The sequence below is a fragment of the Pseudomonas sp. NPDC090233 genome, from assembly GCF_044772285.1.
GTDB lineage: Bacteria > Pseudomonadota > Gammaproteobacteria > Pseudomonadales > Pseudomonadaceae > Aquipseudomonas.
This window is the reverse complement of the sequence record NZ_JBIVYQ010000005.1, coordinates 226,304-283,974: the sequence shown is the minus strand read 5'-3', so window position 1 is coordinate 283,974 and position 57,671 is coordinate 226,304. Positions and strand designations below refer to the sequence as shown.

Here is a 57,671-nt window from a genome sequence, read left to right as displayed (position 1 = left end):
GAGGATCAGGCCGCTTTCTTCCAATACTTGAATGAACTGCGCCGGCGGTTGCTGCCCCAGTTGTGGGTGATGCCAACGCAACAGTACCTCGGCGCCGACGATGCGGTTGTCGCGGGCATCCACCTGGGGTTGGAAGTGCAGCGCCAGCTCGCCGCGTGCGAGGGCCATGCGCAAGTCGTTTTCCATGCGCAGGCGCTCGCTGGCGGCTTTTTGCATGGTGGTATGGAACAACTGGGTGGTATTGCGGCCCGAATCCTTGGCCCGATAAAGGGCGATGTCGGCGCGCTTGAGCAGGTCGGCAGGGGTGGCGCCATGATCGGGGATCAGTGCCACGCCAATGCTCGGGGTCACCTGCAGGCGCTGGCCGTCCAGCGACATCGGCTCGGCCAGTAGCTCGCGCAGGGTGTCGGCCAGGTCGCGAACCTTGCTCTCGACCGCCTCGCGGCTGCCTTCCAGGCCGCTGAGCAGCACCACGAACTCATCGCCACCCAGGCGCGCCACGGTGTCTTCCAGGCGTACGCTGGCTTCGAGCCGTGCGGTGATGATCTTCAGCACCGTGTCGCCCACCGGGTGGCCGAGCGAGTCGTTGATGTGCTTGAAGTGGTCGAGGTCGAGGAACAGCAGGGCGCCGCGCAGATTGTGCCGGCGCAGCAGGGCGATCTGCTGGCTCAGGCGGTCCATCAGCAGGGCACGGTTGGGCAGGTTGGTCAGCGGGTCGTGGTAGGCCAGATGGCGGATCTGCGCCTGAGCGTTCTTCAGCTGGCTGACATCGCGGGCGGTGAGCAGCAGGCAATCGACTTCATTGAGACTGATTGGCTCGACCGACACTTCCACGGTCAGGATGTCACCACGCTTGTTGCGCCCGAGCATCTCCCGGTGGTGCACCCGGCCGCGCTCTTTAAGCTCGGTGAGCAGGGCGTTGCGCTGTTTGTCGTCAGCCCAGATGCCCAGCTCATAGACGCTGCGGCCAATCACATCGTCGTTGCTGTAGCCGGTCAGTCGGCAGAAGCCATCGTTGACCTCGACGTAACGGCCGCTGCGGCGTTCGGTGATGGTGATGGCGTCGGGGCTGGAGTGAAAGGCCTTGGCGAACTTCTCTTCGCTGGACTTCAGTGCCGCCTCGGAGCGTTGCTGCTGGGTGATGTCGCGCAGGGTGGTGACGCTGCAAGGCTGGTTGTCGACGCTGATCAGCCGGCTGGCGATCACGCAGGTCAGCGGCGAGCCGTCGCGGTGGTTGACCAATACGGCAACGTTGCTCAGGGCCTGCTCGCGGATTACCCGCTCGATGCGCTGGGCGCGTTCGATCGACTCGGCCCACAGGCCGATCTCTTCGGCGGTGCGGCCGATCACCTGCTCTGCGCTCCAGCCGAAGGTCTGGGTGAAGGCCGGGTTGATCTCGATGAACTGGCCGTTGTCCTGGCGGGTCACGCAGATCGGGTCGGGGCTGACCTGGAACAGGCTGGCGAATTTCTCTTCCGAGGCGCTCAGGCGTAGCTCGCGCTCCACCTGATCGGTGATGTCGAGCAGGGTACCCGCCATGCGCAGCGGCTTGCCCTGGTCATCGCGATACAGGCGTGCGCGGCTCTCGATGTAGCGCGAGGCGCCGTTATCCAGCTGCACGCGGTAGGTGATCTGGTAGTTGCCTGCCGGGCCTTCGCGCAGGCTGCGGTAGGCCTGGCGCATGACGTCGCGCTCATCCTCGGGCACACCTTCAAAAAAGGAATCGAACGATTCGTGGAAGGGGATTGGCTCCAGCCCGTGCAATTGCGCCGCGCGGGCCGAGCCGTAAAGCATGCCGCTGGGGATGTGCCAATCCCAGGTGCCCAGCTGCGCCGAGTCCAGGGCCAGGTCGAGGCGTTCCTGACTGTCCTTGAGTGCCTGCTCGGCGCGTTTGCGCTCGGAGGTGTCGACGAAGGTGCTGAGCAGGAAGGTCACGCCTTCCAGTTCGATGGCCTGGGTGCACAGGATGCCGTCGTGGAGCTTTCCACTGCTGGCGCGGAACTGCACCTCCAGAATCGCCGGGCCGCCGCTGGCGCGCAGTGCTTCGAGCACCTGGTGGCGTTGCTCGGGGTTTACCCACAGGCCCAGTTCCAGGCTGGTCTTGCCGATCACCTGGTCGCCTGGCCAGCCGAACATGTCTTCGAAGTGCTGGTTGACCTCGAAGATCATGCCGTCATTGCGGCGGGTGAGCAGGATCGCGTTGGGGCTCAGGTGAAACAGCGTGGCGAAGCGCTTCTCCGAGTTGATCAGCGCGGTTTCCCGTTCGCGCTGGCGGGTGATTTCGCGGATCACCCCGATCATCTGCGGCCGACCCTGGCGATCGTGGGTCAGGCTGCCGTTGATTTCCAGCCAGTGCAGGCTGCCATCCGGCCAGCGGATGCGATGGCGCATGGCTTTTTCGGCGGGCTCGCCGTTGACCACCGCCTGGAACAGCTGGCGAGTGCGGGCGCGGTCCTCTTCCGGCAGCAGGTCGAGGTAGTCAATGTCCTTGGGCATGGGGCGCTCGGGGTCGAAGCCGAACAGCGCCTGGGTGCCGCGCGACCAGCTCACCCGGCCACTGTCGATGTCCCACAGCCAGGCGCCCAAGCGTGCGCCGTTGAGCGCGGCCAGCAACTGCGGGGCGTTCTGCCAGGCCTGTTCCGACTCTTGAGGGTCGGCCGCAGGGATACGCGGCAGGCGCGGAAAGCGGTTTGCGGATTTGGGCATTGGTACCAGACCTTTGGCGTTTACGCGTCCATGAGTTGGAAGTGCCGGGCTGACGACCGGTCAGGCGGACCCTGCGTGGCTGTCGAGCAGGGCCATGAAGGCCCGGGCGGCGTTCGACAGCGTTCGCTCGGTATGCAGTATGTAGCCTAGCTGGCGTGACAGCTGTATGCCGGGCAAAGCGATGGGTGCGACCTGATCATCCAGCATAGTTCGCGGCAGCACGCTCCAGGCCAGGCCGATCGAGACCATCATCTTGATGGTTTCCAGGTAGTTGGTGCTCATGGCGATGTTCGGGGTCAGGCCCTGGCTTTCAAACAGGCGTTGCACGATGTGATGGGTAAAGGTGTTGCCGCCGGGGAATACCGCCGGGTGGCGGGCGACGTCGGCAAGGCTGACCTGGGTATTGCTGGCCAGTGGGTGTTCTGGGGCGGCGACAAAGTCCAGGGCGTCATCCCATACCGGGACCGCCTTGACCAGGTGATGAGGGTCGGGTGCCAGGGTGATTACTGCGATTTCTGCGCGACCATGCAGAATCTCGTCGTAGGCCGCTTCTGAATCGAGGAACTGAATATCCAGCGCCACCGCCGGGTATTGACGGGTGAACGCCCGCAACAGCGGGGGCAGGCGGTGCAGGCCGATGTGGTGACTGGTGGCGAGGGTCAGGCGACCACTCACCTCCCCAGTCAAATTGGTCAAGGCGCGTCGGGTATCATCAAGGACATTGAGAATCTGGTAAGCGCGTGGCAGCAGGGCGCGGCCGGCTTCGGTCAGGGTCACTTCACGGCCCAGACGGTCGAACAGGCGTACATCCAGCTGTTGTTCGAGCCCGGCGATGCGTTTGCTGATGGCTGGCTGGGTCAGGTGCAGGCGTTCGCCGGCTCCGGAAAAGCTGCCGGTCTCGGCAATGGCGATGAAGGCACTCAGGTTGGCCATGTCCATCTTTGAATTCCTGATGGTTATGCAAAGCATGAAAATTATGAATTTGAGTTATTCAATCTATCGCCATAGCATCGTCCGTACAAGCCAAGGGGTCTTTGGCATAGAAAGACGCTGATGAGGAACAGTCTGATGGCTGGCAAAACGCTCTACGACAAACTCTGGGAAGCCCATGAGGTCAAGCGCCGTGATGACGGCTCGTCCTTGATCTACATCGACCGCCATATCATTCATGAAGTGACGTCGCCCCAGGCCTTCGAAGGCCTGCGCCTGGCCAACCGCAAGCCATGGCGCATCGATGCCAACATCGCCACCCCCGACCACAACGTGCCGACCACGCCGGAACGCAAGGGCGGTATCGACGCCATCGTCGACCAGGTGTCGCGCCTCCAGGTGCAGACCCTCGATGAGAACTGTGACGAATACGGCATCGTCGAATTCAAGATGAATGACGTTCGCCAGGGCATCGTTCACGTCATCAGCCCGGAGCAGGGCGCCACCTTGCCCGGCATGACCGTGGTCTGCGGCGACTCGCACACCTCCACCCACGGCGCCTTCGGTGCCCTGGCCCACGGCATCGGCACCTCCGAGGTCGAGCACGTGCTCGCCACCCAGTGCCTGGTCGCCAAGAAGATGAAGAACATGCTGGTGCGCGTCGAAGGCAAATTGCCTGCCGGCGTCACCGCCAAGGACATCGTGCTGGCCGTGATCGGCAAGATCGGCACCGCCGGTGGCAACGGCCACGCCATGGAGTTCGCGGGCAGTGCCATCCGCGAGCTGTCCATGGAAGGCCGCATGACCATCTGCAACATGTCCATCGAAGCCGGTGCCCGGGTGGGCCTGGTTGCGACCGATGCCACCACCGTTGCCTACGTCGAAGGCCGTCCTTACGCGCCCAAAGGCGAGCAGTGGGAGCGTGCGGTCGAGTCGTGGAAAGACCTGGTTTCCGATGCCGATGCGGTGTTCGACACCGTGGTCGAGCTCGACGCGGCCGACATCAAGCCGCAGGTCAGCTGGGGCACTTCGCCGGAGATGGTCCTGGCCGTCGACCAGCGTGTGCCGGATCCGGCCGCCGAGGCCGACCTGGTCAAGCGTGGTTCCATTGAGCGCGCCTTGAAGTACATGGGCCTGAGCGCCAATCAGGCAATCACCGACATCCACCTGGACCGCGTGTTTATCGGCTCCTGCACCAACTCGCGGATCGAAGACCTGCGCGCTGCGGCAGAAATCGCCAAGGGTCGCAAGGTTGCCGCTACCGTCAAACAAGCCATCGTCGTGCCGGGCTCTGGCCTGGTCAAGGCGCAGGCTGAGCGTGAAGGTTTGGACAAGATCTTCCTTGAAGCTGGTTTTGAATGGCGTGAGCCGGGCTGCTCGATGTGCCTGGCGATGAACCCGGACCGCCTGGAAAGCGGCGAGCACTGCGCGTCCACTTCCAACCGCAACTTCGAAGGCCGTCAGGGCGCCGGTGGCCGTACCCACCTGGTCAGCCCGGCCATGGCCGCCGCTGCCGCAGTGACCGGCCACTTCATCGATGTCCGCGAGTTGATCCAAGGGAGCGCAGCATGAAAGCCTTTACCCAGCACACCGGCCTCGTCGCGCCATTGGACCGTGCCAACGTCGACACCGACCAGATCATTCCCAAGCAGTTTCTCAAGTCGATCAAACGCACCGGCTTTGGCCCCAACCTGTTCGACGAGTGGCGTTACCTGGATGTGGGCCAGCCCTACCAGGACAACAGCAAGCGCCCCCTGAACGAGGAGTTCGTGCTCAACCACGCGCGTTACCAGGGTGCCAGCGTGCTGTTGGCGCGGGAAAACTTTGGCTGTGGTTCGAGCCGTGAGCATGCCCCATGGGCGCTGGACGAATATGGCTTCCGCAGCGTGATCGCGCCGAGCTTTGCCGACATCTTCTTCAACAACAGCTTCAAGAACGGCCTGTTGCCGATCATCCTGAGCGATGAGGAAGTCGATGAGTTGTTCAAGCAGGTAGAAGCCAACCCCGGCTATCAGCTGACCATCGACCTGCAGGCGCAGGCGGTGACCCGCCCGGACGGCAAGGTGTTGCATTTCGAAATCGATGCGTTCCGCAAGCACTGCCTGCTCAACGGCCTCGACGATATTGGCCTGACGTTGCAGGACGATGAGGCCATCAAGGCGTTCGAGGGCAAGCACCGTGCGGCGCAGCCTTGGCTGTTTCGAGACGCCTGAATGATGTAACCCTTGCGTCCCTTTCGCGGATCGGCACCCCATGAAACAAGGATCGACTACATGACCAGCACCACCCACACCGACGTGGTCCAACGCCAGTTTGGCGAGCAGGCCAGTGCCTACCTCAGCAGCGCCGTGCACGCCCAGGGCAGCGAATTCGCCCTGCTGCAGGCCGAGCTGGCGGGGCAGGGTGCGGCGCGTGTGCTGGACCTGGGTTGCGGCGCCGGTCATGTCAGCTTCCACGTCGCGCCCCTGGTGGCGCAGGTGGTCGCCTACGACCTGTCGCAATCGATGCTCGACGTCGTCGCCAGCGCCGCTGCCGAGCGCGGTCTGGGCAATATCACCACCGAGCGCGGCGCCGCCGAGCGCCTGCCGTTCGCCGATGCTTCGTTCGATTTCGTCTTCAGCCGTTATTCGGCGCACCACTGGAGCGACCTGGGCGTGGCCCTGCGCGAAGTGCGCCGGGTGCTGAAACCGGGCGGCGTGGCGGCGTTCATCGACGTGATGTCGCCTGGCAGCCCGTTGCTCGATACCTATTTGCAAACGGTCGAAGTGCTGCGCGACACCAGTCATGTGCGCGATTATTCTGCCGCCGAATGGCAGCGTCAGGTCAGCGAGGCCGGCCTGCATGCCCGCAGCCATACCCGTCAGCGCCTGCGCCTGGAGTGGAATTCGTGGGTCGAGCGCATGCGCACACCCGAGCCACTGCGGGTGGCGATCCGCCAATTGCAGCAAGCGATGGGCGAAGAAGTGCGGCAGTATTACCAGATCGAAACCGATGGCTCGTTCAGCACTGATGTCATCGTGCTGTGGGCCGAGCGCTGAGTTTTTTTCGGTGCGGCCGAACGGGCCACACCGCTTGAATGGATAGAGGAAAGCATGAGCAAGCAGATTCTGATTCTCCCAGGTGATGGCATTGGTCCGGAAATCATGGCCGAGGCGGTCAAGGTGCTGGCGCTGGCCAATGACAAGTTCCAGCTCGATTTGAATCTCGAACACGACGTGATCGGCGGCGCGGCCATCGACAAGCACGGCGTGCCGCTGGCCGACGAGACCCTGGAGCGTGCACGCAAGGCCGATGCCGTGCTGCTGGGTGCCGTGGGCGGCCCGAAGTGGGACAAGATCGAGCGTGATATCCGCCCGGAGCGCGGCCTGCTGAAAATCCGTTCGCAGTTGGGCCTGTTCGCCAACCTGCGCCCGGCCATCCTCTACCCGCAACTGGCCGATGCCTCGTCGCTGAAGCCGGAAATCGTCTCGGGTCTGGATATCCTCATCGTCCGTGAGCTGACTGGCGGCATCTACTTCGGTGCGCCGCGTGGCCAGCGCGAACTGCAAGGCGGCGAGCGCCAGGCTTACGACACCCTGCCGTACAGCGAAAGCGAAGTGCGCCGCATCGCCCGTGTCGGCTTCGACATGGCCCGTGTGCGTGGCAAGAAGTTGTGCTCGGTGGATAAAGCCAACGTCCTGGCCTCCAGCCAGCTGTGGCGCGAAGTGGTCGAGGAGGTCGCCAAGGACTACCCGGACGTCGAGCTGAGCCACATGTACGTCGACAACGCCGCCATGCAGCTGGTGCGCGCACCCAAGCAATTCGACGTGGTGGTCACCGACAACATGTTCGGTGACATCCTGTCGGATGAAGCTTCCATGCTCACCGGTTCCATCGGCATGCTGCCTTCGGCGTCGCTGGATGCCGACAACAAGGGCATGTACGAGCCTTGCCATGGCTCGGCGCCGGACATTGCCGGGCAGGGCATCGCCAACCCGCTGGCGACCATCCTGTCGGTGTCGATGATGCTGCGCTACAGCTTCAATCAGACAGCCGCCGCCGAGGCGATCGAGCAGGCTGTGAGCGAGGTGCTGGACCAGGGCCTGCGCACTGGCGACATCTTCTCGCAAGGTTGCACCAAAGTAGGCACGCAGGAAATGGGCGACGCAGTAGTCGCAGCGCTGCGGAATCTGTAATCTCTCTGGCCCGCCACCGTTTTTGGTCGGTGGCGGCCCACTTTTAGCAAAGGTGTAGTTGCGATGAAACGTGTAGGTCTGATCGGTTGGCGCGGTATGGTCGGTTCCGTGCTCATGCAGCGGATGCTGGAGGAGCAGGACTTCGACCTTATCGAGCCGGTGTTCTTCACCACCTCCAATGTCGGTGGCCAGGGCCCGAACGTGGGCAAGGATATTGCGCCGCTCAAGGACGCGTATTCGATTGAAGAACTCAAGACCCTCGACGTGATCCTGACCTGCCAGGGCGGCGACTACACCAACGAGGTCTTCCCCAAGCTGCGTGAAGCAGGCTGGCAGGGTTACTGGATCGACGCCGCCTCGTCGCTGCGCATGCAGGACGATGCCGTGATCGTGCTCGACCCGGTCAACCGCAAGGTGATCGACCAGCAGCTCGATGCCGGTACCAAGAACTACATCGGCGGCAACTGCACCGTCAGCCTGATGCTGATGGGCCTGGGCGGCCTGTTCGAAGCCGGCCTGGTCGAGTGGATGAGCGCCATGACCTACCAGGCGGCCTCCGGTGCCGGCGCGCAGAACATGCGCGAGTTGATCAAGCAGATGGGCGCAACCCACGCTGCCGTGGCTGACGATCTGGCCAACCCGGCCGCCGCCATCCTCGACATCGACCGCAAGGTCGCCGAGGCCATGCGCAGCGAAGCCTACCCGACCGAGAACTTCGGCGTTCCGCTGGCCGGTAGCCTGATCCCGTGGATCGACAAGGAACTGCCGAACGGCCAGAGCCGCGAAGAGTGGAAGGCCCAGGCCGAAACCAACAAGATCCTCGGTCGCTTCAAGAGCCCGATCCCGGTCGATGGCATCTGCGTGCGCATTGGCGCCATGCGCTGCCACAGCCAGGCACTGACCATCAAGCTGAACAAAGACGTACCGCTGGCCGATATCGAAGGCATGATCAGCCAGCACAACCCTTGGGTGAAGCTGGTGCCGAATCAGCGTGAGATCAGCATGCAGGAGCTGAGCCCGACCAACGTCACCGGTACCCTGAACATTCCGGTGGGTCGTCTGCGCAAGCTGAACATGGGCTCTCAGTATCTGGGCGCATTCACCGTCGGCGACCAGCTGCTGTGGGGTGCTGCCGAACCGCTGCGGCGCATGCTGCGGATCCTGCTGGAGCGTTGATCGCTACTCGGTCTGACCGAAAACCCGTACTGGTGACAGTGCGGGTTTTTTTTATGCCTGTGCCGGCCTCTTCGCGGCTAAAGCCGCTCCCACTGGAAAGTGCATCCCAGTGGGAGCGGCTTTAGCCGCGAAGAGGCCAGCACAGACAAACACCTACAATCCAAGTAAAGTGCCGCCCCCCGCCGTTTCAGCAAAAGGACCCCCTCCATGACCCAACCCCTGGACATCGCCGTCGTAGGCGCCACCGGTAGTGTCGGTGAAACCCTCGTACAGATTCTCGAAGAACTGAGTTTCCCGGTCGGCACCCTGCACCTGTTGGCCAGCATGGAGTCGGCAGGCAGCAGCGTGATGTTCGTGGGCAAGAAGATCAAAGTCCGTGAAGTCGACAGTTTCGACTTCGCCCAGGTAAAACTGGCTTTCTTCGCTGCCAGCCCTGCCGTCAGCCGCAGTTTCGCGAGCAAGGCGCAGCAGGCCGGTTGCAATGTCATCGACCTGTCCGGCGGCCTGGATGACGCGGTTGCCGTAGTGCCGGAAGCCAATGCCAATAGCATCGCGAACCTCAAGCTGCCAGCGCGTCTGTCCAGCCCCAGCTCTGCAGCGGTGGCCCTTGCCGTCGCGCTGGCGCCGCTCAAAGGCCTGCTGGACATCGACCGGGTGCAGGTGATGGCCGCCCTGGCGGTCTCTGCCCAAGGCCGCGAAGCGGTCAGCGAACTGGCCCGGCAAACGGCCGAATTGCTCAACGCTCGTCCGTTGGAGCCGCGTTTCTTCGATCGCCAGGTGGCCTTCAATGTGCTTGCTCAGGTCGGCAGTGTCGACGAGCAGGGCCACACGGGTTTGGAGCAGCGTCTTGTCCGTGAGCTGCGTGGGCTGCTGGGGCAGCCTGAGCTGAAGATTTCCGTGAGCTGCATTCAAGTCCCGGTGTTTTTCGGCGATAGCTTCAGTGTGGCGGTGCAGAGCCGCAATTCGGTCGATCTGGAGGCGGTTAATAAGGCGCTGGAGATCGCTGACAGCGTCGAACTGGTTGAATGCGATGATTATCCAACCCCGGTAGGTGACGCAGTCGGCCAAGACGTGGTCTATGTTGGTCGTGTACGTCATGGTGTCGATGAAGACCAGCAGCTCAACCTGTGGCTGACCACCGACAACCTGCGCAAGGGCGCCGCGCTCAACGCCGTGCAGGTGGCGCAATTGTTGATTAAACACATGGCGTAAAAGATACTGACGAGCACTTTTGTCCTACACCGCACGCGGTTTTGGGACGATTCATACAAGGGAAGAGGTCATGCTTCGAATTCGCAAACTGGTTTTGGCCGTGGCGGCAGCGTCGGCGCTGTCGTCTGGCATGGCGAATGCCCTGGGGTTGGGTGAGCTGACGCTCAAGTCGGCGCAGAACCAGCCGCTGGACGCCGAGATCGAATTGCTCGATGTGCGCGACCTCTCCGCAGCAGAAGTGGCGCCGAGCCTGGCGCCGCCAGAAGAGTTCAGCAAGGCTGGCGTGGCGTACCCCACCTACCTTGAGGACCTCACCTTCACCCCGGTGATCAACCCCAACGGCAAGAGCGTGCTGCGGGTTACCTCCAGCCAGCCGCTGCCCGGCACGGTGGTCAAGTTCCTGGTCCAGGTGATGTGGCCCCAGGGCCGTCTGCTGCGTGACTACAGTGTTTTGCTCGATCAGGCCAAGGCCCAGGGCGAGCAGCCAGCCGCAGCCAACGTCACCCCGGCTACCAGCAGCGCTGGCAGCTACACCACCAAGCGCCGCGACACTTTGTGGCAGATCGCCGCGCGCAATACTCAGGGTGGCGGCTCTGTGCAACAGACCATGATTGCCATCCAGGCGCTGAACCCGGACGCCTTCATCGGCAATAACATCAACCAGTTGAAAATCGGCCAGGTGTTGCGCCTGCCCGATCAGCAGCAGGTACAAAGCATCCCCCAGGGCGAGGCGAATCGTGAAGTGGCCGAGCAATACGCGGCCTGGCGTGAAGGCCGACGCCTGGGGCCGCGAGCCCGGCAGTTGGACGCCACTCGCCGTGGCTCCGCCGATGCGGCGCCGGAGCGTATCGCCCAGGGTGACAACCTGCGCCTGGTCAGCCCCGGCAACCAGGCTGGCGCTGGCGCCAAGGCGATCAACGACAAGCTGGCCGTGGCCCAGGAAAGCCTCGACACCAGCCGTCGTGACAACGACGAACTGAAAAGCCGGATGACCGACCTGCAGAGCCAGCTGGACAAGCTGCAGAAGTTGATCCAGCTGAAGAACGACCAGCTGGCCCGTCTGGAAGCACAGGGCGCCGCTACCGATACTGCGCCTGTCGCGAGCTTGCCTGGCGAAGCGGCCCCGGCGCAGCCTGCGGACAATGCCCAGGTACCGCCCGCCGAGCCAGTCGTGACCCCGGCGCCTGCAGCTGTCGACACCGCACCTGAAACACCGCCGGCTGCCGAAACTGCACCGGCCGCCGAACAGCCGAGCGCGCTGGATGAGCTGCTGGCCAATCCCGTCATGCTGGGCCTGATCGCGGGGTCGGCATTCCTTGTGCTCGTGCTGCTGCTGTGGCTGCTGGCGCGCAAGCGCAAGGCTCAGCAAGAGGCCGAAAAACATCTGCGCATGGCGCGTGCGCTGTCCGAAGAAGGCGAGCGCAATCCCGATCTCGACCTGCCACCGAGCAGCTTCGATGAACTGGAGGTTTCTGCGCCGAGCGTAACCCTGTCGCCGGCCGTGGTTGCGGCATCGGCAGCGGCGGCCGTAGCGGCGGAGAAACCTGTTGCGCCAACCCCGGTCGAGGAATCGACGCTTGTCGTGGATCCGAACTCCGAACTGTTGGCCGAAGTCGATCAGAGCCTGGCCCGTGGGCGCCTGAACCATGCTGCCGACCTGCTGGAAACGGCCGTCGCGGCGCAGCCGGAGCATGACGGTCTGCGCCTGAAATTGATGGAAGTCTATGCCCGTCAGGGCGATCACAGCGCCTTTGTGGAGCAGGAGCGCAAGCTGCCTGGCAGCGACGACAACATCGCGCAGGTGAGTGGGCTCAAAGAGCGCTATCCGGCCATGCTGGGCGCCGCTGCGGTGGGCCTGGGGGCTGCGGCATTGGCTGCGGAGCTGGATGAGCAATATGTGCAGGACCTGCTGCAGGATCAGCCGCAAACGCCGGAAGCGGTCGAGCCTGAGCCTGAGGCGGAGCCAGCGCCCGAAGCGGTAGCCGAGGTTGACCCGGAGCCGCTCGTGGCACCTGAGCCGGAGCCTGCTGTCGATGACAGCGACCTCGACAGCGCCTTTGACCTGAGCCTCGATGACGATTTGCCGCTGAACGACCTCGAACCGCCGGTGCTGGATGACGCAGCCCTGGCGGAGCTGCAGGAAGAGGTGGAGCCGGCCGTACCTGACGCCGAGCCTCAAACCGATGCCGATGACGATTTCGAAGCGTTGCTGGCGCAGGCTCAGGCCGAGCCGCAAAGCGTCGACGACCTCGCCGACTTCGACCTGGATATCGGTGAGCCGAGCCTCCCCGAGGCGGCCGATGAAGCGCCGGTGGACGTCGCTGCGGAGCTCGCTGCGTTCGATTCGATCCCCGAGTTCGACCCGATTTCCGAGCTTGAGCTGCCGGAAGACTTCGACCTGTCACTGTCGCTGGACGACCAGTCGCCAGCCGCCAAGAACTTTGCCTCGGAGCTGAGCGACGTCAACGCCGAACTCGACAAGTTGTCGCAGAACCTCGAATCGCCCTCGTTGGAGCCGCACTTCACCGCAGCAGATGCCGCGCTGGAGCCGGAGCCGCTGGACGATCTGGACTTCGACTTCTTCTCCGGCAGCGACGAAGTGGCCACCAAGCTCGACCTGGCGCGTGCCTACATCGACATGGGCGACCACCAGGGCGCCCGCGACATCCTCGACGAAGTGGTCAAGGATGGCGACGACACCCAGCGCTCCGAAGCCGAGGAGATGCTCTCGCGCCTGGTCTGATCCAGGTCGCGGTAGAACCAACGGCAGCCCAACAAGGCTGCCGTTGTCGTTATACTCCCCGCCATTCCGAATTACCCCACAGGTTTCACGCGCTTGGACATCATCGACACCGAATCGGCCGCCGCAGGCTTCACCCGCATCGCCCTGGGCGTGGAATACAAAGGCTCGCGCTACCGCGGTTGGCAGCGCCAGGCCAGCGGCGTGCCCAGCGTCCAGCAGGCGCTGGAACAAGCCCTGTCGAAAGTCGCCAACGAACCGATCAGCGTGGTTTGCGCCGGGCGCACCGATGCCGGCGTGCACGGCTGCGGGCAGATCGTGCATTTCGATACCCAGGCCGTCCGCGATGAGCGCGCCTGGACCTTGGGCACCAACTTCAACCTGCCCCACGACATCAGCGTGGTCTGGTCGCGGCCAATGCCGGCGGACTTTCATGCCCGCTTCAAGGCCACCGCCCGGCGCTATCGCTACGTGATCTACAACGACCCGATCCGCCCGGCTCACTTGGCTGAGGAAGTGACCTGGAACCACCGCCCACTGGATGTCGAGCGCATGGCCGAGGCCGCGCAGTACCTGCTCGGCACCCACGACTTCAGCGCGTTCCGCGCCAGCCAGTGTCAGGCCAAATCGCCGATCAAGCACATCCATCATCTGCGCGTGACCCGGCATGGCCAGATGATCGTGCTGGACGTGCGCGCCACCGCGTTCCTGCACCACATGGTGCGCAACATCGCCGGGGTGCTGATGACCATCGGTGCCGGCGAGCGGCCGGCGAGCTGGGCCCGTGAGGTGCTGGAAGGGCGCAACCGCCGCGAAGGCGGCGTCACGGCGCATCCGTATGGCCTGTACCTGGTGCAGGTGGAGTACCCGGAAGCCTTTGAGCTGCCACAACGTTACATTGGCCCACACTTTCTCACCGGCTACGAAGCGTTGGCCGACTGACGGGTGAAAAGGCTTTTGCTACCATCGGGCCTTTCAGGGATTTCTCAGGGTTTGCAGTCCATGAGCAACGTTCGCAGCAAGATCTGCGGGATTACCCGTATCGAAGACGCACTGGCCGCCGTGGAAGCGGGGGCTGATGCCATCGGCTTCGTGTTCTACGCCAAGAGCCCGCGTGCCGTTGACGTGCGCCAGGCGCGAGCGATCATCGCCGAGCTGCCGCCATTCGTGACCACGGTGGGCCTGTTCGTCAACGCCTCGCGCTGCGAACTCAACGAGATCCTCGAGGTGGTGCCGCTGGACCTGCTACAGTTCCACGGCGACGAAACCCCGGCCGATTGCGAGGGCTATCACAAGCCCTGGATCAAGGCGCTGCGGGTGCGTCCGGGGGACGATATCGAGGCAGCTTGCCGGCTTTATTCCGGCGCCCGTGGCATCCTGCTCGATACCTACGTTGCCGGCGTCCCGGGGGGGACCGGCGAGGCGTTCGACTGGTCGCTGGTGCCGGCACGGCTGAGCAAGCCGATCATTCTCGCTGGCGGGTTGTCTGCTGATAACGTTGGCCAGGCCATCGCGCAGGTCAAGCCTTACGCGGTGGATGTCAGTGGTGGCGTCGAGCAGGCAAAAGGCATCAAGGACGCCGCGAAAATCGAAGCGTTCATGCGCGCGGTCAAACAGGCGTGATGCCAGATGTGACGGCTGGCTGCGCGCCATCGTCCATAGCTATCGCAGCCCTGCGGGGTGGCTGCCGGCATGCCGGGCGGCCAAAGCACATATTGAAGGCGGCGCGGCGCGCAGGCAGCCCCTGTGGCCGAGCCGTCATCGTTTCATAGAAGACATTGAGCTCAAAGGGCAGGGCATGGCCGGCCAGACCGGTCCCCGCCCGCCAATACTGGAGAAATAAAGCATGAGCAACTGGTTAGTCGACAAACTGATCCCTTCGATCATGCGTTCCGAGGTGAAGAAGAGCTCGGTGCCAGAAGGCCTGTGGCACAAGTGCCCAGCCTGCGAGGCCGTGCTGTATCGTCCGGAGCTGGAAAAAACCCTGGATGTCTGCCCCAAGTGCAACCACCACATGCGCATCGGCGCCCGTGCGCGCATTGACATCTTCCTCGACGCCGAAGGCCGTGCCGAACTGGGCGCCGACCTGGAGCCAGTCGATCGCCTGAAGTTCCGTGACGGCAAGAAGTACAAGGACCGCCTGACCGGTGCGCAGAAGCAGACCGGCGAGAAAGACGCCCTGATCTCCATGAGCGGCACCCTGATGGGCATGCCGATCGTGGTCAGCGCCTTCGAGTTCTCGTTCATGGGTGGCTCGATGGGTGCCATCGTCGGTGAGCGTTTCGTTCGTGCTGCCAACTACGCCCTGGAAAACCGCTGCCCGATGATCTGCTTCTCGGCCTCCGGTGGTGCGCGCATGCAGGAAGCGCTGATCTCGCTGATGCAGATGGCCAAGACCTCGGCCGTGCTGGCGCGCCTGCGTGAAGAAGGCATTCCGTTCATCTCGGTGCTGACCGACCCGGTCTACGGCGGCGTTTCCGCCAGCCTGGCAATGCTTGGCGACGTCATCGTCGGTGAGCCTAAGGCGCTGATCGGCTTCGCTGGCCCGCGCGTGATCGAGCAGACCGTGCGTGAAAAACTGCCGGAAGGCTTCCAGCGCAGCGAGTTCCTGTTGGAGCACGGCGCCATCGACCTGATCATTTCGCGTGGCGATCTGCGTCCACGTCTGGCCCGCCTGCTGGCGCAGATGACCGGTCAGGAAACCCCTGCGCAGGCTCGTGAGGTCGACGCGGTCGCGTGATGAAACAACGAACCCTGGGCGAGTGGCTCGCCTACCTCGAACACCTGCACCCGTCGGCGATCGACATGGGGCTGGAACGTTCGCAACAGGTGCTTGCCCGGCTGGCGCTAGGCAAGCTGGCACCCCGTGTGGTGACGGTCACCGGCACCAACGGCAAAGGCTCGACCTGCGCGTTCGTGGCGTCACTGCTGCGTGCCCAGGGGCTCAAGGTTGGCGTATACAGCTCGCCACACCTGCTGCGCTACAACGAACGGGTGCTGATCGACGGCCATGAGGCCAGCGATGAGCGTCTGTGCGAAGCCTTCGCCGCCGTCGAAGCGGCGCGGGGCGAAATTTCGCTGACCTACTTCGAGATGGGTACCCTGGCGGCGTTCTGGCTGTTCTATCAGTCTGAGCTCGATGCCGTGGTGCTCGAAGTGGGGCTGGGTGGTCGCCTGGATACGGTGAACGTGGTCGATGCCGACTTGGCGCTGGTCACCAGTATCGGAGTCGATCATGTCGATTACCTGGGCGATACCCGTGAGATGGTGGCTTTCGAGAAAGCCGGCATCTTCCGCCAGGGCAAGCCGGCACTGTGCGGTGACCTGGATCCACCTCAGCCATTGCTGGACAAGGCCCGTGAATTGGCGGCGCCTTTGTTCCTGCGAGGCCGAGATTTCGATTTGACCAGCGACGCGCGTGGCTGGCACTGGCGTGGCACCACGGTCAACGGCGAACAGCTAGAGTTGCGCGACCTGCCGCTGCTCGACCTGCCAATGGAGAACGCCGCCCTGGCCCTGCAGGCCTACCTGCTGATGGATCTGCCCTGGGATGCCGGGCAGATCCGCCAGGCGCTGCTCGCTACCCGTATCACCGGGCGCCTGGATCGTCGTACCGTCAATTGGCACGGCAAGCGGGTGGAACTGCTGCTGGATGTGGGTCATAACCCCCATGCAGCTGAGTACCTGGCGCGTCGCCTGTCAGCGCGACCGCTCAAGGGCCGGCGCTTGGCTGTCTTCGGATTGCTGGCCGACAAAGACCTCGAAGGTGTCCTCGAACCCTTGCAGGGCCTGGTCGATGATTGGGCGGTCACCCCGTTGCAGTCGCCCCGCAGCCGTCCGGCCGCCGACCTTGCTGGCGCCTTGACGAACCGCGGGCTTGCGGTGAAGTCTTATGCCAGTGTCGACGCCGCCCTCGAAGGGCAGTGCGCGCAGGCGACGGCGGATGACCAGATCCTGCTGTTCGGTTCGTTTTTCTGTGTCGCCGAGGCCCTGGAATGGCTGGGGCGCCAGGCCCTGGAGGGGTGAGTAGATGGCAGTGCTGGACAAAGGGATGAAGCAGCGCATGGTGGGTGCGTTGGTGCTGGTGGCGCTGGCGGTGATCTTCCTGCCGATGCTGTTCACCCGCGAGGACGAGATGCGCCAGGTGCGCGTCGAAGCCCCGCAGGCCCCGGCAATGCCGACGCTGCCTGAAGTCAAGGTGGAGCCGGTTACGGTGCCCGAGCCGCAACCGCTGCCGGAAGAGCCACAGCAGCCGCCTGTGGTGGTCAATGAATCCACCGCGCCGGCAACCACGCCGAGCCAACCGATTACGCCCTCGCCGCAGACCCAGGTGCAACCCAAGGCCCAGACGCCGGTGCCGACCCCAGCACCCAAGGCTGCAACGCCAGCGCCAGCCCCTGCGGCCACGGCGACCGCGCCGTCGAAGGTCGATGTCAACGGCCTGCCGGTGAGCTGGTCGATCCAGTTGGCCAGCCTTTCCAATCGCGCGGGTGCCGAAAGCTTGCAGAATACGCTGCGTAGCCAGGGTTACAACGCTTACATCCGTTCGGCCGGTGGCATGAACCGGGTTTATGTCGGGCCGTTGATCGAGCGGGCCGAGGCCGAGCGCGTGCGCGATGCGATCAATCGCAAGCAGAATCTGAAAGGTTTCGTGGTGCGCTTCCAGCCTGAGCGCGGCTGACGCTTGAGAGGCATCGCTCCAATGCGCTTTTCTTGACTTCCGAGTCCACGAAAAGCCTGTGGGAGCGGGGCCGCGCCGTAATAAAGGCGCTGCCAAACGACCTGACATTCTGCTTACCCACAGCCCGCCGCTCTGGTAAAATGCGCCGCCTCAAACGTCTGCAGGCAGCACCGTGGCATTTACCTGGGTTGATTGGGCGATCATCGCGATCATCGCCGTTTCCACACTGATCAGTCTCAAGCGCGGCTTCGTCAAGGAAGCCTTGTCCCTGCTCATCTGGATCATTGCCGGTGCGGTCGCCTGGATGTTCGGCGGGTCGCTCTCGGTGTACCTTGAAAGCTATATCCAGACCCCGTCGATGCGCATCATCGCCGGTTGCGCGATTCTGTTCGTCGCCACCTTGCTGGTGGGGGCGATGGTCAATTTCCTGGTCGGCGAGCTGATCCGTGTTACCGGGCTTTCCGGCACCGATCGTTTTCTCGGCATGGCCTTCGGCGCCGCGCGCGGAGGCTTGCTTGTGGTGGTGGCCATCGGCCTGCTCAGCCTGGGCCCGGTGCAACAGGATCCCTGGTGGCAGGAATCTCGCCTGATACCACAATTTCTATTGGTAGCTGACTGGTCCAAAAACCTGATTCTGGGTTTCTCCAGCCAGTGGATGTCCAGTGGGATGATCAGCGCTCCAGCTGATCTTCCGTTCAAGGAACAGTTGCTCGGGCCTGCAAAGCCGTGAGCGCTATTCACTCAAGTTTCATCAAAGTAGGGGTTGCGTCGCATGTGTGGCATCGTCGGTATCGTCGGTAAGTCGAACGTCAATCAGGCGCTGTATGACGCGCTTACGGTCCTCCAGCACCGCGGCCAGGACGCTGCCGGTATCGTGACCAGCCACGACGGCCGGTTGTTCCTGCGCAAGGATAATGGCCTGGTGCGCGATGTCTTCCAGCAGCGCCACATGCAGCGCCTGGTAGGCCACATGGGTATCGGCCACGTCCGCTACCCGACTGCGGGCAGCTCGACTTCGGCCGAGGCCCAGCCGTTCTACGTCAACTCGCCGTACGGCATCACCCTGGCGCACAACGGCAACCTGACCAACGTCGAGCAGTTGGCCAAGGAGATCTACGAGTCCGACCTGCGCCACGTCAACACCAACTCCGATTCGGAAGTGCTGCTGAACGTGTTCGCCCATGAGCTGGCCGTGCGCGGCAAGCTGCAGCCGACCGAAGAAGACGTGTTCGCCGCGGTTTCCCACGTACACAGCCGCTGCGTCGGCGGTTACGCGGTGGTGGCGATGATTACCGGCTACGGCATCGTCGGCTTCCGCGACCCTAACGGCATCCGCCCGGTGGTGTTCGGCCAGCGTCACACCGACGAAGGCGTGGAATACATGATCGCCTCGGAAAGCGTGGCCCTGGACGTGCTCGGCTTCACCCTGATCCGCGACCTGGCGCCGGGCGAAGCGGTGTACATCACCGAAGAAGGCCAGCTGTACACCAAACAGTGCGCCGAAAGCCCGAAACTGCAGCCGTGCATCTTCGAACACGTCTACCTGGCCCGTCCTGACTCGATCATCGACGGTATCTCGGTGTACAAGGCGCGTCTGCGGATGGGCGAGAAGCTCGCCGACAAGATCATGCGCGAGCGCCCTGAGCACGACATCGACGTGGTCATCCCGATTCCGGACACCAGCCGCACCGCCGCGCTTGAGCTGGCCAACCGCCTGGGCGTCAAGTTCCGTGAAGGTTTCGTTAAGAACCGCTACATCGGCCGCACTTTCATCATGCCCGGCCAGGCCGCGCGCAAGAAGTCGGTGCGCCAGAAGCTCAACGCCATCGAATTGGAATTCCGCGGCAAGAACGTGATGCTGGTCGACGACTCGATCGTACGTGGCACCACTTGCAAGCAGATCATCCAGATGGCCCGCGAAGCCGGCGCGAAAAACGTCTACTTCTGCTCCGCCGCACCTGCGGTACGCTACCCCAACGTCTACGGCATCGACATGCCGAGCGCTCACGAACTGATCGCCCACAACCGTACCACCGAACAGGTGGCCGAGTTGATCGGCGCCGATTGGCTGATCTATCAGGACCTGCCGGACCTGATCGATTCGGTCGGTGGCGGCAAGATCAAGATCGAGCACTTCGATTGCGCGGTGTTCAACGGTGAATACGTCACCGGCGACATCGACGAAGCCTACCTCGATCGCATCGAGCAGGCCCGTAATGACCTGGCCAAGGTGAAGACCCAGGCGGTCAGCGCGATCATCGACCTCTACAACAACTGATTCAGGGAGCGACGGCATGACGGATCAATGGGATGCCGGGCGACTGGACAGCGACCTCGAGGGTGTCGGTTTCGACACCCTCGCGGTGCGTGCCGGTCAGAACCGCACACCGGAGGCGGAGCACAGCGAAGCGCTGTTCTTGACCTCCAGCTATGTTTTCCGCACGGCAGCCGATGCGGCCGCGCGCTTTGCCGGTGAAACCCCGGGCAACGTCTATTCGCGCTACACCAACCCGACCGTGCGTGCCTTCGAGGAGCGCCTGGCGGCCATGGAAGGCGCCGAGCAGGCCGTGGCCACCTCCACCGGCATGGCGGCGATCCTCGCCGTGGTCATGTCGCTGTGCAGCGCCGGTGACCATGTGCTGGTGTCGCAGAGCGTGTTCGGCTCGACCATCAGCCTGTTCGAGAAGTACTTCAAGCGCTTCGGCGTCGAGGTGGACTACGTGCCGCTGGTCGACCTGTCGGGTTGGGCGAAGGCCATCAAGGCCAACACCAAGCTGCTGATCGTCGAGTCGCCGTCCAACCCGCTGGCCGAGCTGGTCGATATCACCGCCCTCAGCGAAGTCGCCCATGCCCGTGGCGCCATGCTGGTGGTGGACAACTGCTTCAGCACCCCTGCGCTGCAGCAGCCGCTCAAGCTCGGTGCCGACATCGTGTTCCACTCGGCAACCAAGTTCATCGACGGCCAGGGCCGTTGCATGGGCGGTGTGGTGGCCGGGCGCTGCGAGCAGATGAAAGAAGTGGTGGGCTTCCTGCGCACCGCTGGCCCGACCCTCAGCCCGTTCAATGCCTGGATCTTCACCAAGGGCCTGGAAACCCTCAAGCTGCGCATGCGTGCGCACTGCGAGAGCGCCCAGCAGCTGGCCGAGTGGCTGGAGCAGCAGGACGGTATCGAGAAGGTGCACTACGCCGGCCTGCCAAGCCACCCGCAGCACGAACTGGCCAAGCGCCAGATGAGCGGCTTCGGTGCGGTGGTCAGCTTCGAGGTCAAAGGTGGCAAGGAAGGCGCCTGGCGCTTCATCGATGCCACCCGGGTGATCTCGATCACCACCAACCTGGGTGACAGCAAGACCACCATCGCGCACCCGGCCACCACCTCCCACGGCCGTTTGTCGCCGCAAGAGCGTGAGGCGGCGGGTATTCGTGACAGCCTGGTTCGCGTTGCTGTCGGCTTGGAAGACGTGGCCGACCTGCAAACGGACCTTGCACGTGGGCTGGCGGCACTGTGATCGAAATCAGGGGCGGTGCACCCGGCCATAACGGCCGGGTAGCTTTGGTCACGGGTGCCGCACGCGGCATTGGCCTGGGTATCGCCGCCTGGTTGATCTGCGAAGGCTGGCAGGTGGTGCTCAGCGACCTCGACCGCCCGCGCGGTGCCAAGGTCGCCAAGGCCCTGGGCGAGAACGCCTGGTTCATCACCATGGACGTTGCCGACGAGGACCAGGTCAGTGCCGGGGTTTCCGAGGTGCTGGGGCAATTCGGCCGTCTGGACGCGCTGGTGTGCAATGCGGCCATCGCCAACCCGCACAACCAGACTCTGGAAAGCCTGAGCCTGGCGCAATGGAATCGGGTGCTGGCGGTCAACCTCAATGGCCCGATGCTGTTGGCCAAGCACTGTGCGCCGTACCTGCGTGCGCACAATGGAGCGATCGTCAACCTGACCTCGACCCGTGCTCGGCAGTCCGAGCCGGATACCGAGGCCTACGCGGCAAGCAAGGGTGGCCTGGTGGCCTTGACCCACGCACTGGCCATGAGCCTGGGCCCGGAAATCCGCGTCAATGCGGTGAGCCCGGGCTGGATCGATGCACGTGACCCGTCCCAGCGCCGTGCCGAGCCGTTGACCGACGCCGACCATGCCCAGCACCCGACGGGCAGGGTAGGGACGGTGGAAGACGTTGCGGCGATGGTGTCCTGGTTGCTGTCACGCCAGGCCGCGTTCGTCACCGGCCAGGAATTCGTGGTCGATGGCGGCATGACCCGCAAGATGATCTACACCTGAGCATGATGCTGTCAGTGAAGGGGGCCGAAAGGCCTCTTTCACGTTTTTGCCTTTTTTGAAAAAAATTCAACGGGGCTATTGACTTAGCATCGGTACCTGCGTAAATTTCGCGGCCTCAGCGAAGCAAACGCAACAAGCAACATCGCGGGGGTGATTAGCTCAGCCGGGAGAGCATCTGCCTTACAAGCAGAGGGTCGGCGGTTCGATCCCGTCATCACCCACCACTTCCTGAGGCTGTTTCTAGCGCTGGATGTTTCTGATGAAGCAGCTGGCAAGAGAGAAACGCACTGCGCAGCGGTAGTTCAGTCGGTTAGAATACCGGCCTGTCACGCCGGGGGTCGCGGGTTCGAGTCCCGTCCGCTGCGCCATTTTTCAGTAACAGATGGGTGCCTGGCACCGGTCTGAAGTCGAAGGCAGATATGCCGGAGGCTGATCCCAGTTTCAATCGGGCGCAAGCCTGAACGATACGCAGCGGTAGTTCAGTCGGTTAGAATACCGGCCTGTCACGCCGGGGGTCGCGGGTTCGAGTCCCGTCCGCTGCGCCATCTTCGTTTCGAGGCCCCTTGAACGCCTCGAAGCAACAGGAAAAGCGATCATCGTGTCGCTTTTTTTGTGCCTGCCCTGAGGCCTTTGTGCCGGAAGGGCGGCTCCCAGTTCCAACCGGGCGCAAGCCTAAGCGATACGCAGCGGTAGTTCAGTCGGTTAGAATACCGGCCTGTCACGCCGGGGGTCGCGGGTTCGAGTCCCGTCCGCTGCGCCATCTTCGCCTCGAGGCCCCTTGAACGCCTCGAAGCAAAACGAGAAAGCGACCTTAGAGTCGCTTTTTTCGTTTCTGCGTCTGCACATTCGACATTTACACGATGCTGACAGACTCTTCACTGATGAACGGTTTCAGTGCAGGGGTGCTGTGAGGCACAATAGGCACCTCTCGACTTACCCGGAAATGGCAATGACCAGATCATCCGTCTTTGGTGCGCTCGGGCTGGCCCTGGTGCTGGCGGGCGTGTCCGGTTGCTCCTCGAAAAAAGCCGCCATCTACGAGCACGAAAACTTCGATGACTCGGGGACCTACTCGCGCAGCTTCCCGGTCAGCGAAGCCGGTACGTGCGAGGCCGCACGGCGTGCGCTGCTGAGCCAGGGCTACATCATTACCAGCAGTGGTACCAATCAGGTCGCTGGTAACAAGAGTTTCCAGCAGAACAGCGATAACCACCTGCAGATCAGCTTCAGCGTCACCTGTGCGCCTGACAGCAGCGACGAGCAGCGTTCGACCATGTTCGCTAACGCGCTGCAGGACCGTTATGCGCTGAAGAAGTCCAACACCTCTGCCAGCCTGGGTGTCGGCATATTGGGCTCGGTATCGATGCCGATCGGCTCCAGTGACGACTCCATGGTCAAGGTCGCCAGCGAGACGGTGACCGCGCCGCAGTTCTACGAGCGTTATTTCGCCTTGGTCGAAAGTTACTTGCCTAAACCCAAGAAGGTGAGCAAAGCCAAGCCTGAGGCGCCTGCGCCAAAGGTCGACAATCCAGCGCCAGCCCTTGGGCTGCCGGAGCAGGTCTCTGCTGCACCCGTGAGCGCTCCCGAAGCGCCGGCGGCAAATGCAATCGCGCCAGCAAGCGAGGCTGCAGCAGCGCCAGTCGTGGATGACAGTCAGAGTTCACAACCTGTTGCACCGCCCACTGAATCGGCGCCTATCCAGGTACAGCAGGATCCGCAGCCCACAGAGGCGACACCCGCTCCGCTTTAAGTGCGATCAGCCCGGTACAGACACTGTTACAGATGAGCGGCGATAAGTTCCTGAACACCTGCTACGTTTACCACTCATAAACTTGTCATCATTTCTTCATCCCACCTGCTTAGGTTGAAGGCATGACCAACGAAGACAAATGAGAGAAGAGGACGCAGGGCAATGGATGATTATCAGGAAGAGCTGCTGGAGTTTCAGGCCTACGAGCTGGACCCACCGGAGCCGGCCGACGACGCCACCGAGCTTTAACCGGCCTGCCGCTGGCTGCGGCGGAACTCCCCCGGCGTAAGGCCCGTCCAGCGCTTGAATGCGCGTTGGAAGGCCTCCGCCGATGCAAACCCCAACAAATAGGCTATCTCGCCGAAGGCCAGCTCCGTATCGCGGATATAGGTCTCGGCCAGGTCGCGCCTGGTGTCATTGAGCAGGTCGCGAAAGCGCGTACCTTCCTCGGCCAGTTTGCGCCGCAAGGTCCAGGTGGGCAGTTGCAGGTGCAGCGCCACTTCTTCCAGGTCCGGTTCACGGCCGCCATTGAGCAACGGGCCCAGAAGGTGGGTAATGCGCTCACCCAGGCTACGTACCCGCGTGCGTTGCAGCATTTCCGTTTCACACAGTTGCAGCAGGTGCTGCCAGGTGCTTGGGCAATGCTGTGGGTTGGCCAGCTCCAGTGTGGCGCGGCTCAGGCGCAGTTGGTTGCCGCTGGCGCTGAATTGCACAGCACTGTTGCACAAGGGCTGATACTGCGCAGCATAATCGGGAGCATCGAACTCGATCTCCAGGCGTTCGGCCTGCACGGGTGTATCGACCAGGGCGGCGAGTTGAGCCAGCCAGCCGGTCAGCAGCGAGTCGACGACGAAACGGTTGTAGGCGTTGTAAGGGCTGATCGAGTAGAAGCACAGCCATGCCCCTTGAGCATCTTCCTGGAAGCTCGAATGACCACGGTAATTGGCGGCATAGAGCGGCTCGAAGCGCAGCAGTGTGCGGGCGGCATCGCCCAGGGTCGGAGCCTGGGCCGCCGTGACCCCCGCCAAACCAGCCTGTGCCAGCCGGCTGAGGCGACCCATGTGCAGACCCAGGGCTGGCTCACCGCATAGCGCGATGGCGGCATGCCCAAGGTGCATGTAACGGGGGATCGACAAGCGCGCGCCGGCCTCGGCCAGACGCGTGGGGTTGAGCCCGTAGCGGCTCAGCAAGGGTTGTGGATCGTGGCCAAGGCCGTGCAAGGCCTCGGTCAGCGGTTGGACGAAGCCTACCGACAGGTCGCCCAGGCGCACACGTGGACGGGCCATGCGGCTATAACCACAGGTTCAATAGGCGGGCACCGTGGCTGGGCGGGCCCGCCAGCAGCTCGCCCCTTTGGTGGGCAAAGCCCTGGCCGTCGCTGCCCTGTTCCCAGAACTGCCCACGCATGAAGACGCTCATGCTGCTGACTCCGCTATCCGCAGCCTGGGTCAAGCGTTGCCAGGCACTCTGTTCGCTGACTTCACCCCGTTGCAGGGGCAGTTCGGCGGCGGCCCCCTGATGGCGGTTGCCGCGCCACGGGGCCTCCCAGCTGCCTTTGCCGCTGAGGAACACCGGGTTGGCGATCAGCTGTACCTGTTGTTGCTCCAGTTGGCGTTGGTTTTCCGGGTACCAGCTGTCGCTGCCGATCAGTACGCCCAGTCGCCCGGCCGGCGTCTGCAACACCTGCAGCGGGAAATGCCGACCGTGATGAATGTATCTGCGCACTTCGCTATCGGGGTACTGCTGGCGCTGTGGCTGGCCAAGCAGCGAGCCATCGCCGGCAAACACCACGCTGCTGTTGAACAGCGGCCCGCTGCCAGCGTGCAGCACGCCTTGCTCCACATAGGGAGCCGGCAGCACGATCGAGCCGGCTACCAGTGTCACGCCAAACTCCTTGGCCAGGCCGCCGAACAGTTGCTGATAGTCGCTGGCCATCTGCTGGGCCTTCATGCGCAAGTGTGCGTCGGCCCGACGGTCGTCGCCGCTGGCCCGCAGCATCGCCAGGCCATAGCGCAGCGGGTTGCTCAGCTCCAGCCACTGCTCGGCCTCGCGGCTGCGGGTAACCTGATACAGCTCGTTCTTTTCGCCCCGTGCCCACAGCCAGGTGCCGATGTGCTCGGGCAGCACCACCACCGTGCGCGGGCCGACGAGGCCCTGGTCGCGGGCTTGTTGCAGGTAGGCCGAGAGCTTGCGGTGCAGACGCTGCAGGTTCTGATAGTCGCTGGGGTAGAGCAGCGGTTCGACGCCCAGCAGGTTGCCCTGTGCGCCGGGCACGCCATGATTGAGCGCCAGTTCGATGCGCAAGTCGGAGAGGTAGTGACCTTCCGGACGTTGTTGGGTCCAGAAGCCATAGCCGCAAAGGGCGGCGATCATCACCAGCGCCAGGGCGCTTGCCAGAAGTTTTCGCATGCAGCGTTACAGCGCCTTGGGTACGGAGCTTCCTAGGGTAGTCCTGCTGTGCGGGAGGATCAATAAGTTGTCAGTTTCGATCATTGAGCGCATTCAAACGGCTGTTTAATGTCACTGACAGATAAACGACGGGGCCCGTTGAGGCACCCGCATTCCGTGATCACGCCACCTGGGGAATCCAACCATGGCTGCCGACCGCTATCCGCATTTGCTGGCCCCGCTCGACCTGGGCTTCACCACCCTGCGCAATCGTACCCTGATGGGTTCGATGCACACTGGCCTTGAGGAGCGCCCCGGCGGCTTCGAGCGCATGGCGGCCTATTTTGCCGAGCGCGCCCGTGGTGGCGTCGGCCTGATGGTCACCGGCGGTATCGCGCCCAACGATGAAGGCGGGGTGTATTCCGGTGCGGCCAAGCTGAGCACCGAGGAAGAGGCCGAAAAGCACCGCATCGTCACCGAAGCCGTGCATGAAGCTGGCGGCAAGATCTGCCTGCAGATTCTGCATGCCGGCCGCTACGCCTACAGCCCACGTCAGGTGGCGCCCAGCGCGATCCAGGCACCGATCAACCCGTTCAAGCCCAAGGAGCTGGACGAGGCAGGCATCGAGAAGCAGATCGCCGACTTCGTCACTTGCGCCGTGCTGGCCCAGCGCGCCGGCTATGACGGCGTCGAGATCATGGGTTCGGAAGGCTACTTCATCAACCAGTTCCTCGCCGCCCACACCAACCACCGCACCGACCGCTGGGGTGGCAGCTACGAGAACCGCATGCGCCTGGCGGTGGACATCGTCAGCCGGGTGCGCGACGCCGTAGGCCCGAACTTCATCATCATCTTCCGCCTGTCGATGCTCGACCTGGTCGAGGGCGGCAGCACCTGGGACGAGATCGAACTGCTGGCCAAGGCCATCGAACAGGCCGGCGCGACGATCATCAACACCGGCATCGGCTGGCACGAAGCGCGCATTCCTACCATCGCCACCAAGGTGCCGCGCGCGGCGTTCAGCAAGGTCACCGCCAAGCTGCGTGGCGCCGTGAAGATTCCGCTGATCACCACCAACCGCATCAACACCCCGGAAGTGGCCGAGGCGGTGCTGGCCGAGGGTGATGCCGACATGGTCTCGATGGCCCGGCCGTTCCTGGCCGATCCTGACTTCGTCAACAAAGCGGCTGAAGGGCGCAGCGACGAGATCAACACGTGCATCGGCTGCAACCAGGCCTGCCTGGACCACACCTTTGGCGGCAAGCTGACCAGCTGCCTGGTCAACCCGCGCGCCTGTCACGAGACCGAGCTCAACTACCTGCCTGTGCGCACGGTGAAGCGCATTGCCGTGGTCGGTGCCGGCCCCGCTGGCCTGGCAGCCGCCACCGTGGCTGCCGAGCGTGGCCATGAAGTGACCCTGTTCGACAGCGCCAGCGAGATCGGCGGGCAGTTCAATGTCGCCAAGCGGGTGCCGGGCAAGGAGGAGTTCTTCGAGACCCTGCGCTACTTCCGCAACAAGGTTAAGAGCACAGGTGTAGACCTGCGCCTGAACACCCGCGTGGACGTATCGGAGCTGGTGGCGGGTGGTTTCGACGAGATCATCCTGGCCACCGGCATCGCACCGCGTACCCCGGCGATTCCAGGTGTCGAGCACGCCAAGGTGCTCAGCTACCTCGACGTATTGTTGCAGCGCAAGCCGGTCGGTGAGGCAGTGGCGGTGATCGGTGCGGGCGGGATCGGCTTCGATGTCTCTGAGTACCTGGTGCACCAGGGCGTGGCCAGCAGCCAGGACCGCGAGGCGTTCTGGAAGGAGTGGGGCATCGATACCGGCCTTGAGGCGCGTGGCGGTGTGGCCGGGATCAAAGCCGAGCCGCATGCGCCAGCGCGGCAGGTTTACTTGTTGCAGCGCAAGAAGTCCAAAGTCGGCGACGGCCTGGGCAAGACCACCGGCTGGATCCACCGTACCGGGCTCAAGAACAAGCAGGTGCAGATGCTCAACAGCGTCGAGTATCTGGGTATCGACGATGCTGGCCTGCACATCCGTATTGGCGAGGGCGAGCCTCAGGTGCTGGCGGTGGACAATGTGGTGATCTGCGCCGGGCAGGAGCCGCTGCGTGAACTGCACGACGGCCTGGTGGCTGCAGGGCAGTCGGTGCACCTGATTGGCGGCGCGGATGTGGCGGCAGAGCTGGATGCCAAGCGCGCAATCAACCAGGGCTCGCGGTTGGCTGCCGAGCTCTGACAGGGCAGGGGGCCGCGCTGCGGCCCTTTCGCTGTAAACTGACGCGCATGACCATCCCCTTTTCAGACCCTCCCAACGCCCCGCTGCAACCGCTCGACCTTCCCTGGTTGGCAACTGCCGGGATCGAAGCCGGTATCCTGCGCCTCGACCTGATCGATCCGCTGATCAGTGGCAACAAGTGGTTCAAATTGCGCCACCACCTGCTGCATGCCCATGAATCCGGCGCCCCAGGGCTGATCAGCCTGGGCGGTAATCACTCCAACCACCTTCACGCCCTGGCCGCCGCCGGCAAGCGTTTCGGCTTCGCCACTGCGGGCCTGTTGCGCGGCCATGCCCAGGACACGCCCACAGTGCGCGACCTGCAGGCCTTCGGCATGGAACTGCACTGGCTTGGCTATGGCGGCTATCGCAGTCGTAACGATGCTGGCTTCTGGGAACCCTGGCAGGCGCGCTATCCCGGTTGGCATTGCATCCCTGAGGGCGGTGGTGGCTTGGCCGGTGCCCAGGGATGTGGGTTGATTGTCGAGCAGGCCAGGGCTCAGCTGGCCTCAATGGGTTGGGCAGACTATGACGCCTGGTGGCTGGCCGCCGGCAGCGGTACCACCCTGGCGGGGCTTGTGCTCGCCGAGGCGGGGGCGCATGCGGTGCATGGTGCCTTGGCGGTGCCAATCAATCATGGCGTGCCAGAAACCGTAGCGGGGCTGGCTGGCGCGCGTGGTTACCAGTTGCACGAGGCCTGCCGGGGCGGGTTCGCCAAGTTGGATGAAGAATTGCTGGCGTTCATCGATGAAACCGAACGCCATACGGGCATTCCTCTGGAAGCGCTTTACACCGGCAAGGCCCTGCTGGCCCTGCGCGAACAGGTCGAGGCCGGACTGTTCGCACCCGGCACTCGGCTGATCTTCCTCCATACGGGTGGCCTGCAGGGCCGACGCGGTTATTTGTAGGGCAGCATGTGCAGCAGCGTGTTGTCGCGCTGCACGAAGTGGTGATACAGCCCGGCCAGCGCGTGCAGGCCGATCAGCCAGTAACCCCAGGTGGCTACGCGCTCATGCCAGCCCTTGATGAACTTGGCCTGGTCAGGATCCGCGCCGATCAGGTGCGGCAACTCCAGGCCATAGAACTGCACCGGCTTGTCGGCAGCACTGAGGATCAGCCAGCCGGCCAACGGCAGGCCGATCATCAGCAGGTAGAGCGCCATATGCATCAGGTGAGCAAGGCCGATCTGCCAGGCCGGCGGCTTGGGTACGATGGGCGGCGCAGGGCGGCTCAGGCGCACGGCCAGGCGCAGCCAGACCAGTACGAAGACCGTGAGGCCGAGCATGAAGTGCAGGTCCTTCATCAGGTTGCGCTCGGCGCTGTCCTTGGGGAACAGGCCGCGCAACTCGATGCAGGCGTACACGGCGGCCAGCAGCACCAGCATCAGCCAGTGCAGGGCGATGGACAGACGCGCGTAGTGGGGCGCGGGGGTGGATGAAACCATGGTGGATCCTCGTCATCAGGTCGATGGTGGCGCTCTTGGCGGCGCTCTCAGCTAACTCTAATCGCTGAATGTGAAGATGCATTGCGCTAGGTCGGTGAAGGCCACTGATCGGCAACTAAAAACACCCGTTCCGCTTCGTGCCAGGCGCCGTCACCTTCGGCTTCCAGCCTCACCAGCATTTGCGCCGGTGCTTGCGGCTCCAACGCTTGCAACCACTGCGCGAACTGCTGCGGCGTCCAACAGGCATCCGCTTCGACCCGTGCCGGTGCCAGCCAGGCATGACGGGGCAAGGGCTGCCAGCGTTCATCTGCGCTCACTGGCCAATCCTGCCGGCGTACCCAGCGCCCGCGCAGGTGCAGTGGGTTGGACCCAGCGGGTGGTTCTGCATGCCCCGGCCACGGGTAGAACAAATAACCCGCGAGCCATAAATGCGCCTGTACCTGCCGGGCGCCCAGCCCGGCCAATGCCTCCTGGCTCTGCGCATCACTCGACATGGGCAGTTGATGCCCAGCCAGGTGCGCCAGCTTGGTGCCCAGACGGTCATGGCAACCCGGCCCGAGCCACTGCATCGGGTCATCGCCTGCAGCGTCGCCAGGCCCGAGATAAAGCTTGATCGCCAGTTCCAGATGATGCGTGCCGTCGCCATCGCGCAACAGAATGTCCAGTTCGCCCAACGTCCGGCCACCCGAGCGGATCGCCAGGTTGGCCGCCAGCAGCTCGATACCTGGCGCCTGGCGCAAAGCGAACTGCCACAGACCTTCGTAGTACAGCCCCAGGCGCCGGCTGGTAAGGGTCGCCAGCCACTCGCGCAGGGGCTGGTCATCGTTATCCAGTCGCTGTAACCACGCCTTCAGCTCCTGCGGATCGCCCGCCCAGGCGCTGCCGGCCAGTGGATGGCGCTGGGGGCAGGGCGGGTTGCTGAGCAGCGGCGGCGACAGCAGCGTCCAGGCCAGGTCGCGCACGGCGGGGCGGCGCAGTTGGCGGGGCAGGTCGTGGAGTTCGGCGAAGGGCGTCATGCTGCGAGCATAGCCGGTTTGCCGCTGCCCGGTCGTTTCGCCCATAATCGGCGCATAGTCACCCGCCGCAGAGCCTCGCAGGAGCCCCATGGAGCAATTTCGCAATATCGGTATCATCGGACGCCTTGGCAGCTCGCAGGTGCTCGACACCATTCGCCGACTGAAAAAATTCCTCCTCGAGCGCCACCTGCACGTGATCCTCGAGGACACCATCGCCGAAGTGCTGCCCGGCCACGGCCTGCAGACCTCCACGCGCAAGCTGCTGGGCGAAGTCTGCGACCTGGTCATCGTCGTCGGCGGTGACGGCAGCCTGCTCGGCGCCGCCCGTGCGCTGGCCCGGCACAACATCCCGGTGCTGGGGATCAACCGCGGCAACCTGGGGTTCCTCACCGATATCCGCCCCGACGAGCTGGAAGAGAAGGTCGCCGAGGTGCTCGACGGCCACTACCTGGTGGAAAACCGCTTCCTGCTGCAGGCCGAGGTGCGCCGCCACCACGAGGCCATCGGCCAGGGCGATGCGCTCAACGACGTAGTCCTGCACCCGGGCAAGTCGACGCGGATGATCGAATTCGAGATCTACATCGACGGCCAGTTCGTCTGCAGCCAGAAGGCCGACGGCCTGATCGTCGCCACCCCGACCGGCTCGACCGCCTACGCGCTGTCGGCCGGCGGCCCGATCATGCACCCCAAGCTCGACGCCATCGTCATCGTGCCGATGTACCCGCACACGCTGTCCGGGCGGCCGATCGTGGTGGACGGCAACAGCGAGCTGAAGATCGTGGTGTCCAAGGACCTGCAGATCTACCCGCAAGTGTCCTGTGACGGCCAGAACCACTTCACCTGCGCCCCCGGCGATACCATCACGGTGAGCAAGAAGCCGCAGAAACTGCGCCTGATCCACCCGCTGGACCACAATTACTATGAGGTATGCCGCACCAAGCTCGGCTGGGGCAGCCGCCTGGGAGGCAGGGACGACTGATGCTCGATCCGGCGCGAAGTTTCGATATCATCGGCGACGTGCACGGCTGTGCACTGACCCTCGAACGCCTGCTCGACGCCCTCGGCTACAAACGTGTCGGCGGCGTCTGGCGTCACCCACGGCGCCAGGCGCTGTTCCTTGGCGATATTGTCGACCGTGGCCCGCGCATCCGCGAGGCGCTGCATATCGTCCATGACATGGTCGATGCCGGCCAGGCGTTCTGCATCATGGGCAACCACGAATACAACGCCCTGGGCTGGGTTACCCCCGCGCTGCCCGGCAGCGGCAAGGCCTTTGTGCGCGAGCACACGCCCCGGCACGCCCGCCTGATCGACGAGACCCTGACCCAATTCGCCCATCACCCCGGCGACTGGCAGGATTTTCTGCAGTGGTTCTACGACATGCCGCTGTTCGTCGACGCCGGGCGTTTCCGCCTGGTGCATGCCTGCTGGGACCCGCGGCTAATCGAGCCGCTGCGCCAGCAATACCCCGACGGGCGCATCGATGAGCACTTCATCCAGGCCTCGGCCGTGTCCGGCAGTTTTGCTTCCACCGTCTGCAACCGCCTGCTGCGCGGCACCGACATGCGCCTGCCGGACGGCCTGACCCTGACTGGTGGCGATGGCCTGACCCGCGCCTTCTTCCGCACCAAGTTCTGGGAAGAAGACCCGCAGACCTACGGCGACATCGTCTTCCAGCCCGACGCGCTGCCCGACGAAGTGGCCCGCACGCCACTCAGCCACACCGACAAGAATGCCTTGCTACGCTATGCCGAAGAGGAGCCACTGCTGTTCGTCGGCCATTATTGGCGCAGCGGTCGCCCGACGCCGATCCGCAGCAACCTGGCCTGCCTGGACTACAGCGCAGTGCTGTACGGCAAGCTGGCGGCCTATCGGCTGGATGATGAAACGCAGATCGACCCGCACAAGTTCGTCTGGGTCGACGTCGACCGACCGCAGGCCAATCAATGAATATCGTCGAAGTGATGCGCCTGCCGCTGTCGGTCGACCTCAGCGGCTTCGTGCACCTGCTGCAACGCCTGCAGGTGCCGCACCGGGTCAGCGAGGAGGGCGAAGTCCAAGTCCTCTGGGCCCCCGAAACCATGGCCGCCGATGTCCTCCAGCTCTACCAGCGCTACCCCGACGGCAACGCCGATGTAGGAGCGGATTCATCCGCGAACGCCCCCACACAGCCATCCCTGACCGACCAGGCCAAAGCTTGTAAGGTCACCGCCTTCGTCCTCTTCCTCTGCCTGATCGTCGCCGGCCTAACCCGCCTGGGCGACAACCTCACCACCATCAGCTGGTTCACCTTCCTCGACTACCGCGTCCAGGGCGAATACCTGCACTTTACCCCGCTGGCCCAGGGCCTCGCCGAAGGCCAGTGGTGGCGCCTGGTGTCACCCATGCTGCTGCACTTCGGCGTGCTGCACCTGGCGATGAACGGCATGTGGTACTGGGAACTGGGCAAACGCATCGAACTGCGCCAGGGCCCGTGGCTGCTGGCCGGCCTGACCCTGCTGTTCAGCCTGGTGTCCAACCTGGCCCAGCACTACACCAGCGGCCCGAGCCTGTTCGGCGGCCTGTCCGGTGTGCTGTACGGCCTGCTCGGCCACGTGTGGCTGTACCAGTGGCTGGCGCCCAACCCCCACTTCAGCCTGCCCAAGGGCGTGCTGGTAATGATGCTCATCTGGCTGGTCATCTGCCTGACCGGTGTGGTCGGCCAGCTCGGTTTTGGCCAGATCGCCAACGCCGCCCACGTCGGCGGGCTGCTCATCGGATGCCTGACGGGCCTCTTGGGTGGAATGATGGCCCGGCGTAAACTGTCCGCTTGATTTAGGAGACGCTATGTCCACGTTCGCGCAAATGATCGAAAACATCACCCCGGAAATCTACGAAAGCCTGAAGACGGCCGTGGAAATCGGCAAATGGTCCGATGGGCGCAAGCTCACCGCCGAGCAGAAGGAGCTGTCGCTGCAGGCGGTGATCGCCTGGGAGATCCAGAACCTGCCTGAAGACCAGCGTACCGGCTACATGGGCCCGCAGGAATGCGCGTCGAAATCCGCGCCGATCGCCAACATTCTGTTCAAGTCGGACTCGGTACATTGATCGAACTCGCTCGTGGCTCTTTGAGCAAGATGGCGGTAAGCCTGCAAGCACCGCTGGTGCAATACAGCTTCCGCCTGGATGACACGCAGGTGCCGGTCAACCCTATGATCGGCCAGCGCCTGCGCCTGGAATACCTCGGTGCGATCCACTGCAGCCATTGCGGCAAACGCACCAAGACCAGTTTCAGCCAGGGTTACTGCTACCCGTGCATGACCAAGCTGGCCCAGTGCGATATCTGCATCATGGCCCCGGAACGCTGCCACTACGACGCCGGCACCTGCCGCGAGCCGTCCTGGGGCGAGCAGTTCTGCATGACCGACCATGTGGTGTACCTGGCCAACTCGTCGGGTATCAAAGTTGGCATCACCCGCGCCACCCAGCTGCCCACCCGCTGGCTTGACCAGGGTGCCAGCCAGGCGCTGCCGATCATGCGCGTGGCCACCCGCCAGCAATCCGGCCTGGTCGAAGACGTGCTGCGCAGCCAGGTGCCGGACCGCACCAACTGGCGCGCGCTGCTCAAGGGCGACGCCGAAGTGCTCGACCTGGTGGCCATTCGCGAACAGATTTTCGACGCCTGCGCCGACGGCCTGCGCGAACTGCAGGCACGCTTCGGCCTACAGGCGATTCAGCCGCTGCCCGACGCCGAAGTGGTGCAGATGAACTACCCGGTCGAGGCGTATCCGAAAAAGATCGTCAGCTTCAACCTCGACAAGGACCCGGTGGTGGAAGGCACCTTGCTGGGCATCAAGGGCCAGTACCTGATCTTCGACACCGGCGTGATCAACATTCGCAAGTACACGGCCTACCAGTTGGCCGTGCTCCAGTAAAAAGGACCTGCACATGCGTACCGAACAACCGCAAGTGATCTACCTCAAGGACTACCAGGCGCCCGAGTACCTGATCGACGAGACGCACCTGACCTTCGAGCTGTTCGAGGACCACACGCTGGTCCATGCGCAACTGGTCATGCGCCGCAACCCGGCACGCGGTGCCGGCCTGCCGCCCCTGGTGCTCGACGGCCAGCAGCTGGAGCTGCTGCGCGCCTCGCTCGATGATGAAGAGCTACAGGCGAGCGACTACCAGCGCGAAGCCGACAGCCTGACCATCCACCCCAAGGCCGAACGCTTCACCCTCGACACCAGCGTCAAGATCCACCCGGAGAGCAACACCGCGCTGGAAGGCCTGTACAAGTCCGGCAAGATGTTCTGCACCCAGTGCGAGGCCGAGGGTTTCCGCAAGATCACCTACTACCTCGACCGCCCGGACGTGATGAGCACCTTCACCACCACGGTGATCGCCGAGCAGCATCGCTACCCGGTGCTGTTGTCCAACGGCAACCCGATCGGCAGCGGGCCGGCTGAAGATGGCCGGCACTGGGCGACCTGGGAAGACCCGTTCAAGAAACCGGCCTACCTGTTCGCCCTGGTGGCGGGTGACCTGTGGTGCGTCGAGAGCGAGTTCACCCGCCAGTCAGGCCGAGACGTGACCCTGCGCATCTATGTCGAGGAGGAAAACCTCGACAAGTGCGACCACGCCATGGTCAGCCTGAAGAAGTCCATGCGCTGGGACGAAGAAGTCTACGGTCGCGAGTACGACCTGGACATCTTCATGATCGTCGCAGTCAACGACTTCAACATGGGCGCCATGGAAAACAAGGGCCTGAACATCTTCAACTCCAGCTGCGTGCTGGCCCGCGCCGAAACCGCCACCGACGCGGCCCACCAGCGTGTCGAAGGGGTGGTCGCCCACGAGTACTTCCACAACTGGTCGGGCAACCGCGTGACCTGCCGCGACTGGTTCCAGCTGTCGCTCAAGGAAGGCTTCACGGTGTTCCGCGACGCCGAGTTCAGCGCCGACATGAACTCGCGCACGGTCAAGCGCATCGAGGACGTGGCCTACCTGCGTACCCACCAGTTCGCCGAAGACGCCGGCCCCATGGCCCACCCGGTGCGCCCGGACAGCTTCATCGAGATCTCCAACTTCTACACCCTGACCGTGTATGAGAAGGGCGCCGAGGTGGTGCGCATGGTCCGCACCCTGCTGGGCGCCGAGGGCTTCCGCAAGGGCAGCGACCTGTACTTCGAGCGTCACGACGGCCAGGCAGTAACCACCGACGATTTCATCAAGGCCATGGAAGACGCCAACGGCGCCGACCTGACCCAGTTCAAACGCTGGTACAGCCAGGCCGGCACGCCGCGCCTGGTAGTCAGCGAGGCTTATGATGCTGGCGCTCAGACCTACAGCCTGACCTTCCGCCAGAGCTGCCCGCAGACCCCGGACAAGGCCGACAAGCTGCCGTTCGTAATTCCCGTGGAGCTGGGCCTGCTGGATGCCGAGGGCAACGACCTGCCACTGCGCCTGGCCGGTGAAGCCGCTGCGGGCGCCACCAGCCGCGTGCTGTCGGTGACCGAGGCCGAGCAGACCTTCACCTTCGAAGGCATCCAGGCCAAGCCGCTGCCCTCGCTGCTGCGCGGCTTCAGCGCGCCAGTGAAGCTGAGCTTCCCGTACGACCGCGATCAACTGATGTTCCTCATGCAGCACGACAGCGACGGCTTCAACCGCTGGGAAGCGGGCCAGCAACTGTCGGTGCAAGTGCTGCAGGAGCTGATTGGCCAGCATCAGCGTGGCGAAGCCCTGAAGCTCGATCAGCGCCTGATCACTGCCCTGGGTACCGTGTTGGGTAACGAGTCGCTGGACGCCGCCATGGTGGCCGAGATGCTGTCGTTGCCAGGCGAGGCCTACCTGACCGAAATCAGCCAGGTGGCCGATGTGGACGCGATCCACGCCGCCCGCGAATTCGCCCGCCAGCAGATCGCCGAGCAGCTGTTCGACGGCCTCTGGGCACGCTACCAGGCGCACCGCGAGGTCTCGCGCAACACGGCCTACGTCGCCGCAGCCGAGCATTTCGCCCGCCGCAGCCTGCAGAACATCGCCCTCTCGTACCTGATGCAGAGCGCCAAGCCGCAGGTGTTGGAAGCGACCCTGGAACAATTCGAACATTGCGACAACATGACCGAACGCCTGACGGCACTGGCGGTGCTGGTCAACTCGCCGTTCGAGGCCGAGCGGGCCAAGGCCCTGGAAGCTTTCGCCGAGCACTTCAAGGACAACCCGCTGGTCATGGACCAGTGGTTCAGCGTGCAGGCGGCCAGCGCCTTGCCAGGCGGGCTGGCGCGGGTCAAGGCGCTGATGCAGCACCCGGCGTTTACCCTGAAAAACCCGAACAAGGTACGGGCGCTGGTCGGTGCCTTTGCGGGGCAGAACCTGGTCAACTTCCATGCGGCCGATGGTACGGGGTATCGCTTCCTGGCGGACCTGGTGATCGAGCTGAATGCGCTGAACCCGCAGATCGCTTCGCGTCAGTTGGCGCCGCTGACCCGCTGGCGCAAGTATGACGATGCGCGGCAGTTGCTGATGAAAGGGGAGCTTGAGCGGATTCTGGCCTCCGGGGCGCTGTCCAGTGATGTGTATGAGGTGGTGAGCAAGAGCCTGGCGTAAGCCAGGTGGAAACAGGGGCCGCACAGCGGCCCCTGTTTTTTTCCGGTTAACAAAACATAACGTCCCGCCCGTTGTAATCCCTCAACCTCCACCGATACGATCCCCCAAGCACAGACCCATAAAGAAGAACAAACAGGGGACGGTCATGAGGGAGCGGTTGATGACGCAAGCCAGGCGTGGTGCTTGGCCGTTGGCGGCTGGCGCGATGCTGGCGCTGGCATTGGGGATGTGGGCCGACACCGCGCAAGCGGCGGCGGCTGACGAGTACTCCACCGAATCGGCCAAGGCCAGCCAGAGCCTGCTGATTGATGCCGCCCATGCTGGCAAGCGCCTGGTGGTAGTCGGCGATCGCGGCCATATTCTGTTCTCCGATGACCAGGGCACGAGCTGGACGCAAGCCCGGGTACCCACCCGGCAACTGCTCACTGCAGTGTTCTTCCTCGACGACAAGCGCGGCTGGGCCGTCGGCCACGATGCGCAGATCCTCGCCAGCAGCGATGGCGGCGCGACCTGGACCAAGCAGTTCGAAGACCTGTCCCGTGAAGCGCCGTTGCTCGACGTCACCTTCCTCAATGCCCAGCACGGCTTTGCCGTGGGGGCGTACGGTGCCTTGCTGGAAACCCTCGACGGCGGCCAGCACTGGCAGGACGTCGCCGAACGCCTGGACAACGCGGATCAACTGCACCTCAACGGCATCGCCGTGATCAAGGACGCCGGCCTGTTCATCGTCGGTGAGCAGGGCAGCATGTTCCGTTCTGCTGACAACGGCCAGACCTGGGCCAAGGTCGAAGGTCCCTACGAGGGCTCGCTGTTCGGCGTGATCGGCACCACCCAGCCACAAACGCTGTTGGCCTATGGCCTGCGCGGCAACCTGTTCCGCTCCACCGATTTCGGTGACAGCTGGCAGCCGATCGAGCTCAAGGCCGCGCGCGGCAACCTCGAATTCGGCCTGGCAAGCGCTACGCTTCTCGATGATGGCAGCCTGGTATTGGTCGGCAATGGCGGCAGCGTGCTGCGCAGCGTCGACGACGGGCAGACCTTCAGCGTCTACAACCGCGCCGACCGCATTGCCCTGGCCGGTGTCAGTGGCCTGGCCAATGGTGGCCTGCTGCTGGTCGGGCAGGGAGGGGTACACCTGGCCACCACCGAGGGTGCTGACAAAGCTGCCGAGGGGGCGCGTCCATGACCAGCCGAGAGAGCATCACCATGCACCCGCACCACCAGGACAAGGCCACGCTGCTGGAACGCCTGATTTTCAACAACCGCCCCGTGGTCATCGCCCTGTGTGTGCTGGTGAGCATTTTCCTGTTCTGGCAGGCCACGCAGATCCGTCCCTCGACCAGTTTCGAGAAGATGATCCCGCTGGAACATCCGTTCATCGAACAGATGATGGAGCACCGCAACGACCTGGCCAACCTCGGCAACACCGTGCGCATTTCGGTGGAGGCGGTCAACGGCGACATCTTCGACAAGGACTACATGGAGACCCTGCGGCAGGTCCATGACGAGGTGTTCTACATCCCCGGTGTCGACCGCGCGGGCCTCAAGTCACTGTGGAGCCCCAGCGTGCGCTGGAGCGAAGTGACCGAAGAAGGCTTCTCCGGCGGCGAGGTGATCCCCAATACCTACAACGGCTCGCAAGACAGCCTCGACACGCTGCGCGACAACGTGCTCAAGTCCGGCCAGGTCGGGCGCCTGGTGGGCAACAACTTCAAGTCCAGCATCGTCGATGTGCCGCTGCTGGAAAGCTACCCAGACCCGAATGACCCCGGCAAGCAGGTCAAGCTTGATTACCAGCAGTTCTCGCATCTGCTGGAAGAAAAGATCCGCGACAAGTTCCAGGCGCAAAACCCCAACGTCAAGGTGCACATCGTCGGCTTCGCCAAGAAGGTCGGTGACCTGATCGACGGCCTGGTGATGGTGGCGATGTTCTTCGGTGTGGCGCTGGTGATCACCTGGATTCTGCTGTACTGGTTCACCTGGTGCATCCGCAGCACCATCGCCGTGCTGATCACCACGCTGGTGGCGGTGGTCTGGCAACTGGGCCTGATGCATGCGGTGGGCTTCGGTCTGGATCCGTACTCGATGCTGGTGCCGTTCCTGATCTTCGCCATTGGCATTTCCCACGGGGTGCAGAAGATCAACGGCATCGCCCTGCAGTCGAGTGACGCCGACAACGCCCTGACCGCTGCCCGGCGCACCTTCCGCCAGCTGTTCCTGCCGGGGATGATCGCCATCCTCGCCGACGCGGTGGGCTTCATCACCCTGTTGATCATCGACATCGGCGTGATCCGCGAGCTGGCCATCGGTGCCTCGATCGGTGTGGCGGTGATCGTGTTCACCAACCTGATCCTGCTGCCAGTGGCGATTTCCTACGTCGGCATCAGCAAGAAGGCCATCGAGCGCAGCAAGAAGGACGCGACCCGCGAGCACCCGTTCTGGCGCCTGCTGTCGAATTTCGCCAGCGCCAAAGTGGCGCCGGTGTCGATTGCCCTGGCCCTGGTCGCCTTCGCTGGCGGCCTGTGGTACAGCCAGAACCTGAAGATCGGCGACCTCGACCAGGGCGCTCCGGAGCTGCGCCCCGATTCGCGCTACAACCAGGACAACAACTTCATCATCAGTAACTACTCGACCAGCTCGGACGTGCTGGTGATCATGGTCAAGACTCCGGCTGAGAGCTGCTCGATCCACTCGACCATGGCGCCGATCGACGAGCTGATGTGGACCATGCAGAACACCCCGGGCGTGCAGTCGGCGATCTCCCTGGTGACCGTGTCCAAGCAGGTGATCAAGGGCATGAACGAGGGCAGCCTGAAATGGGAGACCCTGTCGCGCAACCCGGACATCCTCAACAACTCCATCGCTCGTGCCGACGGCCTGTACAACGGTGATTGTTCACTGGCGCCGGTGCTGGTGTTCCTCAACGACCACAAGGCTGAAACCCTGGAACGCGTCACCGCCGCCGCCAAGGCTTTTGCCGACAGCCACAACAAAGAGGGCCTGCAGTTCCTCCTGGCGGCAGGCAATGCCGGCATCGAAGCGGCCACCAACGAGGTGATCAAATCGGCCGAACTGACCATCCTGGTGCTGGTGTACCTCTGCGTGGCGGTGATGTGCATGATCACCTTCCGCTCGTTTGCCGCGACCCTGTGCATCGTCCTGCCGCTGGTGCTGACCTCGGTGCTGGGCAATGCGCTGATGGCGTTCATGGGGATTGGCGTCAAGGTCGCCACCTTGCCGGTGGTGGCGCTGGGCGTGGGCATTGGCGTGGACTACGGCATCTATATCTACAGCCGCCTGGAAAGTTTCCTGCGTGCCGGCCTGCCGCTGCAGGAGGCCTACTACCAGACCCTGCGCTCGACCGGCAAGGCGGTGCTGTTCACCGGCCTGTGCCTGGCCATCGGCGTGTGCACCTGGATCTTCTCGGCCATCAAATTCCAGGCCGACATGGGCTTGATGCTGACCTTCATGCTGCTGTGGAACATGTTCGGGGCACTGTGGCTGCTGCCGGCGCTGGCCAGGTTCTTGATCAAGCCTGAGAAGATGGTGGGCAAGGAGGGCGGTTCGATCTTCGCCCATTGATGTATCCCGAGGGCCGCCATGCGGCCCTCGGGTTATACTGCCGGCTCTTTTTTCATCGGTACTCCCATGTCTCCCCTCGCCACCGCCCTCGCATCCTGCGACATGCTGCTGATCGACGGCCTGCACGCCTTCGATTTCACCTCAGACGAAACCGGCCTCACGGTCGAGTGCATGGACGGTCGTCAACTGCGCCGCTGGACCTTCACCGCCGAGCAGGTCGCTTCCGCCATCGCTGTGGGTGATGAATGGCAACTGAACGATGCCAACGGCGAGCATCGTCTAGTCTGTATGAGTGCCTTTCGCGCCCCGGATGAAGACGACGATGAACCGCAAATGGACGAGCCTGCTGACCGCTAGCCTCATGACCCTTGCCTTCTCTACCCAGGCCGCCACGCTGCTGGTGGGCAGTTACACCGATGGCGCCAGCCAAGGTATCTACCGCTACGCGTTCGAAAGCAAAACCGGCCAGATCGAGCCCACGCCGCAGCAGGTCATCAAGAGCGTGAGCCCTTCGTGGCTGGTGCTCTCGGCTGATCAGCGGCAACTGTTCGTGGTCAACGAAACGCCGCAGGGCCATGCCAGCAGTTTCAGCGTGAGCAGCAAAGGCGAGATCAAGCCGCTCAACCAGGTGGCCACCCGTGGCGACGAGCCGACCCACGCCAGCCTCAGTCGCGACCAGCGCTACCTGTTCGTCGCCAACTATGCTGTCGCCCCCAATCCGGGCGGCAGCCTGGTAGTGATCCCGGTGGCCAAGGATGGCAAGCTCAAGACGGTGGTCCAGCAGGTACGGCACAAGCCCAGCGGCGTCAACCCCGAGCGTCAGGCTGGTGCCCATGTGCATTCGCTGGTGCTGTCGCCGGAGGGCAGCCACTTGTATGCCAGTGACCTGGGTGCCGACAAAGTGTTCATCTACCGCTACGACGGTGCCAGCCCCGACAAACCGCTGACCCCGGCGATCCCTGCGTCGGTCACGTTGCCGCCTGGCAGCGGCCCGCGTCATCTGTTGTTCGATGCCAAGGGGCGGCATGCTTACCTGACGCTGGAGATGAGCGCCGAAGTGGTCATGTTCGATGTCAAGGATGCTGCCTTGCAGGAACGCCAGCGCCTGCCGTTGACCGAGCAGAAAGACGCCGCAGCCAGGGCCGCTGGCGGCCTGAATTTGTCGGCGGATGGGCGCTTTCTCTATGTCAGCAACCGTGGCACGGCCAACGAGATCGTGGTGTTCAGCGTGGGCAAGGACGACGGTCAGCTGACATTCTTGCAGCGTCGCTCGGTGGAGGGCGACCACCCGCGTGAGTTTGCCCTGGACCCAAGCGACAACTTCCTGCTGGTGGCCAACCAGAAGAGCAACCAGATCGTAGTAATGCGCCGCGATCCGCGCACTGGCAAGCTGGAGGAAACCGTGCAGACGCTGCCGCAAGATGCGCCTTCGGACCTCAAATTCATCGAGTGACTATCGATACGCGTGATAATCCCTACAAGCGCAATGAATTTCTGTGGCTGACCTCAGCGGCGTAAGTTTGACCCAAGGCCCAAACGGGTCAACGTCAAACCAGCGCAGTCGAGGTCAGCCCAGATGAACTTCAATCTCTTCCCGGTCATTGCCGCATCCGCCATTTCCGCTTCGGTCGTGCTGCCGACGCATGCCCATGCCGACAGCAACGCCAAGGCTTCCGCCACCCACAGCTATACCGAGCAGTATCTGCGTCAGAGTGCCAATTTCCATGCGGCACTCAGTGGCAAGCACAGCCACTGAACTTGCCTGAACACTGAACCTGTAGGAGCGGCTTCAGCCGCGAAACAAGCGACGCGGTGGATGGCACCGGCTTTGCCGGTGTTCGCGGCTGAAGCCGCTCCCACAGGGTTATTTTGCCATCACTGATTTGAACAGTTCCGACCCCAGCCACCCCTCCAGCCAGCTCCGCACTCGCGGATAAGCCGCCTCGGCGAACCACTGCGGTTCGACCCCGGCAAACTGGCGCATCAGGGGTAACAGCGCGGCGTCGGCCAGGCTTGGGTGGTCGGCCAGCAGGTATGGCCGGTCCTCAAGCAACCGTTCAAGCTCAGCCAGCCAGGTTTCAGCGTGCTGGCGGTAGTCCTCGCGTGAATGCTCGGGGTAGCGCTCGGCATACTTGTACAGGTTCACCTGCGCCTTGAACTCGCTGTCGTTGCGGGCAATCAGCCTGTCGGCCAGCTGCGCAGCAGCGGGATCAGCCTGCAGCCGCCAATCCTGCGGGTCGTTGCGCTCAAGTGCCCAGCGCATGATGTCCAGACTCTCTTCCAGAACCCCATCACCGGTATCCAGCACCGGTACCGTGCCCTTGGGCGACAGTGCCAGCAGCTCGGCCGGCTTGTGCTTCATCGCCACCTCGATGATCTCGACGTCGCACTCGGCATAGCGCAGGGCCAGGCGCGCACGCATGGCCCAGGGGCAGCGGCGGAACGAGTAGAGGATCACCCGCACACCTCCACGTCACTCAACCCATTGCCCTGGCGCCGTACCTGGATCTGCACCGGGATGCGCTCGTGCATTTCCTGCACGTGGGAAATCACTGCGACCTTGCGGCCTTGTGCCTGCAGGCCGTCGAGCGCGTCCATGGCCAGTTGCAGCGACTCGGGGTCGAGGCTGCCGAAGCCTTCGTCGATGAACAGCGACTCGATGCGCAGGGTGCTGGAGGCCATCGAAGCCAGGCCCAGGGCCAGGGCCAACGAGACCAGGAAGGTTTCACCGCCAGACAACGAGTGCACCGAACGCAGCTCGTCGCCCATCTCAGTGTCCAGCACCAGCAGGCCCAGCGCACTGCCGCCGCGTTTCAGGCGGTAGCGCCGCGCCAGTTGGCGCAACTGGGCGTTGGCGTGGTGCAGCAGCAAGTCCAGGTTGTAACCCTGGGCGATCTTGCGGAACACGTCGCCAGAGGCCGAGCCGATCAACGCGTTCAGGCGAGCCCAACGCTGCCATTGCTGGTAGGCCTGGTCGATTTCGCCGGCCAGTGCTTGATGCGCGTGCTGGCGGCGCTGGTCGTCGGCCTGTTGCGCGCGCAGCTCGGCACAGTGCTGTTCCTGAACGTTCAGTTGCTGTGCAAGCTCGGTGAGGGTTTGCTCCAGGTCCTCGGCGGGCATCTCGCCCTGAGCCTGGGCGGCATGTTGCTGCAGCCGCTGCTCGCGCTCCTGCAGCAGCACGCGACCTTGTTCGATGGCCTTTTCTGCGATTTGCAGCTGTTGGCGCAGTTCGCCCAGCTGCGCATCATCGATGGCCAGCAGGCGGTCGAGACCGCTGTCATCCAGTTCGGGATGATCGCTGCGCCATTGGGCAATCTCGCCTTGTAGCTGCTGGCATTCGTGCTCAAGCGCCTGCTGCTGATGGATGTTGGCCTTGAGCTCGGCGGCCAGTTGCACGCCCTGGGTACGCAGGTCCTGCAGGCGCTGGGCGGTGTCGGCATCGAGCGCGCGGGCCTGCTCGAGTTGTGTGTCCAGGTGCTGTTGCCAGCTTTCGGCGTTGGCGTGATCACCCAGCAGTTCGGTGAGCGCTGCTTGAGCGTGCTGGCGCTGCTCGTCCAGGCCGGCTAGCTGTTGCTGCGCTTGCTGCTGCGCCTGCAGGCGTGTTTGCTGCTGGTCGCGCAGCTTGTCCAGTTGCACCTGGCGTGCTTGCTGTTCTTCCTGCTCGTCCTTGCGCTGCTCCAGCTGTTGCAGGCGCTGGGCGATCTGCTGATCGAGGCTGAGGAAGGTGTTGGCCGGGTCGTCGCTCAGGGCCTTGAGCACATCGTCCGGCAGCACGCTGGCCAGGTCGGCCAGCCCTTGCTGAAGTTGCTGCTCGTCGCTGACCAGGGCCTGGTGTTGCTGGTCCAGATGGCGTTGGGCCTGCTGCTGGGCTTCTTGCGCTGCCTGCAATTGCTGGTTGAGGCGGGCGGCATCTTTTTGCAGGGCGAGCAGGGCACCCTGGCGCTTCTCGTCCTTGCCGATTTCATCGTCCAGGCGCTGCAGCTGGTTAGCCAGCCACGCCGTGCGGGCCTTGTCGTCCTGTGGCGCGAGCGCTGGCCAAAGGCTGTGCGCCTGCACCTGCGCAACCAGGGGCTGCAACTGTTCGCCCAGCTGGACCAGTTGCTGCTGGTAATCCTTGAGCTGGGCGTTGACCACGCCGAGCTGGGTGCGCAGTTCCACCAGCTTGCCGTTGAGGTTCTCGACCTGTTTCTGCGCCGCGTCTTCTTCTGCCTGGTCATGCCGGCCGAGGCTTTGCAGCAAGGCGTCAGGTTGGTGGAACGGGTGTTCGGCGCTGCCGCAGACCGGGCAGGGTTCGCCGTCACGCAATTGGCCGCGAAGCTCTTCGACACTGGTGTTGCGCGCCATGCGCTGGCGTTCCAGCAACTGGCGGGTGAGGGTCAGCGCTTGCTCGGCGGCTTCCAGCTCAGCTTTGGCCGCAGTGCCTTCGCCGATCAGTTGTTGGCGTTGCTGCATGGCCTGCTGCTGGCGCTCGCGAACCGCTTCGAGTTGCTGACGCAGTTCCAGCTCACGGCCATGCAGACGCGACAATTCTTCGACGGCACGCTGCTGTTTGCGATTGTCGTTGAGCATGCCGCCGAGCAGGTCGATCTGTTCGGCCAGCGCCTGGGGTTCGGCCTTGGCTTCGCGGAACAGCAATTCGTAATGGTCGCGTTGGGCCTGCAGTTGCGCATTGGCCTGGCTGGCCTGTGCTTGCAGGCCTGGCAGCTCGTCGCGGCCCTTGCTCAAACGCCCGCCGATCAGCATCACTTGCTTGAGCTGCGGCAGGTAGGCCTGCCAGGCGTTGGCCAGCCCGGCCAGGTGTTGGCTGCCGGCCAAGGCTTCATCGATGTGCGCCAGCTGTTGCAGGCTGCGCTGCTGGTTTTCTTCCAGCTGCAGCAGGTGCTGCTGGCCTTCGGCGACGTGCTGGTCGGCCTGCTGGCTGGCCGTGCGCTGCGCCGTCAGCGCTGTGTCGAGGCGTGCCAGGCTGTCCTGTGCGGCAAAGGCCTGGCGCAGGCGCGGGGCGTTTTCGCTGTGCTGGGCCTGGCTGTCGGCAAGCGCCTGGCGTGCCGCAACCAAGGCGTGTTCCAGTTCGCTGGTGCGGGTGTTCAGCTCGGTGTGCTGGAGTTGTTGCTCGGCGATGTGCGCAGCCAGTGGCGTCAATTGCGCAGCCAGTACTTGCTGGCGGTGGAACTGGTGCCGCTGGGGGGCCAGGCGGTCAAGGCGCTGCAGGTCGAGGCGTTGCTCGGCCAGCGCTTGCCAGCCTTGCTCGGCAGCCTGCAGGGCCGCGCCGGCCTCGCTGTACTGGGCCTGAAGTTGGCGTTGCTCGTTGAGCCAGGTGCGCTGTTGCTCCAGTTGGCGCTGACGCGTCTGGTCGGCCTTGAATTGCTGCTGGGCCTGTTCCAGCTGCTGGTCGAGTTCGGCGCGGGCTTCGGCGACCATCGGCAGCAGGTGGCTGGCGCGCTCTTTCAGGGCGTTGTGCGCTTCGCCGGTTTCTCGCGCCTTGCTGAACGCGCGCTGGCCGAGGCGGGTATAGATGGCGGTATTGGTGAGTTTTTCCAGCAGCTCGCTGCGTTCCTTGTCATCGGCCTTTAGAAAGGCGCCGAACTCGCTCTGCGCCAGCATTACCGCGCGGGTGAACTGATCGAAATTCAGGCCCAGGCGGGTTTCGATCAATTGCTTGTATTCATTCTTGCCGCTGCCCAGCACCTGCTCGCTGTCGAGGTCGTAGAGGCTCTGGCGGCTGAGCTGCAGCTTGCCGTTGGCTTTGTCACGGGCACGGTTGGCCTCCCAGCGCGCGCGGTAGCGGTGGTCGTCGATGCCAACGAAGTCGACCTCGGCAAAGCCGCTGCCGGTGCCACGGCGCAGCAGGTTGCGCGGGTCGGAGGTGGGGATGTCGCCGTCAGCGTCCGGCACCTTGGCTTCGCGGCCGATGTCGTTGAGCCGTGGCACAGTGCCGAACAGCGCCAGGCACAGGGCGTCGAGCAGGGTGCTCTTGCCGGCGCCGGTCGGCCCGGTGATGGCGAACAGGCCGGCGCTGGCCAAGGGTTCGGCGGTGAAGTCGATGTCTATCGGGCCGGCCAGGGATGCCAGGTTCTTCAGGCGAATGGCGAGAATCTTCATGGCTGTTCCTCCTCCTGCTGGACGTCCTGCAGCAGCAGGGCGAAGTCGGCCAGCACCTGCTCGTCGACGGGGTTGCCGTAGGCCTGTTCCCAGGCGCGGCTGAACAAGTCCTGCGGAGTCATCTGCGACAGTTCGACGAACTCGAGTTCGCTGTCGTCCTCATTGCGGCGCCCGGCATATTCGGCGCTGATGCGGATCAGCCGCACGGCCTTGCCGTGCAATGCGCTTTCGATTTGCTGGCGCAGGTCGGGTTGCGGCTCGTCCAGCAGCACGCGCACTTCCAGCCAGGGCTGGCGGTTGGGGTCTTCGAGCAGGTCGATCACCGGCAGTTCGGCGAGTTGTTCCAGCAGCTCGCCGAGCGGTGCCGGGCCGACGCGTTGCAGGGCCACCGCACGTGGCACCGGGCGTGCTTCGACGCTGACCAGCTCGGCGCCGTCCAGTTCGACTTCCAGCACCTGATGCGGATAGTTGATTTCAGCGAACGACAGCGGGATCGGCGAGCCGCTGTAGCGGATGCGCGATTCGCGGTTGACCTTTTGCGGCTTGTGCAGATGGCCCAGGGCCACGTAGCTGATGGCCTTGTCGAACAGCTTGGCCGGCAGGGCCTCGGCGTTGCCGATGATCAAGCTGCGCTCGGAGTCTTCGGACACCGCGCCGCCGGCCATGTGCGCGTGGCTGATGGCGACCAGCGCCTGGTCCTTCTTGCGCTTTTGCTGCGCGGCGGCGATCAGTTGCTGGTGCACCTGGGTGATGCCCTGCAGGTAGTCGTCACCCAGCTGCGGGCCGGTGACCTCGGCCGGGCGCAGGAAGGGCAGGGCCAGGCACCAGGCGGCGACCTTGCCGCGGCCGTTGGTCAGCGGGATCAGCAGGCGCTCGGCATCCAGCTGGCCTTCGTCGAGCCAGTGCACGCGCCCCAGCGCATGGGTTCGCAGGCGCCGCATGAGCGCGGCAGGCAGCTCGATCCGCGAGCCGGAATCGTGGTTGCCGGCGATCATCACGATATCCAGCTTCGGCTGCTGCTCGTGGGCCTTGACGATGAAGTCGTAGAGCCGCTCCTGGGCTTTGACCGGCGGGTTGACCGTGTCGAAGATATCGCCGGCGATCAGCAACGCGTCCGGCTGGCGCAAGTGCAGCTGGCCGAGCAGCCAGTCGAGGAAGCAGGCGTGTTCGAAGTCGCGTTCCTGGCCGTGCAGGCTTTGGCCCAGGTGCCAGTCGGAAGTGTGAAACAGACGCATGGATGACCTGTGGTGTCGAGTCGGCAAGCCGGGGCTTGGCGTGAATGATGGGTGTTGCGCAGCCGGGTATGGTAACCCAAGCCACGGCGGCAGGGCAGGTACGTACATGCGCGGCCGATTGTGGTTTGGCAGCTACAAATGTGCCTTCGGATTGAACATTTCGACTATTGACGGTCTATTTCCGATGCCCTAGTTTTCGATTTTCACCCCCCCCCCCGAGGAAGTGACAATGCTCAAGGACCTGAGTAAGCGGCTGCCCCCAACGTGCTCGTCAACAGCCGCAAGGCTGCCCGCGTTCGCTCAAGACCGCCTCTACACTGTTCCCCGATGAAGTCGACTTCAGCCTGACAGGGCTGATGCCGGTTGAATGGTCGTGCGCTGTCGCTTTCCCAAGCGCATGACAGGGCGTGGAGCCTGCTTCATCTGGCGCTACGTCAAAGCGGCGATCGGTGTGCTGCCAGTAAACGGAGATTTTTTTCATGGACCTGAACTTCGGAACCGCTCTTAGCCAGAGTGGCCGCCTCCTGCAACTCACCACGCCCTTGGGCGAGCAACAACTGCAGGCCCTGCGCGCCCACGGCGTCGAGCGCATCGGCCGCACCCCGCGCTATACCCTCGACGTGCTGGTGCAGGACCCGGATACGATCCCGAGCAGCTCATCGGCCAGCCCGTCAGCTTGCGGCGTGGAAGATTCCTGCGCAGCAGAGTTAGGTTACAGAGTTCTGAAAGATAATACTCGATAAAGCCTGAACAACTCGTGTGAGCGCGCCGCATCGAAATAAATGAGGGTAGGGAAATGATTAACCCACTGAAATTACTCACAGTTATAAACGCAGATGGCACAAGAACAGCTTCCAGCACCATGTCAAGCTCCGCGCGCCAGCAAGAAAAGGAAGTCGGTGTAAAAGAAAACAAAGTGGTTCCGATAGTCTTCATCCCAGGCATCATGGGGACAAACCTGTGGAACAATAGGACAAAAAAAATTGCGTGGGTTGCACCCAATACAGACACCATTCTGTCAGGAATTGGTGCAGTGGGCTCATTCCTATCCGCACTATTTAGTTCGGCAAAGGACAGACAAAACGACTTGGATGGTCGGGAAGGAATGATTAGTGTTTATCAGGACGGCCCGATTGGGGGTGGGCTCAACGAAGCGATCGACAAAGATGAACTTCGGCGCCGAGGATGGGGTGGAATCATGCGCTCGGCTTACCATCCTATAATGGTCTCAATGCAGAACGAACTAAATTCGATAATGTTGGACAAAAAGCTTCAAGGATGGTGGCGAGATAACAATGAACTATCTCCTTCTGATTGGGGAGACTGGAACGATAATCCTCCCCTTTCGAGCCTAAGTATTTCAGAAGGCCTTCAGCATGCAGCCGACATACGGTATGAAGTATGGGCAGGTGGATATAATTGGTTGCAGTCCAATGCGGACTCAGCAGAGGATATTATTAAGTTCATTGAGGCAACCGTTTTGCCCAGCTATTCAAATGCAGAAAAAGTGATCATTGTTACCCATTCAATGGGTGGGCTCGTTGGGCGTGCAATGGTAGGAATTCATGACTATCAAAAAATTTATGGCATCGTGCATGGTGCGATGCCAGCAACCGGTGCTCCCGCCGCTTATCGCCGGATCAGAGCAGGTTTTGAAGGTGAGGGTATTTTAGGATTCATTGCCAGGCAGATTCTAGGTCCTACCGCTTCTGAAACGGTAGCGGTTTTGGCTTATTCCAAAGGCGGTCTGGAACTGTTGCCAAGCGCCAGTTATGACGATGGGAAGCACTGGCTGTTTGCCCGTAAAGTGGATGAACCAAACACGGATCTACTAAAATTCCCCACGATGGGAGATCCTTACAATGAAATATATAAATCTACTAAGTGGTGGGGCTTAATCCCGAAAGAGTCCGAAATGCTCATAGATCCCAATGATTTCCATGAATCCCAGGGTCTCATCACTCACGACCAAGCACAAACAAAGAGAGACGTATTTGAAGAAAACATTGATTCAACACAAATATTTCACAATTCCATACAAGAAGCTTATCACCCAGAAACGTATGTGCACTACTCTGCAGAATCCGTCAATGAAGCGCTTATCACGTGGGGAGACATTGTCTGGAGCTCTAACTGGATAGGATGGGAAGATCTATCGACACTGAGTATAACATCCGACAACCAGACGGGAAATATTGAGTTGGGCGCAGGTCGTAGATTTGCTTTTGGACCAAAAACTTCTCCAGGGGACGGAACAGTACCAATGATCTCATCTGCCAGTTCAAGAAACTTTTCCAATGTTAAAGCGGCATTCGCACATGGCATAAATTCAGTGAATTATCCGGAAGCTTGTCGAGCAGGCGCTTACAACAATACTGTAGGTTACGAACATCAGAGTGCATATAACGATAAGGATGGAAGGACTCTGTACGCCACTCTCTATAGTATTGTGAGGATTTCTGCCAATGTTGGAAGTTAAGAGGTTTTATAGCGCACCCAGAGCTTTCGCAGCTTTGATCTTGATCTTTATTTGTCAAGCAGCAAGTTTTGAAAGTGGAGCAACTGACATGCAAGGCGACAGCAATCGATTCTATTTTGGCCGTTTCTCATTCCAAGTCCCGACAACAGGCGACGGCACCTGGTCATCCTATAAAATAGCTCAGAATAAAATACAGTTTATCAGCAAGAACGGTAAAAAAGATATTGAAAATCTTGTTAAGGGTGCTATAGAGCGCATCAACAAACTGCATAAGTCAGGCTACCCTGCTTACGACCAAACCGTTTCGCTAGAAGGAGGGGGGGCGATAGTTGTTTCCAAATCCAATAAATATAACTTCGACATATACTATTTAACCTCAAAAAATACCCTCTACAGACAACAAGTGGAGTCAGTTTCGTTAACGGGGTTTGAAAAATCGGTGCAAATCACACGCGATATCAATGCGAATATTCACTTTCGCAACCCCACAACCCCTCCGCCAGATAGCACGTTTGCAATAGAGGCGGGATACTTGCAAATCCCTCTAAACAAATATCCTGAGCAAGTCTCCATAGGCCTACCCATTACCACGCTCCCCGGTATTCATATAATTTTTGACACCCGGATCATCGGAAAGCCAGAGCCTGGATTGATTGCACGCTATGAGGAGCGTACATCTGGTGGCATGACGAAACTGCTAAAAAAGGTTCTCTCGAGCTCTACACTGATGAGAAAGAGAAAGGTCACAATCACCGATCTGCCATTTGAAGAGCTACTCGTCAAAACAACGGCAGAAGGAAGGGTGCTCTACTCATTTCGACTAGAGTATGCCGGGACGCCTGGAAAAAGCTTAGAGCCCTACACTGTCATAGAACTAAGCACACTAGAAAAAGGAAAATCTTTTTCAAGTGACGAAGAAGCCCTTGAATTCTGGGGCAGATTAGTTGGCAGTATTGAGCGTATTTAAAATCTACGTCCACGCACGACTATGCCTTAGTTATGGATGCCGTCGACTATTTCACCCACAGCCAGCGCCATGAAAGTTATCAAAAATTGATTTTCAATTACAAATTTGGCCGCGCGAAATTTGCAATGCTCTATAGCTTGGTAAGGTTGTCATCCTCTATCGAATGCGCATAGGGTAAGGTCCGAACACCATGCGATACTTAATGACAATTTCACTAGCTGTTATGTGTGCTTTTTTCGCACAAGTGACGGTTTCTTCAGGTAACAAGGATAAAGCTATGGATAGCCATAATTGGAGTGCTCACTATTTCGGAAGATTTCAAATTTCGCTTCCCAGTAATTCTGAAATCGCAGCCGATTACAAATTGTTGTGATTTCACCTCTGATGATGAAGCCCTGGCATTCTGGGATCTTATTTTAACAAGTTTTCGCCCTGCCCCATAATGTGCACTCCACGGGGCATCATTATCATGGGTCTAGCTTTTGATTGCGCGCATTCATATGATTATAAAATTATCAGGGCCGTTACTCTCCACTCCATTATCAGACTATCTAAAGGCGCGAAAAACCTATGCTAGCCAGAAGTCTTAACCCATTAAAAAAAATAAGTGTAGCAGCGGTATGCGCCATTTTTCTGCAACCGCTAATAATCTTCACGTGCTTTGGTGTCCCTAAAACCATGAGTTTAGGTGACAGTGCAGGTAAGGAGGTCTTGGTGGGCAAATATATTATGCGCCTTCCGGAGGGCGCCGTGATGTCTGAAGCTTTTCTTGATCTGGATGGAATACCTATTAAAATCACGCCGGGCTTCATAGAGGCTCGTGCTGCACGCCAAGCCGAAAAAGCATGGTCGGATATTGAGTTGAGAAATAAAAACAATGAAGAGCATTCAGCGGTCTGCGAGAATTTATCGGGAGGTGCAAAACTTTATAAATATGATCACATACGCATAACAGGGCAGGGGCTGGACGGCGAAAATATCAACAGGGTTGTTCATTCAACAATGGCTTACAGTTGGATGGATAATTTGATGTTTCAATTTGGAGGGGACGACACGCTTGATGGTGAAGACAAAATCAAAGCACTTTTAGCCAAGGTGCGAACCACTCGATCAAATACTAATAATCAAAACCTTTGCTTCGTTCAAGTGTGCATTGAATATAGCGGTCTTGATGAGTCGATGAGCGTAATATTCAAAATAAATAAATACAAAAACCTAGCTTTCTCATTTCGGTCAGCACCCTACACCGGTGAACCGCACGTTCCACTTTCAGATCAGAAGCTTAAGAATTACGATCCTGTCACTGAAGCAAATTGGATTTCAAAAAATGAATTCACACATCAAACCTATCGAAACACCAGACGCAGCCTGGATGGGCTTCCGGGCGAAGAAAATATCCATGCGGTTACGTATTTATCCGAAGGGGTATATCGCACAGAGGTTCATGCAAAGTGGTACTTTCCGGGCATTCCTGAGAGAGTAGACAAACCCGAAATTTCAATCGACTTAGATTTCAGCTATGTTACAGAACACAAGCCTGCGTCACCCGCTGGTTTTTCAACAACCGGCGAGGACGGATCACCTACAGAGGCTCAATTTTTGGCAATATGGGATACGGCACTTCTTTCCCTAATGTCTCGATAAGTAATTAACAGTGAACAAGGCCGCTGGCCGGGCGTGTAAAATCACTAGCAGGCATTTATGGGGTTAAAAAGTTTATTCGTATTTACGGCATCACTAAGCTTGTACTCACTAGCCACTGCAACATCGCCCAGCGAGGACAAAAACTTGAATGGCTCTGACTGGAAAAATCACTATTATGGACGCTTCTCACTCTCTCTCCCGATCAAGGCGGAAATTGCAGTAGACTATAAATTATTCGATGCAAATCTAGAGCTAGTCAGCAAGAATGCGCGCAAGCAATCCCCGTCAATGATAAATCAAAAAATAGACGAACTCAAAAGAGGAGTTGCTAGAGGTACAGGAAGCATTTACGAAAAAACCATTCAGCTAGATAACGGTAGCATACTTCTACTTTCGCGACTTTCATCGCTATATACTTTCAATATCTACTTAATGACCAGCAAGAATACCGCCTATCAAATGATGGTGCCTAACATTACAGAAAAAGGCATGCCAACTGCTATCGAAAGAATGTGTATGTTGAGCAATGCCATTCACTACCGGCACCCAGATGAGGCCCCGCCAAGTGGAGGGTTCGCCATCGAAGCAGGATATACTACGCTCGAACAAGACAAATTTTTCGAGTCAATTTATATGGGGGCGCAGATAAGTGAGCATCCCGGCACGTATTTAAGCCTGCTGACAAACGTTATCACTGAAAAGGAGAGTGGTCTCATTGAGCGATTTGATGCAAAGCAATTCGAACCATCAATTGGCGAATTAGTAAACTCCGGATCTATAAAAACTCTCCGAAAGCGTAAGCGCTCAGTAAAAAATATTAACGGAAAGGAAATTGCACTATCTGCTTCCGCAGATGGTAAAACCTACTATGCATTTCAATTCGAATATGAAGGTACCGTAGATTCGACAATGCATCCCTACATAGTCTTGGAGTTAGGCACCCACGAAATTGGTAGCGACTTCAAGTCTGACGCTGAAGCGTTGGCATTCTGGGATCGGGTGCTAACTGGCCTAAGTCCGCTTGAATAGTCCTTTAAGGTGGCATACTACGTGAGCGTACGGCCGCACATACACCGCGATCTTCAGGCTTGCCTTGGGGCACAAATATTTCACCAATCTATAAACGAAGGCTATCGGTAAAGACTGGTGTCGATTTGATGGAAAATGCGCGCTACGAGATGATCAAAAAGTTCACTACTCAAGCTGAGCGCAAATGTCAAGAGGGTATCGATAATGCTGCCAGATATTTTTTACTATCTATTCAATGTAATAATTTTGGTGCTCGCGCTGTGCGGGGTACTCTATGCTCCCTATAAAGCATTGGTATTGTTAGTCAGCGGGAAAAGCCCTCTGTCTCGTATCCCTAAATTCAAATTTTTTACATCATGTGTGCTATCGCTTATTGGGGCGGGTGGCGCATTCTTTTCTTATGTAGTCACGAAAGGCAAATATGAGATCTTTTGCTATTTGTCTATCTATTTTCTTATCCAGGCCTGCCTGATGCTTATATGTACATTCATGGCAAAAGCATCGAACCAGCATGAGGGCTGATCACGTTCCTGATAATGAGCCTTACTGGCATGCGCCGTGTGGGTTGCGCTCCATCTCACCGGCGCTGAAAGCCCCAAGACATGCCCGTATACCCTCACTTCGGATAAAGCGGTGGCAAGTTCCCACTCTCGCCTGCAGGCAACAACACGTGCTCCGCAGGCGGAATCGTCCCGATCGCCCGCCACAGATCCTCCCCCTGCCAATACTGTCCACTCTCGCTGTAAAGCGCCCCGTTCAATCCATCCAGCGCATCCGACAGCGGCACGAACCGCGCCGCCATCTCTGCCAAGGTCTCCGGCTGTTGCCGCGCCCAGGCGTCGAGCGCCTGGCGTGTGGCCTGTGGGTCGTTGGCCTGGCAGGCGCGTTTGAGGTCGTCCAGCAGGGTGCGTGGGCTGGGGCCAGCCTGCGCGGCGCGCAGCACGGCCGGTTGCGAGCGGGCGCGCCACCACAGGGTGAAGCCGAGCAAGGTGGTCAGGGCGAACACCAGGGTGGCCACCTGCCAGGGCCAGAGCAGGCGGCTGGCGCTGCTGGCATCGCCAACCGGGGTTTCGGCGCTCAGGGCCGGGTTGTCCTGCACGTTCAAGGTACGCGCAGGCAGGTTGGAATGCTCCAGATGGTCTTCGCGGGTGTTCCACCAGGTGACTTCCAACGCGGGCAGTGCCAGTTCGCCGCTGTGGGTCGGCACCAGGGCTTCGCGTTCTTCGCGGTTGGCGGTCATGCCGCGCTCGTTGATTTCGTTGCGCAGCAGTGGCTGGTCCGGGTAGCGGCGCAGGCCGACGATTTCGGTGGCCGGCAGTGGCGGCAGCTGGGTGCTGGACAACCCTTCGGCGCGCAGGGTGATGCTGCGGGTCAAGGAGTCGCCGATCTGTGTCTGCTGGCTGCCGGGGTCGGGGTTCCAGTGTTCTTCCAGGTTCAGGCTGCGGGCGGGCAGCCAGGGCGCATTGGCGGGCCAGGCGGCGGGGATCGGCCGTACGGTCAGGCGCAGCGGCAGCGAGCTGACTTGTATCTGGCGGCCTCGCGCGGTGCTGGTGGGCTGCTCGGCAGTGGCGGTGGCGGTGAATGTCAGCGGTGGAATGTCCAGGTCGCCGCTCTGCTGCGGGTAGAGCGCGTAGCGGGTTTCGATCACCCCGTGGCGCACGCCGTTGATCTCCTTTTCATAAGTGCGCGATTCACCCAGCGGCTCGACCTTGGCGTTTTCCAGTTGCAGCGGGCTGAGGCTGCTGTCGTCGTACAGCGACACCGAGTGGTAGATGCGCAGGGTCAGCACGGCCTGGGCCTGGACGTACACCTCGTTGCTGTCCAGGGTCGCCTCGACGAACACCTGGGAAGCGCTGTCCGGGCGGTTGGCGTCGGCCTGCAGCACCTGCAAGTCGATGGCCTGACTGTGGGATTGGCCCAGTTGCAGTGCGGGAATGCTCAGGCTGCCACTGCGCCGTGGCAGCAGGGTGATGATCCAGCGGGTGCTGGCGCGGGTTTCGCCGTCGAGGGTGTGCAAACTGTTCAGCTGGCGTGTGCCGCGCACTTCGAAGTCGCCTTCGAGCGCGCGCAGGTCGGGCTTGCCGAACTGGGTCACGTCCTGGCTTTCGAGGGTCAGCTCCAGGGTTTCGCCGGCTTCCAGGCGGGTGCGGTCGACGCTGGCTTGCAGGGTCGGTTCGGCCTGGGCAAGGAGGGCCCATGACAGGCTGAGCAGAAAGACGCCGAGGCGACTCATCGTTGGGATTCCTGATGCAATTGCTGTTCATACCAGAATTTGCGCCGCAGCAGCTCCGCCGGGTTGTCGGGGATCTCCCGCAGCCATTGTTCAAGGGCCTGGCGTTGCTCGGCGTCGAGGCTGGTTGAGACCGGCCGTTGGGGTGGCTGGGTGACGCTGTCGTCATCGCCGCCCTGGTTGCCGGGCGTGGCCTGGCTGTTGCTGCTGCCCTCGTCGGGCTGCTCGGCGTTGGCCTGTTCGTCGCTGCCGGGGCTGCCCTGCGTCGGGCTACTGGCCGAGCTACTGTTGCCCTCGGTTTCGCTGCCGGGTGTGCCTTGAGCGTCGTCCTTGGCCGGTTGTTCCTCGGCCTGGGCTTCGCGTTGCTGCAGCAGCTGTTGGATCAGCGCCTGGTTGTCCAGCGCAGGTTTAAGGTCGGGCTGACGCTCCAGGGCTTGCTCGTAGGCATCCAGGGCGGCTTCCAGTTCACCGCTGCGGGCCAGGGCGTTGCCTCGATTGTAGTGGGCCTCGGCGCTGTTGCCTTGGGCAAATGCCTTGGCGGCTGCGGCGTAGTCGCCGGCCTGGTACAGGGCCATGCCGCGCCATTGCGGGTCCTGGAAATACCGGGCGGCATCCGCGGGTTGGTTGCGTTCGAGCAGGCGCTGGCCCTGCTGGTCGGGGCGCAACCACAGGTCGTTGAACTCCAAGGCCTGGCTCGGTTGCGGCACGGCCAGCAGCAGCGGCAGGCAGAACAGCCAGCCGCGCCGGCCGGCACAGGCCGCCAGCAGCAACAGCGGAAGCAGCAGCCAGTAGCCCTGATCGGCCCAGCTGTCGAGCTGCACGTTCTGGCCATCGTTGCGCAGGCTGCGCGGGTTGTCGAACAGGCCGAGGCCGCGCAGGTCGAGGTCGTCGATGCGGGCATGGCGGTAGCGCCCGCCGGTGCCGTTGATGAAGGCCTTGAGGCCGGGGCTGTCCAGGCGTGGCACGAGGATGCCGCCCTGGTCGTCCTTGAGGAATTCGCCATTGGCCTGGCGCACTGGCGCGCCCTCACGGGTGCCGATGCCCAG

The 57,671-nt window shown here is 62.0% G+C and carries 45 protein-coding genes, 4 tRNA genes and 1 pseudogene (2 of these 50 running past the window's edge); 39 read left to right on the top strand and 11 right to left on the bottom strand.

The genetic code is table 11. From position 1 onward, the window contains the following. Positions 1-2,706 carry the 5' portion of a PAS domain S-box protein gene (locus ACIQUF_RS15830; RefSeq protein WP_403132980.1) on the bottom strand. The gene continues 591 nt to the left of window position 1, outside the view, so only the first 2,706 of its 3,297 coding nucleotides appear in the window; the start codon lies at positions 2,704-2,706; its stop codon lies beyond the left edge, outside the window. A gap of 60 nt (positions 2,707-2,766) precedes the next feature. After that, positions 2,767-3,645 carry a LysR family transcriptional regulator gene (locus ACIQUF_RS15825; protein ID WP_403132979.1) on the bottom strand — a complete coding sequence of 293 codons (879 nt, stop codon included), beginning with the start codon at positions 3,643-3,645 and terminating at the stop codon, positions 2,767-2,769. Between the two features lie 129 nt (positions 3,646-3,774). On the opposite strand from ACIQUF_RS15825, the gene leuC reads away from it, so the two are divergent. The 21 genes from leuC (at position 3,775) to ACIQUF_RS15720 (ending at position 23,646) form a co-directional block, all read left to right on the top strand. Next, positions 3,775-5,208, top strand: a complete 1,434-nt coding sequence (gene leuC / locus ACIQUF_RS15820; protein ID WP_400799055.1) for a 3-isopropylmalate dehydratase large subunit — start codon at positions 3,775-3,777, stop codon at positions 5,206-5,208. Then, positions 5,205-5,849: a 3-isopropylmalate dehydratase small subunit gene (leuD, locus tag ACIQUF_RS15815; RefSeq protein ID WP_403132977.1), complete on the top strand. Its 645-nt coding sequence runs from the start codon at positions 5,205-5,207 to the stop codon at positions 5,847-5,849. The genes leuC and leuD overlap by 4 nt, the downstream gene beginning before the upstream one ends. A gap of 60 nt (positions 5,850-5,909) precedes the next feature. After that, the gene (locus ACIQUF_RS15810) at positions 5,910-6,674 is read left to right on the top strand and encodes a class I SAM-dependent methyltransferase (RefSeq protein WP_403132975.1); all 765 of its coding nucleotides are present in this window, start codon (positions 5,910-5,912) and stop codon (positions 6,672-6,674) included. A gap of 54 nt (positions 6,675-6,728) precedes the next feature. Next, complete coding sequence (gene leuB / locus ACIQUF_RS15805) at positions 6,729-7,811, top strand: 3-isopropylmalate dehydrogenase (protein ID WP_403132972.1); 1,083 nt, start codon at positions 6,729-6,731, stop codon at positions 7,809-7,811. Between the two features lie 63 nt (positions 7,812-7,874). Further along, a complete protein-coding gene (asd, locus tag ACIQUF_RS15800; RefSeq protein WP_401073583.1) occupies positions 7,875-8,987 on the top strand; it encodes an aspartate-semialdehyde dehydrogenase in 1,113 nt (370 codons plus the stop codon). Between the two features lie 207 nt (positions 8,988-9,194). Next, positions 9,195-10,199 (top strand): aspartate-semialdehyde dehydrogenase, encoded by a 1,005-nt coding sequence (locus ACIQUF_RS15795; protein ID WP_403132969.1) that lies wholly within the window; start codon positions 9,195-9,197, stop codon positions 10,197-10,199. Between the two features lie 70 nt (positions 10,200-10,269). Beyond that, positions 10,270-12,942: a FimV/HubP family polar landmark protein gene (locus tag ACIQUF_RS15790; protein ID WP_403132967.1), complete on the top strand. Its 2,673-nt coding sequence runs from the start codon at positions 10,270-10,272 to the stop codon at positions 12,940-12,942. 93 nt (positions 12,943-13,035) lie between these two features. Beyond that, positions 13,036-13,881: a tRNA pseudouridine(38-40) synthase TruA gene (truA, locus tag ACIQUF_RS15785; RefSeq protein WP_403132964.1), complete on the top strand. Its 846-nt coding sequence runs from the start codon at positions 13,036-13,038 to the stop codon at positions 13,879-13,881. A gap of 60 nt (positions 13,882-13,941) precedes the next feature. Continuing rightward, complete coding sequence (locus ACIQUF_RS15780) at positions 13,942-14,562, top strand: phosphoribosylanthranilate isomerase (RefSeq protein ID WP_403132963.1); 621 nt, start codon at positions 13,942-13,944, stop codon at positions 14,560-14,562. Between the two features lie 223 nt (positions 14,563-14,785). Continuing rightward, complete coding sequence (gene accD / locus ACIQUF_RS15775; protein WP_403132962.1) at positions 14,786-15,679, top strand: acetyl-CoA carboxylase, carboxyltransferase subunit beta; 894 nt, start codon at positions 14,786-14,788, stop codon at positions 15,677-15,679. Further along, positions 15,679-16,965, top strand: a complete 1,287-nt coding sequence (folC, locus tag ACIQUF_RS15770) for a bifunctional tetrahydrofolate synthase/dihydrofolate synthase (RefSeq protein ID WP_403132960.1) — start codon at positions 15,679-15,681, stop codon at positions 16,963-16,965. Before accD ends, folC begins: the two co-directional genes overlap by 1 nt. Positions 16,966-16,969: 4 nt before the next feature. Further along, complete coding sequence (locus ACIQUF_RS15765) at positions 16,970-17,620, top strand: SPOR domain-containing protein (RefSeq protein ID WP_403132958.1); 651 nt, start codon at positions 16,970-16,972, stop codon at positions 17,618-17,620. Between the two features lie 172 nt (positions 17,621-17,792). Continuing rightward, on the top strand, positions 17,793-18,350 hold the full coding sequence (locus tag ACIQUF_RS15760) for a CvpA family protein (RefSeq protein ID WP_400799088.1): 558 nt from the start codon (positions 17,793-17,795) through the stop codon (positions 18,348-18,350). Positions 18,351-18,392: 42 nt separating this feature from the next. Then, positions 18,393-19,898, top strand: a complete 1,506-nt coding sequence (gene purF, locus ACIQUF_RS15755; RefSeq protein WP_400799091.1) for an amidophosphoribosyltransferase — start codon at positions 18,393-18,395, stop codon at positions 19,896-19,898. 16 nt (positions 19,899-19,914) lie between these two features. After that, entirely contained in the window at positions 19,915-21,126 is a 1,212-nt protein-coding gene (locus ACIQUF_RS15750; protein WP_403132955.1) for an O-succinylhomoserine sulfhydrylase, read from the top strand. Then, positions 21,123-21,896, top strand: a complete 774-nt coding sequence (locus ACIQUF_RS15745; protein WP_403132952.1) for an SDR family oxidoreductase — start codon at positions 21,123-21,125, stop codon at positions 21,894-21,896. The genes ACIQUF_RS15750 and ACIQUF_RS15745 overlap by 4 nt, the downstream gene beginning before the upstream one ends. 148 nt (positions 21,897-22,044) lie before the next feature. Next, positions 22,045-22,120 (top strand) — tRNA-Val (locus tag ACIQUF_RS15740). Positions 22,121-22,187: 67 nt separating this feature from the next. Continuing rightward, positions 22,188-22,264: transfer RNA gene (locus ACIQUF_RS15735), tRNA-Asp, on the top strand. A 100-nt stretch (positions 22,265-22,364) separates the two neighbouring features. Further along, positions 22,365-22,441: transfer RNA gene (locus tag ACIQUF_RS15730), tRNA-Asp, on the top strand. 138 nt (positions 22,442-22,579) lie between these two features. Continuing rightward, positions 22,580-22,656: transfer RNA gene (locus tag ACIQUF_RS15725), tRNA-Asp, on the top strand. Positions 22,657-22,845: 189 nt separating this feature from the next. After that, positions 22,846-23,646 (top strand): DUF2242 domain-containing protein, encoded by an 801-nt coding sequence (locus ACIQUF_RS15720; RefSeq protein ID WP_403132949.1) that lies wholly within the window; start codon positions 22,846-22,848, stop codon positions 23,644-23,646. Between the two features lie 245 nt (positions 23,647-23,891). Here the strand turns inward: ACIQUF_RS15720 and ACIQUF_RS15715 are convergent, their stop codons facing one another. Further along, the gene (locus tag ACIQUF_RS15715) at positions 23,892-24,932 is read right to left on the bottom strand and encodes an AraC family transcriptional regulator (protein ID WP_403132947.1); all 1,041 of its coding nucleotides are present in this window, start codon (positions 24,930-24,932) and stop codon (positions 23,892-23,894) included. A gap of 4 nt (positions 24,933-24,936) precedes the next feature. Next, a complete protein-coding gene (locus tag ACIQUF_RS15710; RefSeq protein ID WP_403132945.1) occupies positions 24,937-26,055 on the bottom strand; it encodes a nitrilase-related carbon-nitrogen hydrolase in 1,119 nt (372 codons plus the stop codon). Between the two features lie 184 nt (positions 26,056-26,239). Between ACIQUF_RS15710 and ACIQUF_RS15705 the strand changes: the two genes are divergently transcribed. Continuing rightward, a complete protein-coding gene (locus ACIQUF_RS15705) occupies positions 26,240-28,276 on the top strand; it encodes an FAD-dependent oxidoreductase (protein ID WP_403132943.1) in 2,037 nt (678 codons plus the stop codon). A gap of 47 nt (positions 28,277-28,323) precedes the next feature. Beyond that, a complete protein-coding gene (locus ACIQUF_RS15700; RefSeq protein ID WP_403132942.1) occupies positions 28,324-29,223 on the top strand; it encodes a 1-aminocyclopropane-1-carboxylate deaminase/D-cysteine desulfhydrase in 900 nt (299 codons plus the stop codon). Here ACIQUF_RS15700 and ACIQUF_RS15695 read toward each other — a convergent pair. Then, positions 29,214-29,759, bottom strand: coding sequence for a cytochrome b (locus ACIQUF_RS15695; protein WP_403132940.1), 546 nt, complete (start codon positions 29,757-29,759; stop codon positions 29,214-29,216). The genes ACIQUF_RS15700 and ACIQUF_RS15695 overlap by 10 nt on opposite strands. Positions 29,760-29,845: 86 nt before the next feature. Beyond that, entirely contained in the window at positions 29,846-30,865 is a 1,020-nt protein-coding gene (locus ACIQUF_RS15690; RefSeq protein ID WP_403132938.1) for a DUF1853 family protein, read from the bottom strand. On the opposite strand from ACIQUF_RS15690, the gene ACIQUF_RS15685 reads away from it, so the two are divergent. The 11 genes from ACIQUF_RS15685 (at position 30,864) to ACIQUF_RS15635 (ending at position 42,698) form a co-directional block, all read left to right on the top strand. Next, on the top strand, positions 30,864-31,754 hold the full coding sequence (locus ACIQUF_RS15685) for an NAD(+) kinase (RefSeq protein WP_023632574.1): 891 nt from the start codon (positions 30,864-30,866) through the stop codon (positions 31,752-31,754). The genes ACIQUF_RS15690 and ACIQUF_RS15685 overlap by 2 nt on opposite strands. Next, a complete protein-coding gene (locus ACIQUF_RS15680; RefSeq protein WP_403132936.1) occupies positions 31,754-32,725 on the top strand; it encodes a metallophosphoesterase in 972 nt (323 codons plus the stop codon). Before ACIQUF_RS15685 ends, ACIQUF_RS15680 begins: the two co-directional genes overlap by 1 nt. Further along, entirely contained in the window at positions 32,722-33,588 is an 867-nt protein-coding gene (locus ACIQUF_RS15675) for a rhomboid family intramembrane serine protease (RefSeq protein ID WP_403132935.1), read from the top strand. Before ACIQUF_RS15680 ends, ACIQUF_RS15675 begins: the two co-directional genes overlap by 4 nt. Positions 33,589-33,601: 13 nt before the next feature. Continuing rightward, positions 33,602-33,862, top strand: a complete 261-nt coding sequence (locus ACIQUF_RS15670) for a YeaC family protein (protein WP_110995859.1) — start codon at positions 33,602-33,604, stop codon at positions 33,860-33,862. After that, on the top strand, positions 33,859-34,689 hold the full coding sequence (locus ACIQUF_RS15665) for a DUF2797 domain-containing protein (protein WP_400799120.1): 831 nt from the start codon (positions 33,859-33,861) through the stop codon (positions 34,687-34,689). The genes ACIQUF_RS15670 and ACIQUF_RS15665 overlap by 4 nt, the downstream gene beginning before the upstream one ends. 13 nt (positions 34,690-34,702) lie before the next feature. Beyond that, the gene (gene pepN, locus ACIQUF_RS15660) at positions 34,703-37,360 is read left to right on the top strand and encodes an aminopeptidase N (protein WP_403132932.1); all 2,658 of its coding nucleotides are present in this window, start codon (positions 34,703-34,705) and stop codon (positions 37,358-37,360) included. 145 nt (positions 37,361-37,505) lie between these two features. Beyond that, positions 37,506-38,546: a WD40/YVTN/BNR-like repeat-containing protein gene (locus ACIQUF_RS15655; protein ID WP_403132929.1), complete on the top strand. Its 1,041-nt coding sequence runs from the start codon at positions 37,506-37,508 to the stop codon at positions 38,544-38,546. Between the two features lie 20 nt (positions 38,547-38,566). Beyond that, positions 38,567-40,942 (top strand): RND family transporter, encoded by a 2,376-nt coding sequence (locus tag ACIQUF_RS15650; protein ID WP_403133556.1) that lies wholly within the window; start codon positions 38,567-38,569, stop codon positions 40,940-40,942. Positions 40,943-41,008: 66 nt separating this feature from the next. Then, the gene (locus tag ACIQUF_RS15645) at positions 41,009-41,299 is read left to right on the top strand and encodes a DUF5629 family protein (protein ID WP_403132926.1); all 291 of its coding nucleotides are present in this window, start codon (positions 41,009-41,011) and stop codon (positions 41,297-41,299) included. Next, positions 41,265-42,395: a lactonase family protein gene (locus ACIQUF_RS15640; protein ID WP_403132923.1), complete on the top strand. Its 1,131-nt coding sequence runs from the start codon at positions 41,265-41,267 to the stop codon at positions 42,393-42,395. Before ACIQUF_RS15645 ends, ACIQUF_RS15640 begins: the two co-directional genes overlap by 35 nt. A gap of 123 nt (positions 42,396-42,518) precedes the next feature. Continuing rightward, on the top strand, positions 42,519-42,698 hold the full coding sequence (locus tag ACIQUF_RS15635; RefSeq protein WP_403132922.1) for a hypothetical protein: 180 nt from the start codon (positions 42,519-42,521) through the stop codon (positions 42,696-42,698). Positions 42,699-42,806: 108 nt separating this feature from the next. Here the strand turns inward: ACIQUF_RS15635 and ACIQUF_RS15630 are convergent, their stop codons facing one another. From ACIQUF_RS15630 to ACIQUF_RS15620, 3 genes are read right to left on the bottom strand one after another with little or no spacing between them, the layout of a single operon-like run. Beyond that, the gene (locus tag ACIQUF_RS15630) at positions 42,807-43,400 is read right to left on the bottom strand and encodes a glutathione S-transferase (protein ID WP_403132920.1); all 594 of its coding nucleotides are present in this window, start codon (positions 43,398-43,400) and stop codon (positions 42,807-42,809) included. Beyond that, positions 43,397-47,041: an AAA family ATPase gene (locus ACIQUF_RS15625; RefSeq protein ID WP_403132917.1), complete on the bottom strand. Its 3,645-nt coding sequence runs from the start codon at positions 47,039-47,041 to the stop codon at positions 43,397-43,399. Before ACIQUF_RS15625 ends, ACIQUF_RS15630 begins: the two co-directional genes overlap by 4 nt. Next, the gene (locus tag ACIQUF_RS15620) at positions 47,038-48,276 is read right to left on the bottom strand and encodes an exonuclease SbcCD subunit D C-terminal domain-containing protein (protein ID WP_403132915.1); all 1,239 of its coding nucleotides are present in this window, start codon (positions 48,274-48,276) and stop codon (positions 47,038-47,040) included. Before ACIQUF_RS15620 ends, ACIQUF_RS15625 begins: the two co-directional genes overlap by 4 nt. A gap of 479 nt (positions 48,277-48,755) precedes the next feature. Here ACIQUF_RS15620 and ACIQUF_RS15615 point away from each other — a divergent pair. The 5 genes and pseudogenes from ACIQUF_RS15615 to ACIQUF_RS15595 form a co-directional block, all read left to right on the top strand. Further along, positions 48,756-48,955: pseudogene (locus ACIQUF_RS15615) on the top strand (hypothetical protein); the annotation flags it as partial. 117 nt (positions 48,956-49,072) lie between these two features. Then, the gene (locus ACIQUF_RS15610; RefSeq protein WP_403132913.1) at positions 49,073-50,755 is read left to right on the top strand and encodes an alpha/beta hydrolase; all 1,683 of its coding nucleotides are present in this window, start codon (positions 49,073-49,075) and stop codon (positions 50,753-50,755) included. Then, positions 50,742-51,722: a T6SS immunity protein Tli4 family protein gene (locus tag ACIQUF_RS15605; RefSeq protein ID WP_403132912.1), complete on the top strand. Its 981-nt coding sequence runs from the start codon at positions 50,742-50,744 to the stop codon at positions 51,720-51,722. Before ACIQUF_RS15610 ends, ACIQUF_RS15605 begins: the two co-directional genes overlap by 14 nt. Before the next feature lie 678 nt (positions 51,723-52,400). Beyond that, positions 52,401-53,366: a T6SS immunity protein Tli4 family protein gene (locus ACIQUF_RS15600; RefSeq protein ID WP_403132910.1), complete on the top strand. Its 966-nt coding sequence runs from the start codon at positions 52,401-52,403 to the stop codon at positions 53,364-53,366. Positions 53,367-53,510: 144 nt separating this feature from the next. Continuing rightward, the gene (locus ACIQUF_RS15595; protein ID WP_403132908.1) at positions 53,511-54,395 is read left to right on the top strand and encodes a T6SS immunity protein Tli4 family protein; all 885 of its coding nucleotides are present in this window, start codon (positions 53,511-53,513) and stop codon (positions 54,393-54,395) included. Between the two features lie 616 nt (positions 54,396-55,011). Here ACIQUF_RS15595 and ACIQUF_RS15590 read toward each other — a convergent pair. Together ACIQUF_RS15590 and ACIQUF_RS15585 are read right to left on the bottom strand one after the other, a co-directional pair. Further along, positions 55,012-56,628, bottom strand: coding sequence for a BatD family protein (locus tag ACIQUF_RS15590; RefSeq protein ID WP_403132906.1), 1,617 nt, complete (start codon positions 56,626-56,628; stop codon positions 55,012-55,014). After that, positions 56,625-57,671 carry the 3' portion of a tetratricopeptide repeat protein gene (locus ACIQUF_RS15585; protein WP_403132904.1) on the bottom strand. 672 nt of this gene lie beyond the right edge of the window, so only the last 1,047 of its 1,719 coding nucleotides appear in the window; the start codon falls outside the window, past its right edge; it ends in the stop codon at positions 56,625-56,627. Before ACIQUF_RS15585 ends, ACIQUF_RS15590 begins: the two co-directional genes overlap by 4 nt.

Bases quoted from the DNA above. Each gene is read 5' to 3' on its own strand.
- ACIQUF_RS15825 (WP_403132979.1), bottom strand. From the start codon at position 3,645: ATGGACATGGCCAACCTGAGTGCCTTCATCGCCATTGCCGAGACCGGC.
- leuC (WP_400799055.1), top strand. From the start codon at position 3,775: ATGGCTGGCAAAACGCTCTACGACAAACTCTGGGAAGCCCATGAGGTC.
- leuD (WP_403132977.1), top strand. From the start codon at position 5,205: ATGAAAGCCTTTACCCAGCACACCGGCCTCGTCGCGCCATTGGACCGT.
- ACIQUF_RS15810 (WP_403132975.1), top strand. From the start codon at position 5,910: ATGACCAGCACCACCCACACCGACGTGGTCCAACGCCAGTTTGGCGAG.
- leuB (WP_403132972.1), top strand. From the start codon at position 6,729: ATGAGCAAGCAGATTCTGATTCTCCCAGGTGATGGCATTGGTCCGGAA.
- asd (WP_401073583.1), top strand. From the start codon at position 7,875: ATGAAACGTGTAGGTCTGATCGGTTGGCGCGGTATGGTCGGTTCCGTG.
- ACIQUF_RS15795 (WP_403132969.1), top strand. From the start codon at position 9,195: ATGACCCAACCCCTGGACATCGCCGTCGTAGGCGCCACCGGTAGTGTC.
- ACIQUF_RS15790 (WP_403132967.1), top strand. From the start codon at position 10,270: ATGCTTCGAATTCGCAAACTGGTTTTGGCCGTGGCGGCAGCGTCGGCG.
- ACIQUF_RS15780 (WP_403132963.1), top strand. From the start codon at position 13,942: ATGAGCAACGTTCGCAGCAAGATCTGCGGGATTACCCGTATCGAAGAC.
- accD (WP_403132962.1), top strand. From the start codon at position 14,786: ATGAGCAACTGGTTAGTCGACAAACTGATCCCTTCGATCATGCGTTCC.
- folC (WP_403132960.1), top strand. From the start codon at position 15,679: ATGAAACAACGAACCCTGGGCGAGTGGCTCGCCTACCTCGAACACCTG.
- ACIQUF_RS15765 (WP_403132958.1), top strand. From the start codon at position 16,970: ATGGCAGTGCTGGACAAAGGGATGAAGCAGCGCATGGTGGGTGCGTTG.
- purF (WP_400799091.1), top strand. From the start codon at position 18,393: ATGTGTGGCATCGTCGGTATCGTCGGTAAGTCGAACGTCAATCAGGCG.
- ACIQUF_RS15750 (WP_403132955.1), top strand. From the start codon at position 19,915: ATGACGGATCAATGGGATGCCGGGCGACTGGACAGCGACCTCGAGGGT.
- ACIQUF_RS15720 (WP_403132949.1), top strand. From the start codon at position 22,846: ATGACCAGATCATCCGTCTTTGGTGCGCTCGGGCTGGCCCTGGTGCTG.
- ACIQUF_RS15715 (WP_403132947.1), bottom strand. From the start codon at position 24,932: ATGGCCCGTCCACGTGTGCGCCTGGGCGACCTGTCGGTAGGCTTCGTC.
- ACIQUF_RS15710 (WP_403132945.1), bottom strand. From the start codon at position 26,055: ATGCGAAAACTTCTGGCAAGCGCCCTGGCGCTGGTGATGATCGCCGCC.
- ACIQUF_RS15705 (WP_403132943.1), top strand. From the start codon at position 26,240: ATGGCTGCCGACCGCTATCCGCATTTGCTGGCCCCGCTCGACCTGGGC.
- ACIQUF_RS15700 (WP_403132942.1), top strand. From the start codon at position 28,324: ATGACCATCCCCTTTTCAGACCCTCCCAACGCCCCGCTGCAACCGCTC.
- ACIQUF_RS15695 (WP_403132940.1), bottom strand. From the start codon at position 29,759: ATGGTTTCATCCACCCCCGCGCCCCACTACGCGCGTCTGTCCATCGCC.
- ACIQUF_RS15685 (WP_023632574.1), top strand. From the start codon at position 30,864: ATGGAGCAATTTCGCAATATCGGTATCATCGGACGCCTTGGCAGCTCG.
- ACIQUF_RS15690 (WP_403132938.1), bottom strand. From the start codon at position 30,865: ATGGGGCTCCTGCGAGGCTCTGCGGCGGGTGACTATGCGCCGATTATG.
- ACIQUF_RS15680 (WP_403132936.1), top strand. From the start codon at position 31,754: ATGCTCGATCCGGCGCGAAGTTTCGATATCATCGGCGACGTGCACGGC.
- ACIQUF_RS15675 (WP_403132935.1), top strand. From the start codon at position 32,722: ATGAATATCGTCGAAGTGATGCGCCTGCCGCTGTCGGTCGACCTCAGC.
- ACIQUF_RS15670 (WP_110995859.1), top strand. From the start codon at position 33,602: ATGTCCACGTTCGCGCAAATGATCGAAAACATCACCCCGGAAATCTAC.
- pepN (WP_403132932.1), top strand. From the start codon at position 34,703: ATGCGTACCGAACAACCGCAAGTGATCTACCTCAAGGACTACCAGGCG.
- ACIQUF_RS15655 (WP_403132929.1), top strand. From the start codon at position 37,506: ATGAGGGAGCGGTTGATGACGCAAGCCAGGCGTGGTGCTTGGCCGTTG.
- ACIQUF_RS15650 (WP_403133556.1), top strand. From the start codon at position 38,567: ATGCACCCGCACCACCAGGACAAGGCCACGCTGCTGGAACGCCTGATT.
- ACIQUF_RS15645 (WP_403132926.1), top strand. From the start codon at position 41,009: ATGTCTCCCCTCGCCACCGCCCTCGCATCCTGCGACATGCTGCTGATC.
- ACIQUF_RS15640 (WP_403132923.1), top strand. From the start codon at position 41,265: ATGAACCGCAAATGGACGAGCCTGCTGACCGCTAGCCTCATGACCCTT.
- ACIQUF_RS15635 (WP_403132922.1), top strand. From the start codon at position 42,519: ATGAACTTCAATCTCTTCCCGGTCATTGCCGCATCCGCCATTTCCGCT.
- ACIQUF_RS15625 (WP_403132917.1), bottom strand. From the start codon at position 47,041: ATGAAGATTCTCGCCATTCGCCTGAAGAACCTGGCATCCCTGGCCGGC.
- ACIQUF_RS15620 (WP_403132915.1), bottom strand. From the start codon at position 48,276: ATGCGTCTGTTTCACACTTCCGACTGGCACCTGGGCCAAAGCCTGCAC.
- ACIQUF_RS15610 (WP_403132913.1), top strand. From the start codon at position 49,073: ATGATTAACCCACTGAAATTACTCACAGTTATAAACGCAGATGGCACA.
- ACIQUF_RS15605 (WP_403132912.1), top strand. From the start codon at position 50,742: ATGTTGGAAGTTAAGAGGTTTTATAGCGCACCCAGAGCTTTCGCAGCT.
- ACIQUF_RS15600 (WP_403132910.1), top strand. From the start codon at position 52,401: ATGAGTTTAGGTGACAGTGCAGGTAAGGAGGTCTTGGTGGGCAAATAT.
- ACIQUF_RS15590 (WP_403132906.1), bottom strand. From the start codon at position 56,628: ATGAGTCGCCTCGGCGTCTTTCTGCTCAGCCTGTCATGGGCCCTCCTT.